Source organism: Desulfobacula sp. (assembly GCF_021107415.1).
In genome coordinates, this window is record NZ_JAIOSW010000442.1 from 1 (window position 1) to 41,662 (window position 41,662).

Sequence of the window (41,662 nt, forward strand, 5' to 3'; positions counted from 1 at the left end):
ATGCCAAAGATGATTTTTTTCATTTCCATGTCCGTGTATTGATTCACACCGCCATTGTACCATATGGAGCCCTCAAGGCCCAGAATATTCAAAGATTTAAACCGGCGAAGTTTTGCATGAATATTCTCACATCCCACAGGGTTGGATGGTGTGTAACGGATATCGTGGTTTCCTTTTACATACAAGAGAGGTTTATCAAGCCTGTCCCTTAAAAACGAGAGGTATTCCGGGGCCAGGTCGCCACAGGAGATGATGAGATCCACAGGTTCAAGGGTTTTGTTTTCAACCATTTGAGTTAATGATTTGTCAACAAAATCCGAAACCGTCAGGATTCTTATATTGTGAGGTGTTGTCGAATTTGTCTTCATTCCCTTCTTAGATGGGCAAACCATCTGATTTCCAGCTTTTTTATCAGCCAGATAATTATAAAGGTAATGGCCATATAAAAGACCGCTGCCGTAAGAAAGGCCTCATAGGGACTATAGTATCTTGAATTGACGATTCGGGCAGCACCTGTAATATCAATGATGGTGATGACACTGGCAAGGGAACTGCCATGGAGCATGAAAATAATTTCATTGCTGTATGTGGGCAAAGCTCTTCTGAATGCACTGGGCAGGATAATTCTGCGGAATCTTAAAAAATTTGACATCCCGGCTGCCTTGGCTGCTTCTACCTCCCCATGGGGGGTGTTCTCAATGGCACCCCGGATAATTTCTATTGTATAAGCACAGGTATTCAGGGTAAAGGCAAAAAGGGCACAAAAATAAGCCTCTTTAAAAAAAAACCATAAAAAAGAAGCTTTTATGGGTTCAAACTGGCCCATGCCATAGTAGATGATAAACATCTGAACCAGAAGGGGTGTGCCCCTGAAGCAATAGACATATGCCTGGATAGGGCCTGAAACAGCTAAGTTTTTTGATGTCCTGAGCACTGCCAGGGGAACGGCAAAGATCAATCCGATGACCAGAGAAATTGATACCAGGATCAGGGTGTTTTTAAGACCTTCAAAATAAATATCTAAATTTCCAAATATAATTGAAAAATCCATGGTCAATCCTTTATGATCCCGGCACTGTATTTGTTATTGAGCCAGTTTAAAATCAGGATGGAAATTGAAGTTAAAATCAGATAATTGATGGCTACAACTGAATAGAAGGTAAAGGGCATGCGGGTTGCCCCTGCTGCAAGGGCTGCCATCCTGACCATATCGTTCAGCCCGATAATGGATACAAGGGCTGTGGTTTTCATCAGGACCAGCCAGTTGTTACCAAAACCGGGAATGGCATGGCGGACCATCTGGGGCAGTAAAATTCTTGAAAATACCTGGAAACGGGACATACCGTAAGAGTATCCGGCCTCAAGCTGCCCGTCTGGAACCGCTAATATAGCCCCCCTGAAGGTTTCAGCCATATAGGCTCCAAAGATAAATCCAATGGTGGACACACCCGCAACAAACGGGTTGATGTCAATATACTCTTCATATCCTACCATGGGACCGAGCTGGTTGATCAATACCTGACCGCCAAAGAAGATCAGCAGCATGAGAACCAGGTCCGGGATGCCCCTTATAACGGTTGTATAAGCCGTGGCTGCCATATTCAATGGCCGGGAGCCAGATAGCTTTGCAAGGGCAGTGATAATGCCTAAAAACATCGCAATCACAAGGGAAGCAAGGCACAATTCTATGGTGAGAATTGTGCCTTGCAGTATACTGGGTCCGTATCCTTGAAGATTAAGCATTACTCTCCATATACGTTAAAGTCAAAATATTTATCCTGAATTTTTTTATAGGTTCCGTCTGCACGGATCTTGTCAATGGCGGCATTCAGTATGTTCACAAGCGCCGTATCCTGTTTTCTGCAGGCAATTCCCGCGCCAACACCAAACCATTTGGGATCGACTAAGTCGGGACCGGTAAACTCAAAGTTTTTGCCTTCGGGTTTTTGCAGGAAACCGTCTGAAGCTGCAATGCTGTCCGCAAGGAATAATTCGATTCTTCCGGCTATAATATCAAGGTATATCTCATCCTGGGTACCGTATCTTTTAACAGTGACGTCGCTGCCGTAATTATCTGTCAGGTATTTATCATGGATGGTGGCTCTTTGAACCCCAATGGATTTGCCTTTGATGGCAGCTTTGGAAAATTCATTCATCAGGCCTTTTTTTACAACAAATTTTGCAGGAGTCTGATAGTATTTATTGGTAAAGGCAACTTTTCTCTTTCTTTCTTCAGTAATGGACATGGAAGCAATGATACAATCATATTTTCTTGCAAGAAGTGCCGGGATAATACCGTCCCAGTCCTGGGCAACCAGCACTATTTCAGCACCAGCCGCTTCTACAAGGGCTTTGGCAATATCAATATCAAAGCCGTCCAGTTTTCCGTCAGGTGTAACAAAACTGAAAGGAGGATAGGCTCCCTCAACACCAATCCGGATTTTTTTCCAGTCTTTGGCAAAGAGAGTTCCTGCTGCAAAAACAATACTTAAAACAACCAACATTGATAATAATTTTTTCATACCGACTCCTTTTTTAAAATCAGGTTAAAATAAAATTCTATATTTATTCGCTTACGGCTATAAATTCCCGAAATCGCTGGGATTTCGGTGTTTTAAATACTATTGCAGGCTCACCATCTTCCTCAATTATTCCATCGTGCAAAAAGATCACACGGGAAGAGACATTCCTTGCAAATCCCATTTCATGGGTCACCACGATCATGGTTCTTCCCTCCCGGGCCAGTGTCTGGATAACCTGAAGCACCTCACCCACAAGTTCGGGATCAAGGGCGGAGGTGGGTTCATCAAAGAGCATGACTTCGGGTTCCATGGCAAGGGCTCTGGCAATGGCGGCTCTCTGCTGCTGCCCGCCGGAAAGCTGTACCGGGTAAGCGTCTAACTTTTCTTTTATGCCAACCTTATCCAGATAATACTCAGCTTTTTCAATAGCCTGGGCGCGGGGGATTTTTAAAACATGGATGGGTGCTTCAATAACATTTTCAAGAATGGTCATGTGGCTCCAGAGATTGAACTGCTGAAAAACCATGGCAAGTTTTGAGCGGATTTTTTCCACCTGTTTGATATCTTTGGGTCTGTTTACACCTTTTCGGTTTTTTTCAAGCCCAATTTCTTCTCCGCATACAGTGATTTTCCCGGTGTTGGGCATTTCAAGGAAATTGATGCAGCGCAGCAGCGTACTTTTCCCGGACCCGGAAGATCCAAGGATGGAGATGACATCTCCCTTGTTTGCCGTAAGAGAAATTCCTTTTAATACTTCGATATCACCAAAGTTTTTATAAAGATTTTCAACTGATAATGCTATTTGATTTTTTTCCATGAATTCTTGTCACCATCATTAATATTTATTCATGTATATCCCAACTCTGCTAGTATTAAGCTTAAAATTATAAGTCAAGGTTTTTATTCTTTTTTGGTTTTGGCAAACGGGAAGGCGTCCTGCACTTTTTTCTCAAAATTTTTTTGGGTTAAATATATATATCCGATTTCTGATAAAATTTTAACGGTTTTTCCCATCTGCTCCAAAGCAAAGGAAGAGATGGCACATTGTGTAAACTCTTTAGAATGGATAACTACATCCTTTTTTTCTCCGGTAATATTGAAAAAGGCGTGTATTGCAGGAACCTCATAGGTTACATCGCCAAAATCCGAAGAAGCTCTTGATGGTTCCATCCATTCCGGTTCCATGCCATAGTTTTTTGCAAGTGTCATAAATGCTTTGTTTAACTCATTGTTGGGTTTTCCGGGTTTGTAAGGATGTTTTATTTCTTCTATTGTGACGGTTGTGCCTGTCATGAGAGCCGCACCTTTTGCAATATTTTCAAATCGCTCTTTCATGGACAATAAAAAATCCATGTCAAAGGACCGCAGATAAAAGTCTGCCAGGGCATAGTCCGGGATAATATTGGGCGCCTTTCCACCGTCTTTAATCACACCGTTAATCCTGCATGTTTCAGGAAGCTGGTGCCGCCAGGCATCCACACCATTGAACATCAGGCGCACTGCATCCAGCGCATTCAAACCCTTTTCAGGCGCTGCTGCTGAATGAGCAGACTGCCCCTTAAACTCTATTAAAAATTGCATGATGCCTGCCGATTCCATAGACTGGGATGTGGGGTGATCAGATGGGTGGGCCATAAGAACTATGTCGACATCCGTGAGGGCTCCTGCCTGAATCAGGTCAATTTTACAGCCCCGCTTCTCTTCGGCTGGTGTACCCATTACAGTAACACTTCCTTTAAGATGGTTTTTTGAAATCAATTCCTTAAGGACAATTCCGGTGCCAAGGGCAACACCGGCGATCAGGTTATGACCGCATCCATGTCCGATGCCGGGCAAGGCATCATATTCAGACATGACGCAGATATTGGGACGACCTTCACCAAACGTCGCATTAAAGGCTGTGTCTAATCCTTTATACTTTTTTTCAACAGCAAACTGCCATTTTTCAAGAAGTTCCACCTGAATCTTACAGGCCAAGGTCTCTTCTTCGGACAGTTCCGGTGTGTCATGGATCTTTTGAACGATACGTTTAACCTCTTTTAGATAACTATTATAATAACTGCTTATTATGTCTTTCAACTTTTCCATGTCAGCCCTCCATCCTTTTATAATAACTTGCGAAAACCATTGAGTTAAGGTATTATAATGCCAGCTTGTTGCTACCCAGGTAACAACTGAGCAAAAAATAATATAAAAGTCAAGCAAATAAATAATTGATTTCCCCAAAAAAAGAAGTCTTTTTTATGAATAATTCTTGCCATTTCAAATTATTATGCTAAGTATTAATCTCACTTATATGGTATTAATTTTATGTATGAGGGTTTATCGTTATTTAACATGGCTTTTTACGGGATACCGGCCTTAATTAAGGGACTATAAAAAGTCAAACATTAATTTTTAAGGAGAAAAAAGATGAAAAAAGTATTAATCTCATTGTTTGCAATGGCTTTTCTTTTAGTGTCAGCACCTGTATTTGCAGATGATATTGAATTGGCCAAAAAATCAACCATTGAAACAATTCTTCAAAGCAAACAACTTCGTGTTGGTTTTGAATCCGGGTACCTGCCGTTTGAAATGACCAATAAAGATGGTAAATTCATGGGTTTTGACATTGATATGGCAAAAGCGCTTGCCAAATCAATGGGTGTAAAATTTGTTCCGGTAAACACAGCATGGGATGGGATTATTCCAGCTCTTGTGACGGATAAGTTTGATATTATTATCGGGGGTATGACCATTACCCAGTCAAGAAACCTTCAGATCAATTTTTCTGATCCTTACATTGTTGTGGGACAGGCTATTTTGTTGAATAAAAGACTTGAAGGCATCGTTAAATCATACAAAGATCTGAATAATCCAAAATATACCATTGCTTCAAGACTTGGAACAACCGGAGAACAGGCTGCCCAGAAACTGATCCCAAGGGCAAAGTACAAATCCTATGAAGCGGAAGCAGAAGCAGCCATGGAAGTTATCCAGGGAAATATAGATGCGTTGATCTATGACCTTCCTTTTATTGAAAAAATGCAGGGTCAGCATGGTGCGGGTAAATCTATTGCACTTAGCACGCCTTTTACCTATGAACCCCTTGCAATGGCCATCAGAAAGGGTGATCCTGACTTCATGAACTACCTGAACAATTTCTTGCGTCAGTATAAAGGTGACGGACTGTGGCAAAGATCCTATGACAAATGGTTAAAAAGTTCCGACTGGTTTGATAAGGTTGCAGAATAATCATTTGATATAAATGTTTTTTTTGGGCCGACAGGAAAATTTCTTGTCGGCCTTTTTTTTGATTACGCTAAGATTTAAGGTTTAATAAAATAGATGGACTCAAAAATATCCAATATTCAAAGATTGAGTAATCCGACTGCCTATTCGTTTTCAGTGGCAGGTTTTGTTGCATTGATGCTGCTGATGGTCGGCTCAGTATACTATGCAACATCAACGGTTGACTATATCTGGAGATGGTACAAGGTTCCCAAATACTTTATGTATATTGAGACAGTGACCATCTGGGCAGACTCCAATGGTGAAGTAAAAGAAATCAAGGCAAATGGTGATAAGTTTGATGTGATTATCACAGATGACTTAGGCGATCACACCTATACAGTACCTAAGGGCTCATTTGATCTTGATGAAGGGGATTTTACATCACCGGGAGATAAGATTGCCGAATATGAAGGCGGTTGGAAGCCTGGGCTGCTGGCAATTGGTTTATGGATCACAATGAAAATCAGTTTTATCTCAACTATTCTGGGAATTTCTCTGGGAATTATAGGCGGCGTGGCAAGGGTGTCAGACACCCCGATTTTAAAATGGACTGCCATTACCTATGTGGAAATTATTCGGGGGTCTCCGTTGCTGGTCCAGATCATGATTGCCTATTTTGTCCTGGGTACCACGATTAATAAAATTCTTATGATGAACGGTCTTCCCAAGTTAGATCCTGAGTGGTACGGCATTGCAGCGCTTTCTGTTTTTACCGGGGCCTATGTGGTGGAGATTGTCCGAGCCGGAATCGGGGCCATTCATACAGGGCAGGTGGAAGCTGCCCGGTCAGCCGGTATGACCTATTTTCAATGCATGTATCATATTATTCTTCCCCAGGCATTGAAAACCATCCTGCCGCCCCTGGCAGGCCAGTTTATCAATTTGATAAAAGATTCCTCCCTTTTGGGTATGATTTCCATCAGGGAATTGACCAAGGCAACCCGTGAAGGTATTACCACCAGTCTTCAGACATTTGAATTATGGATTCTGTGCGCCATTCTTTATCTGATGATAACCTTTACACTTTCCATGTGTGTACAATATCTGGAACGGAGGACTTCGACAGGATGATAGAAGTAAAAAATATATATAAAACATTTTACGTTCCCCACGAGGTCAAAGCCCTTGTAGATGTTTCAAATGAAATTAAAGCCGGGGAAGTGGTGGTTGTGATAGGGCCTTCAGGCTCAGGCAAGAGTACTTTTTTGCGATGCCTGAATCGTCTGGAAACAGCGGAGCAGGGACAGATCCTCGTGGAAGGTGTGGATATTTTTGATCCAAAAACCAATATCAATAAAGTACGGGCTGAAATGGGGATGGTGTTCCAGTCTTTTAACCTGTTTCCCCATCTGTCCATCCTGGGAAATGTGACAATTTCCCAAAAACTGGTTAGGAAAAGAAGTAAAAAAGAGCGTGAAGAAAAAGCCATGGCCATTCTTGAAAAAGTTGGCATAGCCGATAAAGTCAAAGCCTATCCTGCCAATCTTTCAGGCGGACAGCAACAGCGCGTGGCCATTGCAAGGGCTCTTGCAATGGATCCTAAGATCATGTTGTTTGATGAACCCACATCTGCCCTTGATCCTGAAATGATCGGAGAGGTTCTGGATGTGATGAAAACCCTTGCAAATGAAGGTATGACAATGGTTTGTGTCACCCATGAAATGGGATTTGCAAGGGAAGTGGGGGACCGCGTGATTTTCATGGATGAGGGCCGGATCGTTGAACAAGGAACCCCGGAACATTTTTTTGTCAATCCTGAACACGACCGGACAAAGCTTTTCTTAAAGCAGATTTTGTAGATAAGAATCCATATAAGTTGAGCCAAAAAGCCTGGAATTTTTTTCCAGGCTTTTTTATGGTCTACTTAATTTAATGTCAATTCCGCTTATGATACTTTTTTCAGTTGACCATCATTCCTGAAAATTAATTTGCTATATACTACAATATATTGTAAATTGGTTTTTCACCTTTTCACGGGTGCAAAGGTGAACTCGTATTGTTAAAAATACAAAACCCATAGTTTGATATAATTCAAAAAAAGGATGTTTGTTCGGCCTAAAGTCTCATTTGGAGGGAACCAACCATGAGTACAATTTCCATACCACCCGTTGTAATGGCAACTTTGATGTTCTACGTAGGATTCTATCATTTTTTGATTTACCTCCGGAAAAAAGATAATCGTCAAAACCTAACATTTGCCTTCTCCTGTTTCAGTGTAGGTTTATATTCTATCTGCTGTGCAGGCCTGTACAGTGTTTCCTCACCGGAACTTGGCGTCGAATGGCAACGGTTTCAGGTCATTACCCTGGCGGTGCTGGGTATCACATTCCTTTGGTTCATTGCTGATTATACAGGCCAGACAAACAAGAAGATCGTAATGGGATTCACTGTTTACTATGTCTTTGCTGCCTTGGCAGGGTTGTTTATCAGAAGTGACCTGACATGGACAAGTGTGGCTTCCATAAAGGAGATTCGGCTTCCATTCGGATATGATATCAGATACGACGAAATGACCCCGGGCGTTTTAACCGATCTCCAGGGCATAGTGGGGTTACTCTTTTTCATATATATTTTTATGGTAAGTCTGAAGTTCTATAGGAGTGAAAACAAAGAAAATGGAATGCCGCTGCTGATAGCCATAATCCTACTTTTTGCAGGTCTCATGAACGATACCTTTGTGAGCAGTGGAGGCTATAATTTTATTTATATTCTGGAGTATTCCTATATCGGAATGATATTGGTGTTTACATTTTTTCTCACAAACAATGTTATAAAAGCGGGCGAAATAAAAGTTGCGCTGCGCGAAAGCGAGGAGCGCTTTCGCATGCTTTTTGATGAAGCGCCTGACGCCATTTTTACCTTTACTCTGGACGACCGCATAATTGACGCCAATGCTGCGGCATCCAAGATGCTCGGCTATGAACGCAAAGAATTCAAAACCATGACCGTAGCTGACCTTCAAGCCCCGGAAATTCGAGGTAAAGTGGGAAGTGTGCTCAGGAACGAACTAATCCATGGTAAATTCTTTGAGGGTTTAGATATACATAAAGACGGCACTATTATACCAATTGAGGTACACAATCACAAAATGCACATCAAGGGTCAGGATATAGTTCTATCGGTGGTCCGGGACATCTCCGAACGTAAGCAGGTTGAAGAGGAATTAAGAAAAAATGAAGAAAAATTAAAAGCAATTTTTGAGGCAAACCCTGATCCTGTTGCAGTATACGATATCAATGGATATCCATTATATTTAAATCCTGCCTTTACTGAGAGCTTTGGATGGACCTTAAATGAACTGCAAGGCAAACGTATTCCATTTGTACCTGAGGATCAGCAAGAAATTACCCATTTAAAAATAAAAGAAATTTATGAATCCGGGAATTCTGTTCGATTTGAAACAAAGAGATTATCCAAACATGGGAAAATCATTGATACCTTCCTTAGTGCTGCGATAATAAAGGATCTTCAAGGAATAAATAACGGCCTTGTTGTTAATTTGACGGATATTACCGAACAAAAAAAAATAGAAGCTCAACTCAGGCAATCCCAGAAAATGGAGGCTATTGGTACCCTTGCCGGAGGAATTGCCCATGATTTTAATAATATTTTATCTGGTATTTTTGGTTATACCCAGCTGGCGGGAATGAACCTCGATGATCCTGTAAAAACAAAGAAAAATTTAGATCAGTTGGGTAAGGGTGCTCAAAGGGCAGCTGAATTGGTGCAGCAGATCCTGACGTTCAGCAGACAGGCGGAATACAAAAAAAAATCACTTGAATTATTTTTTATCATCAAAGAAGCTGTCAAATTTTTACGTTCTTCAATACCCACAACCATTGAAATACAAGAAAAGATATTATCCCGTGCAATGGTATTGGCAGATCCTACCCAGGTACATCAGGTTGTTATGAATCTTTGTACAAACGCCTACCATGCGATGCTTGACTCAGGCGGAACCTTATTTGTGGAGTTAAATGATGTAGAAATCACACCGCAAAACCATTCCACATTGAATTCATATATCCCGGGTCATTATGTTAAACTTGAAGTGAGGGATACAGGTCATGGTATGAACAAAAAAGCCTTGGAAAGGATATTTGACCCCTATTTTACCACAAAAGATACTGACAAGGGTACGGGTCTGGGGTTGGCTGTAGTTGATGGTATTGTCAAAGAGCACAATGGCTATATCAAAGCATATAGTAAGGTCGGCCATGGTTCCACATTTCAGGTATTCTGGCCCGTCATTGAAAAAAAAAGTTCCCATGATTTTTCAAAAAAAAAAAAAATAAGTTTGCCCAAAGGGACTGAACAAATCATGTTCGTAGATGATGAAATAGATATCCTTGTCACATCACAAAAAATCCTGGAAAGCCAAGGCTATAAAGTAGCAACATTTCAAGACGGGATATCAGCATTACAGGCCTTTACTAAAAACCCGGATTTTTTTGATCTTGTCATCACGGATATGACCATGCCTCAAATGGCAGGTGACGAACTGGCTGTTAATATTTTAAGAATCCAGAAAGAAATTCCAATTATTCTTTGCACAGGGTTCAGCGAAACCATGTCTGAAGAAAAGGCGGCATCTTTAGGCATTAAGGGTTTTCTATTAAAGCCGGTTTTAAAGAAGGATTTTGTTCAAAAAATATGTGAGGTACTGAATAAAAATAAAAATTGAAATTGTAGAATAATAGTTATATGGATCACTAACTTAAGAAAGAAGATGTTTATGGATACAATCACATTTTGAGGAATAGCTCTATGAAGGAATACACCATTCATCCCATTGTCATGGGAACAAAAGTTTTTGATAAAAGTATGATGACCTATCAATATGGTCAGGGTGAGCAGTATACCATTCCCATCTATACATGGGTGGTAAAAGGCGGTGATAAAAATATTCTCGTGGATACAGGGGAGATGAGCCCAATCCAGTCAAAGGAGAGGGAAGATGCCATTGGCGGTAAAATCTTTACCTTTGAACAGGGGCTTGAGAAACACGGCCTATCACCATCGGATATTGATATTGTCATTCATACCCATCTTCATATGGATCATTGTGAAAATGATTATAAATGCGTAAATGCCAGATTTTATATCCATGAAAAAGAACTTGAATCCGTTCATGATCCCCATCCCCTCGACTACCGCTATCTGGAAGATTATATTGACGATATTGAAGAAAACGGCCAGATTAAAATCATCAGGGAAGACTGCGAAATTCTGGATGGTATTCGTGTTAAACATACCCCTGTTCACACAAAAGGCGGATTAACGATTTATATCCAGACAAAAAAGGGCACAGCCGCTATTACTGGATTTTGTGTGATTGATGAAAATTTTAATCCGCCGCCTGAAATAAAAGGCATGGAAATGGATGTAATTCCGCCGGGAACCCATGTGGATGTTTATAGAGCCTATGACATTATGAAACAGGTTCAAAAAGAAGCCGACATTCTCATTCCCCTGCATGAACCAAGGTTTGCATCAATCGAATCAATTGGCTGATCATCACCTGAAGGTGAGACGGAGCATTCATGAAAATTCTGGTGATAAATACAGGCAGTTCTTCCCTGAAATATAAATTGTTTGATATGAATGGCAATAGGGCAATGACCGGTGGTATTGTTGAGCGGATTGGTGAGAAGGAATCCGGGATCAGTCACATGGTTTTTTCAAAAGACGGAAAAGAAACGGTTTATATAAAAAAAAAGATTGTAGACCAGAACCAGGGAATGCACGAAGTTGTATCCTTTATTACAGATGTAAAAACAGGTGTGATTGATGCGATCAAAGAGATTGATGCCATTGGCCATCGTGTGGTTCAGGGAGGGGAAAAATTAAAAACCGCAATACTGATCAATGATGAAGTCAAAAAAACCATAAGAGATAATAATAAACTTGCCCCATTGCATAACCCTTCAAACCTGACGGGGATTGAGGTTGCAGAACGCATCTTTCCCGGTAAACCCAATATTGCGGTGTTTGATACCAATTTTCATCAGACTATGCCAGATAAAGCATTTTTATATGGCCTTCCCTATGAATTGTATGAAAAATATAAAATTCGTAAATACGGGTTTCATGGGACATCGCACAAATATGTGGTTAAGGAAGCATCAAGGCTTATGGGAAAGGCCACAGACCGGATAAATTTAATCACACTTCATCTTGGCAATGGTTGTTCTGCCTGTGCAGTTAAAAAAGGAGAATGTGTGGATACCTCCATGGGAATGACTCCCCTTGCCGGTATGATGATGGGGACTCGTTCCGGGGATATTGATCCGGCTATTGTTGGGTATCTTCTGGAAAATACAGATATGGACATAAGACAGCTTAATCGGATGATGAATAAAGAGAGCGGTTTAAAGGGTATCTGCGGCTTGAATGATATGAGGGATATTCATGCACAAGCCCAAAAAGGAAATGAAAAAGCAACTCTCGCACTTGAAATGTTTTCTTACCATATCAAGAAACAGATCGGTGCTTATTTTGCAGTCCTTGGAACGGTTGATGCCATTGTTTTTACAGCAGGGATTGGCGAAAATGACCATATCATTCGCTCAAAGGTTTGCGATAATCTTTCATCTTTTGGTGTTGAAGTTGATTTGAAAAAAAATAAGGTTTCATCTTCAAATCCTTACTTGATTCACTCTGAATCAAGCCGCGTTCAGGTATGGGTGATTCAAACCGACGAGGAACTTCAAATTGCCAGGGAAGCCGTTCAGGTGTTAGGTAAGGACTAATTTTTTTATATTTATTGCACAAGGCAGGGTGGTTTAAAAGATCCGCTCTGCCTTGTGAACTATTTACCAAATTCCAAAGCAAAATCTTCAAGATCAGAACCTGAAAAAATACCTGACTCAAACCCATCTATGAAAATTGCCATATCTTTCCCATCATTATCCTGATCCTCTGCATCAATACCAATGCTGAAATCAGGGTCTAAATTAGACACATTTGGATCTGTATTATATTGGTATTCCTTGATATTTAAAAATAAATCCAGGTCAGGATCATTCAGTGAGTCATCAATAAAGTAGTTTAGATTGTGTTCAAATTCCCAGCCGTCAGGCATACCATCTGTATCAGAATCTGCGCTGCCCGGAAAAACAATCTCATCGATCCAGGCCTTATCACCTCCTCCAGAGCCTGATTCATCTTTTTCATAAACCCATGAAAAATGGTGCATACCATCTGCCAGTGCATAGTTTGCATAAGAATATGGTATGGTTCCAGACCATTGATCCTTAAGTATTCCATCCACATAAAATTTTAGATAATCTGATCCAGACTCTGAATCAAGGGAGTATGCAAAGCTGATCTCCCCTTCTTTGCAATATAAATTAATTTCAAGAGAAGTGATCTGTTCCTGCCCAATATCCCTGGATTCAGCTGAATATACTCCATCTTTAGGATGTACATCCGTAACTGTCCAGTGGTTATTGCCGGATGTCAGCCATGGATATTGCAAAAGATCACCGGTTTCAAAACCTTCAAGCTCTATTTCTACATGAGGTGCTGAATTATCATCATTGGGGTCTGTACCTGCAATCAATTCTTCAATGTTTGAGAATCCATCTGAATCCAGATCTTCGTCAGGATCATTTATGCCGTCACCATCAGTGTCCTGTGAAAATGGTGCCACTCCATTAACATCTCTTTCCCATACATCTGGAAGACCATCATTATCATTATCTGCATCGCATAGATCTCCCTGCCCGTCATTATCACTGTCCAATTGAAGAGGATTGGGTGTTCCCGGACAATTATCCCTGTTATCACACACATAATCACCATCCAGATCACTGGTGCATATTTGTGTTCCCAATGCAAGATATGAAACCGGTAGAACTGCTGTTCCAGGAACACCGGTATCAGGAGCAAGCCGTATATCAAAGCCTTCACTGTCAAGATTTTGTATCACGCATTCAAATCCAGGATCTCCCTGGCCATTAATATTTACAAGAAGATCTGGAGTTGATGAAAAGGGATCATTAAACCAGACTCTGGTCCACTCATCACTTGAAACAAATATTTTCCCGGCCTCACCAAGTTTGCCAGCATCCTGTAAACTTGCTGCCATCCAGACCAGTGTCTCAGGCTCCGGATCAGGAGGATATATATAACTGGAATTGGCATCCTGTCTGAGCCGTACCTGGAAACCGTTTTCACTGATTGATCCCATTTCAATATGAACAACAGCATTATGGAGCCTGGTATTAACCGCTGCCCAGATCAAGGGGGGCTGGATAAAAGGGTGGTTAAAATTAATCTGGAGCCAGCCCATGATAGGTATGGGAAGCCTGCTCACACTCCCTGTTTGAAATCCCCCAGGTGCTTTATTTATGGCAAGATAGGAACACTTATCCTGATCTTCTTCACCTCCCGGGCTGTTGCTGGCCCTTACCTGGAAACCATCCTTTTCAATAGTTTTAAATGAAACTTTGCTGGCAGCTTCATATCCATATATGGATGTTACAAGATTGCCGAACAAAAGGGGGATATCTTCAAAATCTTGAGCAGATGAAAACTGAACGGCAGTGAAATAATTTACTGCCGTGTATCTGGTATCATGCCAGAACGGCGGTGGATCAGGCATCTGGGGATCAGTATTGGAATTCCACTCTTCCTGATCAGAAATATTATCTCCGTCACTATCAACAACATCCGGGTTACTGGAAAAGATATTCTCGACACCGTTACTCAGTCCATCATTATCAAAGTCACTATCACAGGCATCCCCTTTTCCATCCCAGTCTCCATCATTCTGATCACTGTTAAATGTTTTAGGGCAATTATCCTGCCCGTCAGGTACACCGTCCCCATCTGTATCGAGCAAAAAAGGATTTGAAACATATGACAGGGAATCAGACAGATATAACTCTCTTATGTTTGACAGATCATCCTGATCTGAATCTTCAAACGGATTTGTAGCTTCACAGAAATCATGGGGTAGGCGATCAATTACAGGTTTAGAAAAGAAAAGTAAAAGACGGCTCAAATAACTTGCTGCCGGTTCCTGAAAAATTGTGGATACGATTTGTTCAATATCCTGATCAGGTGTTTCATAAATATCCAGAACAGCCTGCCTAATATCTGGAATTCCCTGACACTCTTTTACCGCCGTTAGACTGTAGTGGATATCTTCCATGAGAAGATTCATATTTCTGGGTTCCTGAACATCATTCTCTTCACTGGTTAATTGAGAAATATCAATTTGTTGGGATATGATATGTTTTAATGCTGAAACCAGAGTTACTCCGGGAGTGTGATTTTCTCTTCCAAAGGCAAGAAATGTTCCCGATTCCTGGTTTGAAAGAAGTTCAAACATCCTTTCAACCACAGCAATATCTGAATAATGTTCCGGTCGAATATCAAACCCTTCAATATCCTGAACAAGATTTGCTCTTAAAAACTCCTTGAACTGGGACATCCAGGTTTCAGGGGAATCCCATGGCCAAATCTCGGGTTCCATATCTGCTGGTTCAAGGCTGCTCACATTCGGTATGTAACGCTTTACAACAAAGCCCGGAACCGGGCTGTCATCACCTATTGCATGACCACTTCGAAAAAAAGCTTCCGTTCCCAGAGGTATCCGTGCCTCATATTCTCCTGCTGTAGGAATTTCACCTTCATACAGACTTGATCCTGACAGGGTTTGAATGGAAAAATAACGATTTCCTATTGGGCCGGACAGATCATAAACAACCCCGGAAAGCTTTGCTTCCACTTCGTATAAATTATGTGTGCTTGGATGATCTGATTCTTCATTTTCATTTGTATCCCTGACATATTCATCATAATCACTCCAGCCGTCACCATCTGAGTCAGTTGTTTTTGTTGGATCAAAATCCATTATAGCCTGTTCAAAATCAGAGATACCATCTTCATCACTGTCTTTATTTACATCACCTGCATCTAAAGGGTTAAAGCCATATTCAATTTCCCAGGCATCAGGCAGGCCATCTTCATCAGTATCTATGCTTTCAGGTTTTTTATTATTGATAGTATAATAAAATGTTTTCTGTGTAATATTCCCTGAATCTGATGCCTCAATCTCTATCCTTGAATATTTATAGAGGAATAAAGAAATGATATGGGTTCCGGGTTTCTGCCACAGACCGTCATTTACTCTTACCCTGAGATCCGGCGTTCCGCCATGAACACTGGCCTTAACAGTAACAAGGATGGTTTCATTATAGATACCCGGTGCAGGGGAGATGGATATACCCGGATATCCATCGGGTATGGTAGTGTCATAAACAGGAAATCCAAAACTGTAAACAGAGACGGAGGGATAATCTTGAGGAGAAGGAGTGGTTCCGTGATTTACCATATTGGGGATGGCAATATCACCCGGTTCAAGGACGATTGGTGTTTTATCGCTGTCTGTCATCTCTGGGGGGTCATTATCCCAGGTCTGCCACACGACATTGCCGGTATCAAAACCCTGTGTCCAGTCCGGGACATTATAGCTTGCCTTGATTTCATCGTTGTTTGAAAAAACAAAAACGTTTTCAGCTGTCCAGGATGTTGAACAGATTAATAATACCCCAATAGCCAGAATTGAACTTAGTCTTATGTATGATTTCATAAGTTTAATCCTCTCCACTTCATCATTGAATCCAATTTGTTGTATAAATACGATCAATCTCCCCTGTACTGTGATTTACATCCAGGATTTTGTATCGCACTCTGACCAATTCAGTACGAGGATAACGATCCACAAAAACAAGGCGCAATCCCGTGATAAGATTTTCATCAATATTTCCTATACCTGTAATTGCGGCACTTTGAAAATTTCTTAAAAAGATATAGGGATCATGCATGAAATAATCATTATCTTCTGAATAGCAATGGAGTTTTTCCAGAAGCGGGCTTACCTGGACATAATCCTTACCCTCCTCCTGGCGGTACACGATAAATGAATCCATGGAAAGCAGTCCCTGAAGCAGAGGACAAAAATTGCACAATTCAAATTCAGTTTCCTTATCCATAATACATCTTTCCACTCCATTACATTCCAGATCAATAAGCAGTTTAGAGATTGTCTGAGCACACCGATAAATCTTGTTGCCAATACTCAGGTTTGAAAGATCATCTGACAACACAATAGCGGGGATATATGCCAGGGGTGAATCACTGGAATGATCTCTTATAATAAAGGCAGTTTTTAACCTGTCAACATTTTCCGGCAGATCAATATTGGGCCATGGCAGAATCTTTGTTTTTTGATTTTGATTCTGAAGGATCTGTATATCATCCCAGGTTCCACTTTTTTGTTTGGACCAGTCACTGGCTTTCATGGTCAGATCAACTGCCCTGACACTGAAATACCATTTTTTATTCAAATCATTGTCATCCCTGAGATAAATTTTGTGAAAAAATCGGCCTTTGCCATCCTGTTCAAGGTTGAAACTGGTTTCATAAAACTGATTTTCACTGTTTTTCATTCTTACAGGGAATGCGGCAATCCCATCGGTCTGGCAGGTCCAGAAAATTGTGAAATATTTTCCCTGATCATCTTCACCCGTTTCAATGTCATCAATTATCGGGGCAGGAAAAGGTTCAGGATTTATCCAGCCGCTGGTGTCATCGGATGTAATTTGCTTTCTGGGAAAACAGTCAAAAAATTTCATTTCCGAACCGACATGATTTTTACTGAATATTCTGGACCCAAGACAGGCATTATCCGGAACAATCCAGTTCAGCCCGGGAATTGCCTTACAATCAGTTGTATTTTCAATGGAAAAAAATGGACTCATTTTGCCATTAATCCTCAGATAGAGGCGTGCTGTTTCAAGTTTACCTAACTCTTCGGAAAAATTAGGACAAAAATAGAAAGTGTCATCGGAATCATCATCCTGCCCATCATATGGATACAGGGAGCAAGTTTCTATATCTTTTGTCAATGTGATACAACCGTTATAAATATTGCAGTCCTGGGACAGATCAAAAAGATCAGACTCAGTTATGAGTTTATCATTATGATCAAAGAACCTGACAACATAGTCACAATCACCAGGATTGCCTTCACATCCATTTGGATCACAGCTGTTAAAAAAGGTGGATGTAATCTCAATCTCACTGCCTGTTATTTTCTTTTTTCCATGAAACCTGTACCTGTATACTTGATCTTTAATATCATAGTAATAGGAATAGATACCAATATATTCAACTGTATTCTCAGCAGATATATCAACCTTGATCGTTAATATGGCATCATCTCCAGGTTGACCACAGCTCCCTGACCACTCTGCACTAAAATTGCACTTTTCTTTGAATAAATTTGAAGTATTCTCTGGCTGTGTCCTGTCATGCAGAACCACTCTTACAGGCGGGGAAAGATTGCCAATATTATCGTTTTGATCTATTGCTGCAACTCTGTACCAATACACCTTGTCATACACCAGCGTTTCCTGAATTTTAAATCTTGTAGCTTTTTTGTCAGGATCATGGGGAATGGTTCCTGCAATGGGAAGCTCTCCAGGAGGTTTACTTTCTTTATTGCACGGATTAAACCCTTTGTCTTGTTCAATACTGTCCGGCCAGCCATCCCCGTCAAAATCCGCCCCCCATTCTGTTGCTTTTTCCGGAGTGTCAAATTTAAAGACCCTGTATTTTTTGATATCCAGATCAACGCAGACATCTCGTTCATTGCCTTTGCAAGCCTGATTTCCCATTGAATAACACACCTTTGTGTCATCCCCATGGCAGATGTTTTTTCCTTCACCATAGTTTCGTAGCCAGCTTTTTTTTGTCATGGTTTCCCACTCCAGGAAAAAATCAGGGGGAGCAGGATTTTCTGGATCAAAATTATTTTTTTCTTCAACAGTTCGGATACGCCAGGGAATTGGGGGAGCCTGCATGTCCTGCACCATTGCATATGACTCTGAGTCAAGCCCTTCTATTTTGACCAGATTGCCTTTGGAATAGTGCCCGGCAATATCAATGGCAGCAAGATAATACATGAATTCATCCCCCCTTGCCCAACCGGCATGCTCTGACCCGTTATCTTTTACAAGATAGCTTTCCCTGCCTTCAGAAGAAGCAGGACCGGAAATAAAGATGGGATCTTCATTAAGCCTGTGAAGTCTGCCTGCATTAATATGAGTTTCAATTGCTGCTGTATCCCTTGCTTCTATATCGCCAATCACACCTGTATCATCTTTTGCAGCCCAGAAAATATCATATCCATAGGTCATGACCTGAAGGCTGAGTTCACTGGGAGATGAGGGGATATCCCAGGTCATGTGGATCAGTCTGTCATCAAGATTTTTATCATATTCCGAGCAGTCTATGCTGTTTTGAGAAACAAGAACCTGCCTGAAATTGGTGGGTTCAGGCAAAGCAGTCATCTGACTGGGATCAATTTCAGGGGTTTTACCGGCAGGAAGGATTTTTTGCGTATTTTTTTTTATGATGGATAAAAGATATTTATATCTGTTTTGGAGTTTAACATTTTTATCAACATATCCTAAGGATGATGCCACTGCAATACCTGGAAATCTTCTTAGCAGCAGCATCTTTTTTAACGCATTATAATCATCTTTATCTTCAGGATTTAGCACAGGGAAAAGAAACTTATAAAAATTTTGTATATTTGCATCATAACCCCAATTGATTAAAATCTGCAAAAGATTATTAAATCGTTTTTCAGTGGTGCTTTCAGCTATCCTCTCCTTGAGATTTTGTTCACATTGAGACTCATTACCGATAGGGCTTTGATCCGGCAGGAATGCCGGAAAGGGCAGGGGCAGTTCTGCATAATCGCCATATCCGCTTCCGCTGTTTTCAGAACGGTACAATTTGAACTGCTGAATGTCTTCAAAAATATTTCCTTCAAGTGATCCCCATTCAAGAATGATTCTGGATTGATCATAATCATCTTTTTCCACAAGGGATAAAAAATAGAGCTTTCCATTGGAATAGGCTGAACACGGGAACAAAAAAACAAAGATGATGCACAGCAGGAAAAAAGTTGGAAGTCCTGATTTTAGATTTGTTTTTGCATAGTATAACATATAAAAGCTCCTATATTACAGTGCAGTAAAATTTAATATATTTTTATCCTTTTCAGCGCTAATAACAGCATTTTACTGTTGGTTTTTTAATATCCCACTGATCATTTTTATAACTTGCTTTAAATTTGGAATCAGCAGTCTTGCACCAGTCATCATCCCTGGCATCACTGATGTTGTCCCATTTTCCAGGAGAACAGTGACCCACTCCGCAGGCGGCCCAGGCATTGCCCTGGAAAGAAAAGCCTGAATCATCATGTTTACCCTTCATTTTAACTTTTCCCTTTATGGATGCCATGCAGGCAAGAGTTCCATAGGCAGAGCCGCCCAGAATACCACCGATTTTCAGATCCGGGGTTTTTAATACCCATGAACCGATATCTGCTCCTGCTGCAATTTTTATCCAGCAGTCATTGTTGTAAATAGGTATTTCAGCCGCTCCCCGAAGATAAATACCTTCAAAAGGAGAAATTTCTCCAATAAAACCTGCTGCTTCAGCATCAAGTCTTCGAAGCACATCAAAATTGCAGGATCTGCCAAAAAAAACAGCCATTTTCTGGATATTGTAATCATCAAAAACAGCTGCTCCCCTTGCACCAAAATAATTTTCATCCCTGCCAAATCCTGCCTCCATGCCAAGGTCATACAGCTTAAAGCCCGGCTGTCCAATTTCTCCGCGAAGGTAAATATTGCCGAAAAGACCAACCGGCATCATTATTTCATCAACCCTGCCAAGGGTAAACCCAAGAGCAATCTGCTGCAGTGCAACATCCTGCCCCATGAATTCACAGGAGAGATCATATGCTGAAATAACAACATCCACACTGCCGGCACTGCCATCACCTTCGCCGGTACATCCGGTTTTATAATCTTCACTGTTCCATGATGTAACATCAAGGGCAGCACTGAAAGAGGAATCTTCCCATGATCCTGAAAAAATAAACTCTGCCCCAAGATGGAGCCTTTCAAGTTCGTCCTGGCTGACAATGCCATATCCGCTGATGCCCACCGACTCAATAAAACCCCAGTCTGCAAGCTCTTCGGTGTTTTCTGCCACGGCATTGCTCACTGCTGAATTAACTGCACTTAAAGCCGCCTTGAGAAGCCGGTTGATCTGATCAGTTATCCACACAAGAACCACCTCATCAACTTCATCACTTACATAGCCCACCAGAGAAAACACAAGATTATTAATATCCACAATTTGCTCTTCATTCATCACGCTGGTTTTAATCAGGCTTCTGATATCATTGGATGTGGAATTGGCAAGAAAAGAGATGCTGCCTTGTGAAATTTCATGCATGATATTGACAAGGCAGTTGTCAGTGATAATACAGCTAGTTGTCCAGGCAAACGGGGCAGCCAGCATATTTAAAAGTTTCGCCTGACCGAACACTGTTAAATATGCATCCCCTCCAACTTCAATATCAAAAGCATCTGCCAGTGACTCTGCCAGTCCATCAAGCTCGTCTTGACCAGCTTGAACCAGAGAAGCCCAATCCCAGGATCCGGCAGGAGGAAATTCGCTCTTTGATAACATAGCCTGGTGCAAGGCTCTAAACTGCATCAACGCTGTGTTAATTTCATCCAGGGAAACTGTGGCATGATTTCTCACAGCATCATTGAAAGCATTGATTTTGTCGTCTAAATCAAGCCTCAAAAATTCAAACGAAATATTTGGTTGTTCCAAAAATTCATCCAGATTGTTTTCTGCATTTACAATGTAACCTTCGACATGATCAATGGCCTGATCAATGTACATCTGGGCGGTTTCCATGGTTGAAAAAACATCAGACAGATCCTCGGTAACACCGGCAGCGGTTACTGCTACTCTAATGGCAGCAGCTATCATTTCAAGATCAATGAAAGCTATCTTGTCCATGACATCATGCATAGAATCCATTGTTGTTGAAACCACGCCTGTAATTGACAGGTCATCTTCGCCAGTAGCAAACTTCACCAGTTGGGGTGCTAAACCGTTGTTCAATGCATCAATGGCAGTATTGGCAGCATCAATATTGTTTATAATTACATCTGTTATGCTGGAAGGCTGGGTGAAAATATCAGACTCCAGCATGGATTTTGCGTTTTCAAGGATTGAGATGGTCTGCTCAACACTTGCCTTGACTGTATTAAAACGAAGGATCATATCGCTGAGAGTATTCTCATCTGGAATACCATTTACGCCTGGATGACCAGGAAGGAGAAGGTCATCTCCGTGGTAAACCATTAATGCTGCCAGCGGGTTACGGTCCTGAACGATGTCATATAACTGAACCATATTTTCCATGGTGCTCAAATTGAAAATATCTTCAAGCTGTGTATGCATATCTGTGAGAGGGTCAATATAAACTGATCTTAAAAGAGTATTACTCTGCTGAACATTTTGCATTGCTTGAGTAAATATTTCAATTTCCGAACTCAGTTCATTTTTAATCCTTTCATCAAGGGCATCTCCAAGCTTTTCCAGAATATCACCGCCTGTAAGATCATGCATTTTCTGTTCAGCCCGGGCAACAGCCCCGTAAATATCTTCCAGGCTGAAGTCAGGGCTCCACATTCCATCAAATGCATTACTTAAAAAATCATCCAGACCTGACGGCAGATTATCAATACTGAGAAAATCAAAGGAGATATTGTCCATGGATGCATTCATACCAAAAGAAAGTTTGGTTCTTTCAGGTGTAATAAAATCTGCATTGGAATTGAGTTGAATGATTTTTACTATCTCTGTATATTTTTTAAATCCCTTAAACCATGGATTTTCATTGCCAACAGCATGATTATATGCTGCTTGAAAATTCAGATCAATCACTCCTGGTCCCGGCCAGGAGTATTTAAATTCCGGGAAAAAATGCTCATCCTCGCCATACGCATCCTTGTGAAGAAGAGCCCAGTAGTCTTCCTGAACATTTTCTTCTTCCTGTATTCCCTCATAATCATCTGGTATGCCATCAAAATCCTGATCCGAAATGGTTTCATCATTAAAAACATAGATTCCGAAATCGTTAATAGAGATTGGATCATTGTTCTCCAGTTCAAAACATATTTTTGCATCATTAAACAGGGGAACATCCACATCTCCTGCCAATACGGCAAATCCTCCCGGCTCAGGAATGTTGCCGGGATCATAGGACACCTGGTTCAGGTAAGCTCTGTTAAGCCTGGTGGAGAATCCGGGTTTATCACCGGAAAAGGGCTTGTCAACTATGATCTCAACAGCAGATGTAATCCGCTGCTCTTTGATGGAACCATCCGGCATGTACCTGCCGGACATGGTTATGGGCTTGTTTACACCAGCCACATGATTTCTTGAAACAAGTTCAAGCTCTTTTTCGCTGTTACAGTCACCTGATGAAGTGTCTGATGAATTATTTTCAAAGGAGATACCCGTCAGCAGTATTGGCATTTCCCAATAGTAAAGAAGCTTACAGGCTTCGTCTTCAAGGCCATCTTCATCATTATCACGTGTATCCCCGCCACTGGCAGACAGGAGTTTTAAAGGATCGTCAGGATCTATATTGGGCCAGGTTCCTTCATCTTCGGAATCTATCGTACCACCGGCAAGGTTGCCATTGCATGTCAAACCAAGGCTTAAAAAATCAATCTTCATACCATGGCTGCCGCCCACCAGGCCATGGAGTCTTAAATTGCCATCAATCAATGTAACATCGTCCAGAACATTTCTGTCCTGGCGGAAAGCAAAATTGTTAAAATTCAGATTGTAATCATAAATCACCACCGGGCTTGGATTAAAGTTCTCAAAAGTGGTGTTAAACACACCTGTTAATCCTGCCTGGCGCAGCACATATTTAGATACAGGGGTAATCTCCATGGAAACCTGTTCTTCCCTGCCGCTGAATCGGACTTGAAGTAAAGGATCCCCACTCTCGTTGAGCAAATCCCCATTACCGGGAATGGGGTGTGCGGTTCCCTGCTCCTGCCATAAAAATTCCGGACCCAGGTTCAAGCCGGCAAAAAAACCATTCCCCAGCCTGGCAGAGTCGTCATTTCCATGGTGGAGGATATGAAGTTGGGGATATTTATCTTCATTTGTAAATGTGTATGACCCGTAAAGTGTCTGGGCTATACCATGTAGTTGAGGTATCACAAATCCCGGGGTGACAAACACGGTATTTATGCCGCCGTCATCCCTGTCAAAGGTCGGGACGCTGTCTTCAAATCCACCCCAGGAAATCCGGGTTATATTGGGACTTTCTTCCTCTGGAGCCGGCATGGCACCTGACATTGAATATAATGCCCCCTGGGGTGACATGTAGGTACTTATGGGTTCTAAAAGGTATGTAAAATATCCGCCTCCTGCACCGCAGCTCCCGCTTGGGCAGTCCCGGTTAAACTTCATGGTGACACCGGTGATATCAGGGGTGTTGGCAGCCTCACCTTTAATTTGATTATTAATGACCTCTACATCCCAGGCATTAAAATCAATTTGAGACCTTGGAAAAAATAAAGGCTCATTGCCGCCTCCTGAAAATCGCAATGCATTACTTGTATTGATCCCATCTGGTTCTATATATACTGGTGCTCCAGCAAATCCTCCTTTTGAAAATAGAATATCATTACTTGGAAAACCTTCATTGCTGCGATTATCATCTTCTCCTATAACACCAGACTTTGTCAGGAAATCATGGACGTACACCGGTTCAGGGCTTTCTAATCTTAAACCTTGATCAGAATTGCCCATGTCAAAAATAATACTGCCTGTTTTAATGTAAAAAGGCAGACCATAGCCATGGAAATAATGTTCACCACTATCATTTAAAACAATTTCATCTATGGAAGAGGCAAAACTGCCCGGCCCGAATTGAAGCAGACGGACGCCCAGTGGACATATCTGAGCTACATGATCTGGAGACGACCCTTTAAATCTGTGCACAGACACAGATTCCGGAAGAGAGAATTCAGCAGTATCATATTCAGCACCGCCATTATCCATTGTCATACTGAAAAAAGAAATTTCAAATTCTGATATTATTCCTGATACATCGCCGATATTAGCAGTACCGGATACCACTCCAAGATCAATATATCCATTACTTATGTTTTTAATTTGTGTACACAGAGAGACGGCTGACCATTGCCATGGTTCGTTGCCCATGATATCTGCACTGCCATTGATATTAGTAAAATAATAATCGCCGCCCTGACAGCTTAGATATAATGAAAAATCGGTAAACTCCACATCAATCCCGTTAAAACTGATATTCCCGAAAAAAACATGGTATTCAATATTGGTAGTATAAGTATCATATGTTATTGTTGGATTATCCTTATCATCTACCAGGGTCATGCCAATTTCATATGTACCTGTTTTCAAAGAGAAAGAAGAAAAAACAAGATCTTCTTCCAGAGTCTGAACACATCTTGTCCTGCTGGGCAATGTGAGCTTGGTGCAGCCATTTCCTATAGTGCCCCAGCTTTGAGGTAAAATTGGAACATAATCAGATTTTATTATGTTTGTTTTATATTTGATCCAGTAAACAAGATACAGATCCTGGGGAGGCGATTCAGTTGGAAGATATTCAAGGACAATATCAGTTAAAATATCAATTTTATCAGGGCTTTCACCTCTTAAATAATGACTGCTGCCATTATCCACACTTGTGGTTGAAAAACTTATGGTCATTGCACTGACCACGGAAGGTAAAAGAAAACACATCAGCAAAAAAATAATACCATATCTGAAAAACCGTTTTTCCTGAATCATATTATAACTCCTTTTGAGATAAACATTTGCCTGTTGTTCATCGTTACATCCTCCAAATTATTTTGAACACATTCGAAGTTTTCCAAAACATAAACAGCCGGATTACCATCAAACATGTGGTAACCCGGCTGTCATTTCGACCCGTGGCTTTCCGCCCCTGGAAAATCCAGTGTTGGCTTTTTCAACTTGTTTTGATTCTGGTTGGCAATACTATTTTGTAATTGTCACATGTTAAAGCCTTTTAAAAGATCCGCTCTGCCTTGTGAAGAAGGATGGAATCAAATTGGAGGTGCCCTGTTTAAAATATAAACGGCAATGATATCCATCCTAAGTAAAGCCTCTAAAAAATTTGTCTTTTAATTTAAAGAAACTAAAATTTTATTTGCTTTCCAACCTTTAGGGTGAGCTTCAAGCCCTGGAAGAGACAAATAAATTATTTTTCCGTCTGAAAATTTTTCATAAAGAACATAACTATCCCGGGTAATGGGGTACACACTTCTTCTTTTATTCAATAAAGGCTGATCAGAAGCCACTGTTTTTAAAAACTTTCCTTTTTTTGTGTATTCTGTATATGTATTATCGTCTTTTTTTATATACCTGTGGCCGGTTAAAGTATCAAAATAACCGTTTCCGGTAACACAAGGTTCTAATTTGGTATAGGGAAGATGTTTGGTGCTGATTTTATATAAATTTTCAATATGAAACCTTGTTGATGATTTGTTAACCACTCAAAGATTTCAGCATCTCCTTCATTTGATCGAATGAAGCAATTGGATGAGTTGAAAATCCACAAAAAGGACTGTATTGCTGTACCATTTTAGAAACATCGACTTCGCTTCCTTCTACAATACAAAACCCATTTCTTTCACCGACAAAACACCCCCAATCTTTTGTTATCCCTATTTCAATATCCTGTTCAATAAAATTCATCAAAGCTGTAAACCCTTTACCGCGTTCTTGAGGGTCAACAGGAATAAGAGATGGGTTCAATTGCCAAAGCATTAAATATTTTCCCATGATTCACCTTCTATTTTATGGTTTTAAAAAAATGTTGTTTGTCATTACAGCAGTTACCATCAAGGAGACATGGCATCACCTTGATGGTATGAAAAAGAAATTTAACACGACCGGTTTTTTGTATTATCAGACAATAATTTTTATTCATATTTTGATTGTACCTTCTCGTGTTTCAGGCATTCCAAATTTTACAACATGGTCATAAATATTATTGTGGATTTTTTAAAAAATCCATAGGTAGAAATACTGATATTGGGGGGTAAAAAATACTGAAAAGAGGGTTAAAAAATTTTAAGGGGTGTCATCAGGGTGACCTTTGTTCCCCTGCCGGGTTTGGATTCTATGGAAAAACTACCGTTGTGATGATTTATTCGTTCCTGTATGGAAAAAAGGCCAAAGCCATCTGTTGTTCTTTTTGAAAACTGCAGTTGTGCTGCATCAAACCCTATCCCATTGTCTTTAATTATAATCTGTATGCTGTCTTCAATACGATTTATAAAAACAAGGATTTTTTTGGCTTTTGCATGCTTGATGATATTAAAGAGGAGTTCTCTTGCTGCCTGGTATAAGAGAATACTGGAGGTTTCATCCAAAGGCTTTGGTCTTTCATCGTCAAGAAATTCTATAGGAATATTATGTAATTGAGATTTTCGTTCGCAAAGAGAATCAAGAGCAGCTTCAATACCGAGTTCATATAATTCCGGCGAACTTAGATCAAAGGTTAAACTTCTGGTTTGAACTATGGTCTGTTCCGTGATTGTGACGATATCTTTGATTTTTTCTTTTGTTTTTTCTGAAGTGGCAATACTATTCAACTCACTGAGTTTTATCCTTGCAAGGGTTAATGACTGACCAATCCGGTCATGAAGTCCTATGGCGACGCCGCGTCTTTGTTTTTCTTCGGCAAGAGCGATTTGAGACGAAAGTGCCCGCAGTTTTTCCTGATAAACCAGAAGATCCTTTTGGGCTTTTCTTCTTGACCAGGCATTGGTCAGGATATCAGTCACCATTTTTAAAATGATCACCCTTTTTTCAGTAAAAACATGACTTGCCCTGCTGTTTTCAAGGTAAAGCGCACCGGTTACCTGCCCATCATGGATCATGGGTACACAGAGAATTGATTTTGCCTTTTTTGTTTTTATATAATCATTTTCAGTATAAAGACCTTTATTTGCAGCGTCGGAAAGGATAATGGTTTGTTTTGTGCGTATCACATAATTTATAATTGCATCGGGTAATTCCGGGCAATTTTCAACCGGAACAGGCATGATCCCGGTTTGAACAGCATCATTGGAAGAAGCCCTGGCCTCTACCATGGGGAGCCCATCCCGTAAAAGGATTAAAAATCCTATTCTGGCACCGGCATTTTCTATCACAATATCCATGAGTTTATCCATGAGTCCCTGGATATCCGTTTCTTCGGCAATGGCTCTGGATGCTTTGATAATGGAGATAAGGTCAGGTTCTTTCATTGTAGATGAAACAAATTGATTTCCATCACTTTTTACCAGCAGGTCGGAATAGAGGGTTTCAAGATGTTTGACCTTGGGTTTGGTCCCCCATCTGGTAAAGCATTGATGTGCTTTTCTCATATAGGCTGCTGCGATGGTATTTTGTTTTTTTTTGAGAAAATATTTTGCTGCACATTCACTGGCAATGGCCTCTAAATGCGTAAATCCGTTTTTTCTTGCAGAGTCTATGGCCTGGTCATAAAGGCTGAATGCTTTTTGAGCCTGTCCCTTCAATCCTGCCAACTCTGCTTGAATAAGGGCATACATGTTAAAAAAATTTTTCGGGGAATGTTTTGCTATACGTTTGAATTTTTTCAGGTTTTTTTTAACCTGTGTCAAATAGGCTTTCTGCTTTTTTTTATCCAGCTCAGGATATAAGGCAAGCATTGAAAGGGATTGAAAATAACAACAATATGGGCTGACGAGCATACCGATGGAATTATTCAATAATTTTATTCCCGACTCGGCTGCCTCTACTGCTTTTTCAAAGTCATAAAAAAAGTACCCGATCATCAGTTTATAGACATGGAGTCCAATAAGATAGGAGTCTTTTTCTTTTTCCATCTTGGGCAATTCTATGGTTTCATCAAACAGTTTCCCTTTTATAACCAGAGGATCATCCACTTTTCCCATGAGAGTAAGCACATACTGAAAGAGTAGATTGTAACCGTTGATAGAGGAAATTTTTTTTGTCATTTTCAAGACATCCCCGTGTTTTTTAATTATCAAAAAGACTTTGGAAAGTGGTTTTCCGGAAAAAATAAGGTCCGACAGGTAGTGGTTCAGGGAAAATGAGGCAAACATAAGATCATTGCCGTTTTCCATACCGAATTTATAGGCTTCCATCAGATAGGGGAGATCTGATTTTAAATGATTTTTCCAATGATTGATCATTCCCCCGAAAATCATATAGGTCTTGCACTTTGTTCTGATAGTGTAGGGTTGTTTATGAATTTTTAAAGCCAGTTTTCCAAATTTGAAGCCCTCGTCATATTTTCCAAATTTTTCACACAGGACTGCTCCGTAAAGAGCATATGCATACCCGGAAAGTTCTGTTTCACCGTATTTTAATGTAAGATTTAAAATTTTTAATACCAGAAGAAAAACATACTCAGGTGCACCCAGAAAACTGGCATCGAAAAATTTGATAAAAATTCGGATAACCATTTTTTTTTCAGGATCAGATAACTTGGGCAGATGAACAAGGGTTTCAGGATTTTTTCCGATCAGATAAAACCGTGTTAAAACAAGCTCTTTTACAATCATCCAGGGTGCCACTTTTTCAGGCAGTCCCATTCCCAATATATCCAGTACTTCCAGCCCCTGAGCAATCGCCTCTTTAGCACGGCCTTGATGGGTAAAGTTTATCATCATGATTTCATATGCCCGGACCCTGTCCTCTAAATTTGAGACATTCTTTTTGATTTTCCTAAGACTCTGGTCGGCCGCCTCAATATTTTTAGTATAATACCCGGTTTCCCCGGCTAAAAAATGGAGCGCAAGAGTTAGCTCTGGTTCCGATGTCCATGTATCGGACCAAAGGAGATCCAGGCCTTTTTGAGCGAAATAAAAGGTAGCCTCAAAAGCAACCCTGGTTTTTGAAATCAGACCGGCCTTTAAATTCAGAGAGGCCAGACGGGTTTTCTTTTCTTTTGAAGACATCAGGTTCGTGCAATTGTTTAGGTGTTGAAGAATTTCAAAAACCGTATCATCGCTGGGATTGTCACATAGCAGGGCATTTCCCAGGTCATAATGAAGTTGCTCCCGCTCACTCCTGTTCATAGAAAGGTAGATGGTTTCCCTGATTTTATCGTGGGAAAATCTCCATGCCCCTTCAGTGTTTATCAGCAGGTTTTGGCCGGCCAGGAATGCCAGATCCATCACTATCTCTTTTTTTAATCCAGGGGAAACCTTTGACAAAAAATCTTCACTGAACTGCCCGGTCATGCAGGATGCGATATTTAGAATGCTCATTTGATGATGAGTCAGATTGACCATCCGTTCTTTTATTTGAGCTGCAACATTATCTGTGATATTCAGGTAATTTATTTTTTTTGCATTAAACTGCCAGACAGATTTTTTAAAATTGAATACAAGCAGTTTATTTCTGTAAAGTGATGTTAAAAAATCAATGATAAAAAAAGGATTTCCTTTGGTCTTTTGGGCAACAATCTCGGCAAGGAAAGAGGCATCTTCCATCCCCATCCGGGTTGAACCTGTAATCATCCCGGATATTTCTTGTAGATTAAGAGAATCAAGGGTGATGATGTCATTGTCTTTTTGCAGTTCCAAAATGAGGGAATATAATGGGTGCCTGGATGAAACTTCATTACTTCTGAAGGCGCCGACAATAAAAAGCCAGGGGATTTTTTCATTTTTTAAGGCTTTTAACAAATGTATGGTTGCTGCATCTGCCCATTGCAGATCATCAAGAAAGATAGTCACAGGGTATTCAGGTCGGCACACGGTTTTTATAAAATGAAAAAAACTTATTTCAAACAATGTCTGTGCTTCCTGGGGGTTGAATTCAGGCAGTTTGGGCAAAGGTCCTGTAATGGCGGTAAGTTCCGGAGCCATATCCGCGATGACCTGTCCATGGATTTTAAGACCCTGTTTCAGTTGGGTCTTCCAGAAACCAAGGGATTTATTGTCCTGAGAAAGGATCTGCTGTGCCATCTGTTGCAATGCCAGAACAAGGGCATGATAGGGTCTGTTCTGATCCAGGCTGTCGAATTTACCGGAAATAAACCTTGGGGTAACACCCGGGTCTTGTTGAAGGAAATTTAAGGTTTCAAACTCTTTGACAAGACTGGTTTTACCAATACCGGAATAACCTGTAACAAAGGCCATCTTGCCATGTCCCTGTTTTACAAGCTCAAACCATTGCCTAAGGGTGGAAAGTTCCCTGGTCCTGCCGTATATTTTTTCCTTTACCCGGAACTTGTGGGAAAAATCATACTCGCCCGGCAGAAAGGGTCTAATTTTCCCCGATGTGTTCAGCATTTCCCTGCATTTCTCAAAATCCTTTATTAACCCCATGGCACTTTGATATCGGTCTGTCGGGGATTTATTCATCAATTTTATAATAATTTTTGAAATCTGGGTTGGCAAATGCCGGTTAATCTTTTCCGGTAGAATTGGCTCCACTGCAATATGGCAATGAAAAAACCCAATGGGATCGTCTGCATAAAACGGATGATGTCCTGTCGCCCATTGGTACAGAACGATTCCAAGGGAATAAATATCGCTGCGAAAGCCCAAGGGCCAGTCTAATCTTCCTGTCTGCTCTGGTGAGATAAACGGGAGAATGATTTTCTTTAATTCTGAATCATCCATATCCATGGAAACAGGATTGGCCGGATCAGAACTATCAATCAATTTACCGTTTTCTATAAACTGTTTGCATTTTTCCAGTTTGATACTGCCGGTGGTTTTATCAATATGTATTAAGGATGGACAGATACTTTTATGAATTTGGCCCTTGCTGTGAATTTCATGTAAGACAGCCGAGATGTTTATGCTTAATGTTAAAAAAAAATTAATATTAAAATTATTTAGATTGTTTTTAATATTAATCATCTATTGAAATAAGTCCTTCTCTAATCGCAAACAGGGTCAACTCGGCGACATTGTTTAAATTAAGCTTTGTCATGATTTGCTGCCTGTGGGTGGAGATTGTTTTAATACTCACAAAAAGGCGGGCGGCAATATCTTTCGATTTGGTCCCTTCAGCGACAAGCTGAAGCACTTCGCGCTCCCTTGGTGTGAGTATTGATGAAAAAATATCCTGGTTTTCCAGTGAATTACTAATACAATCCTTGATCATAACACCATGAATTTGCGGGCTTAGATAGAATTTGTTATCTGCAACCAGACGGATGGCCCTGGCAAGTTCTTCATAGGCACAGTGTTTGACCAGATACCCGGCAGCACCTGCTTTGAGCATTCCTGTCACAAAACGCCTTCCGGAATGGACGGAAAGAGCAATTATCCTGATGTCGGGATTGTTTTTGCGGATCAGTTTTGCAGCATCAATTCCATTTAAGTCCGGCATATTGATATCAAGGACAACAATATCAGGATTGAGTTTATCGGCAAGCCTGGCAGCCTCGCGGCCATTATCAGTCTGGGCCATTACAACCATATCCGTTTCTTTTTCAAGCATTGAGCAAAGGCCTTCTCTAACCAGTTTATGATCGTCTGCAAGCAAAATGGTAATGCTCATGATATTTCCTCAAATAGATAATAAGGATAGAACTCTTCATTTACAAATTTAATGTGTAAAACAAAATAAGATCATCTAACGATGCATGAAACTGAAATAAGATATAATGTTGCTCTTTGTCAAGTATTGTTTGAGGCAGGTAGTTTGTTTTTAGCAGAAGAAAATTTTATTTTCAGTGTAACTTAAAAATTCGCTGCCATTTTCTGTAACATGAATAACACTTTCAATGCCTGCGGCAAATTCATTTTTAAATATGAATTTTGGCTCAATAGCAAAGACCATCCCGGGTTCTAAAAGTGTTTTCCTGCCCTTGGCAAGGATGGGGTTTTCCACAAGTTCCAGCCCGATTCCATGGCCGATAAATTTGGATTTCAAGTTTGGCAGCCCTAAAAACTGATCTTCAAGGCAAAGTTTTTTTGCGACATTGACGGCTGTTTCAAATATTTCATCCATGGGTATGCCCGGTCTCATCTTATCTAAAAGCGTATACAGGATCTCTATGGAAGCCTTGGAGGCATCCTCAGCCTTGTTCGGCAGTTTTCCAATGACAAACATCCTGGATTCATCACTATGATAGCCGTTTAAAACAGTGCCAAAATCAATCAGGATGGGTTCATTTTCTTGGATCCGCCTGGGGCCTGCGCCATAGGGATAGGCATTTGAAGTTCCAGTGCCGCACAGGGGGGAGTCCAGGGCACCTGGAAGCCCGCCGTTTTCACCGCTCATCAGGTGAAAAGGAAATACTTCCGAACGGTAATGCCGGTTTAAAAGTTTTCCGGAATGGCCCAGTGTCCTTGAATAAGCTTCAAACATACCGCAAAATTCCATTTCTGAAATTTCAGGTTTAATGTTGTCTTCCATAAAGCCAAAGGTCTGTTTTGAGACGAGGGCAGCTTTTTTCATCTGCTGGATCTCCCATGAAGATTTTATCTGCCTGCAGGCCTCAATTACGGAAGATCCGTCAACAAAATGGGTGTTTTTAAAAAGCCTCTTATAGAAATGAAAGTCTTTTACCGGTACCACGTCAAAAGCAAGGCCGCAGGTACCTGGATGTTTTTTAAAGCAATGTTCAACTAATTTGGGAATATCCTTTATGGATTCAATGGGTTCAATGTTTTTAAGGGCTGTTTCCTGTTGAGCCCGGGGAAGATATCGTTTTACAAACAAAACAGGATCCTGATCTTTTTCAATATAAAGATAGCAATCCTGGGCCGTGCCTGAAAAATAATAAATATCGGGTTTGTGGGTTAAAAACAGGGCATCCAGATGAAGGGCTGCCATTTGCTCTTGCACTGTATTAATCCTGGCAATGATTTCTGTCACAGGTGTCGGGTCAAACGCGTACCCCTGCCATTTGAGTTCCATGGGTTATTTTTCTGTAATTCGGACTTTAAATGTACTCATGCAATCAATAATATCTTCTGTTTTTCCTTCATCTGCCGACCAGAATACTTTTTGGGTATCTTCTATTTTCATCAGGCATTCAGGAAAGAAATCATAGTGATCATTATTAATTTTTAATACAGTCAATTTGTCATTGGGGAAAATTGGATCCGGGACATGCTCTATCACTTCCCAGTTATCGGGGATAATAAATTCGGCTGTAATGTTTACTTCAATGGTTTTCATTTTTAAATCCTTAAATATTAAAAATACGCATTTCTTATTCATACCAATGAGATTATTATCTTTCAAGAAGAATCCGTACTATTTAAAATCATTTGATTTTTTTAACTACTTATTATAGTTTTGGGTAATGGCAGAGAAAAATATTTTTGAAAAAATAAAACAATCGAATAATCTTCCTCCGTTTCCCCAGGTCATGCTGAGACTCATTAAGGCCTGTAACAGTGAAAAAACAAGTATTGAGGAGCTGACAGGGATTATTTCCACAGATCCTTCTTTGACCTCCCGCCTTATACAGATTATCGGATCACCATACGTTAATTTGCCCAAAGAAGTGAACAGTATAAAAACGGCTGTCGTCTACCTTGGAATGGATACGATCCGAAATATTGCCATCAGCACTTCAGCCATGCATTTTTTTAAGTTTTCAAAAGTGGTTCCCGAGTTTGATATCGGAAGGTTCTGGTATCATTCTTATAAATGCGGGGTGATCGCCAGAAAAGTGGCCGAGGAAAATGATATTTCCAACCCGGATGAATTTTTTCTTGCAGGGTTACTTCATGATATTGGCAGGCTGGTATTAATGCAGAATTTTCCTGATGACTACAAAGCCATCCTTAAGGCCTCTTCCAGTGAACAGCAGATTATAACCGCTGAATTAGAGATATTTGATGCAGATACCCCGCAGGTCAGCGCCTGGCTTTTTGGCCAATGGAATTTGAATCCCTTGATTTCAGATGCTGTGCTGTTTATCAATGAAAGTATTGAGCAAATTGAAGGTGCGCTTTCCCATGTAAAAATGCTGTTTATTTCAAATTTTCTGGCTGGACAGACGACTTTTGAAAAAATTTCAGACATTATTTGTTTAACAAATATCCCCCAGACAAGATTAGAACAGATTGCCATTGCTGCAGAAGAAGAAGTTTTAGAGATGTCCAAAAGCCTTGGTATTAAGATAGATGAAGCCCAGGATACTGTTTATGAAGAGTCGTTAACATCAGAAATAAAAGATCTGTCTTTGTTTTACGGCACCCTGCAAAATTTGTTACATGCCAAGGATATTGAGGCTGTTCTGGATATAGCACACAATGGGTTTAAAATTATTTTTAATATTCCCAGGGTGTTTTATTTTCTTTTAGATGATAAAAAAAATATTTTAACAGGATTTTGTAACAGCAATGATAAGTCCCACAAGATTATCAAAAGCATCGCTCTTCCATTATCAAATAAGCTGAGCCTCCTGGTAAAATGCATAAAAGACCAGAAGGTTCAAAACAGTTTAAAAAACAAAGCCAAAGAAAAACTTGCCATCTCAGATACACAGATTATTCGACTGCTCGGGGCAAAGGGCTTGTATTGTGTTCCTATATACTCGTCTAAAAAAGCATCCGGCGTTATGGCATTGGGAGTTGATGAAACAACAGCCAAAAGCCTTGAAGACAACAAAGGCCTGGTGAAACTTTTTTCAAAACAGACGGGTATCTGTATTCAAAGTATACGGTTTTATAATGAATATGCCGACAATATTCACGAAAAGAAAATGGAAGCCTATTCCACACTGACAGATAAGGTGATCCATGAGATCAATAATCCCATTTCAATTATTAAAAACTATATTGAAACCTTAGGGTTAAAGCTGCCTGACAAGCATCCGGCCCAGGATGAGCTTTTGGTCATCAGTGAAGAAATGAACCGGGTTGCCGGTTTGCTGGATAAGCTTCGAAGCTTTTCAAGACCAAAGATTGACGGGTTTGAACCGGTGGATATTAATCAGCTTTGTCAGACTATGCTTGAGATTTTAAAAAAATCAATCCTGCTGCCAAAACGAATTAAAGCCTCCATCAGCATTGATCCTGAAATTCCCAAAGTCAAGACAGACCCGAATGGATTGAAACAGGTCTTTATCAATCTTGTGAAAAATGCAGCGGAAGCCATGGATGAAGGTGGTAAAATCACCGTTACGACTCGATTTTTATCAGAGTCGGCAAAAATTATGATTGACGAGAAAAAGCGGATTCCGGGAAGTATTGAACTTATGATTTCAGACAATGGACCGGGGATTGATGAAAAAATAAAAGAAACGCTGTTTGAACCTTATATCACGACTAAGATAGGATCTGCCAACTCAGGCTTAGGGCTTTCCATTGTCCATTCCATTGTCAAAGAGTTGAACGGAAAAATCAGATGTGAGACACAGCAGGGCGAGGGAACCAGTTTTATCATTACTCTGCCGGTCAGCTCATCAAAAAGAAAATAAGGATAAAGGCTTAAGAGCATTGCAACATAAGAAAAATATAATGTCGAAAATGGTAGAACCGCTGAAAACCGGTGAACTTCTTGTCAAAGAAGGGTTAATACGTCTTGATGACATTAATTTGGCTCTTTCGATCCAGGAAAAGAGACAGGAGTCGTTGAGTCTGAAAAAAAGTCGCCTTTTGGGAATGATTTTATGTAACCTGAATTTGATCACACCAATAGATAATTATTATGTTCTTCATAAATATAATAAGCTTATGTCAATGCAATCGGCGATGGTTTCAAAAAAGATGCTTTCCCGCGAGGTGGTGTTAAGAGCCCAAAATGAATCACAACAACAAGATATCCCCTTCATCAGCCGTCTTCTTAAAAACGGGCTGGTTTCAACCATAGGGATGCAAAGATTGTTGTTTGATTTGTTTCATATCCCCTTCAGAACCATCAGTGATTTTGTCTTTAATAAAAAAGGTTCAAAAAAACTGGTTCAACTGCTGGATAAATTTAAGTCCCGGGAAAATAGGATTATCCCGCTGGTTTTAAAGGATAATACAATATTGTTTGGTATTACAGATCCTGAAAATATGCTGTTCATACGAAAGTTGAACGAGCTATTTCCTCAATACCGGTTTAAAGCCTTGTTTATTTCTTTTTCAGAGTTTTTAAAGTTTTATGAAATTATATATGCAAGCGACAGGGGGACCGCACCATCCAAAGAAAAACCTTTGGATCTTTCTTTGCTTTTAAGCTTTAAAACATCCATCAAAGATCCTGAACAGGAAAATGAATGCATCCAAACACTGTATGATCGATACGAATTGTTGCGGCACTTAATCGGGAACCCAAAGCGCGGCAATCTTCAAAATGAATTTAATAAATTTATTGTACAAACCCATAAGAGAATCACTCAGGAATATAAAAACCACAGTATTGAGTTTTCTTTGAAAAAGGAAGGCAGGGATGTGAAAATAATTGCATTTCCCAAAAACAGGTAAACTATTATGGCAAGAATCATTACAATTACCAGTGGAAAAGGCGGGGTTGGAAAAACCAGTATCAGTCTTAATTTGTCTTTGTCCCTGGCATCACAAGGATATAAAGTCTGCCTGTTTGATGCAGACCTTGGCCTTGCCAATGTGAGTATTCTCACAGGCCTCTATCCTAAAAAAAATCTTGAATCAGTGATTTCAGGACAATTTGGTTTAAATGAAATCATTATTAAAGATTATCAGGGCATAGATATTATTCCGGGAAGTTCAGGGGTAGAAAAAATAGCAGACCTGACCCGGACACAAACCGGCACCCTCATCAGTGCTTTTTTGGACCTTGAAGACTATGATTATTTTATTTTTGATACATCCGCGGGTATTTCATCCCAGGTTCTTTCCTTTTGTATGGCATCCCATGAAATCATCCTTGTGGCCACCTGCGAACCCACATCCCTGACCGATGCATATTCCATGCTCAAAGTATTGTCAAAATATCAATATGATTGTCCTGTCAAAGTTGTGATCAACCAGGTCAAAGCAGGCAAAGCCGCTCAAAAGGCCTATGCCCGGCTGAAAGAAACCGTAAACAAATTCCTTTCTGTCAAAATCGAGCCTTTGGGGATTGTAGTACTGGATAAGAATGTCCGGGCTGCGGTTATTTCCCAGACACCATTTTTTATGCTTTTCCCTGATACAATTGCCTCAAAATGTATCCATTCCATTACCAAAAAGCTGATAAGCAAAGCCAGCCGGACCGGGGACCTGCCCCTGGAACTTTTCTGGGACAAGTGCCTGTCTTTTCTTGAGAAACATCACAAACCCAAAAAAGAGGCTGCTAAAGAAAAAAAAGAAAAAGATCCAAAGATTAAAGAAGCACTTTTTCAAATTGAATCAAAGCTTTCCTCGTTGATTAAAGAAGTGGGTGACATCAAACAATTTCTTGAAACCCATGAATTTATCCCAAAGAAAAGCAATGAGAAAATACTCGTATTGCCCGAGCCTAAAGAAATCTCTCTTGATTTTGAATCCTGGCTTACGAAAAAGAGCCTTTCTCAGTAGCGATGACCATTTTTATCCATCCGGGAGATGAAAAATACTTACGCAGTTTTTCAACTCTTTTGGATCTCCTGTGCGTTTGCCTTTGTCATCGGACAGCTTGACAGTATTTTGCCAGGGTTTGTCCAAGAAAGTCCGGCATTTCGTCAGTTTTATCACCATATTTAACGGGGTAACCCCCACATCATTGGTCAGGTTGGTTCCAATACCATAAGCATCCCGAATTCTGCCATTACAATAGTGATGAATTTTCACTGCCTTTTCAACATCAAGACCGTCTGAAAACACAACGGTTTTGGAAGAGGGATCAATATGAAGCCTTTCATAATGCTTGATAATTTTGTCGGTAAAAAGAAAGGGATCCCCGGAATCCTGTCTGACACCATCAAATAGTTTGGCGTCAAAGGTATCAAAGGTGGATAAAAATATATCTGTTGTATAAGTATCTGTCAATGCAATGCCAAGATCCCCGTGAAAGACCTTTACCCATGCATCCTGGGCAGAAGGATTTGCCATCTGGTATCCATGGAGAATGGCATGGAACATAAACCACTCATGGGCAAGAGTACCAATGGGCGTAATATTGAATTGATGGGCAAAATGAACATTGCTGGTACCGGCCATGGTATGATTCTCATAGCTTAGCAAATCTTGAATTAACTGCTCGTGGTTCCTGGCAGAAAACCGCCGCCGGGTACCAAAATCAGCAAACTTAACGGCGTTGCTCCCCAGCACCCTGGCTTTATTCAGGTTAATCGCCTGCCTTGCCTGATCTGAGGCTGGTTTTTGATGGGTCATCTTGAAAAATGTTTCACTGATAATGGCCATTAAAGGGACTTCCCACAGAATAGTCCTGTACCAGGGACCTGTGATTTTTAATATCAAAACATCCTTATTCTGCTTGATTGTCACTTCACCAGGGTCATATCTATAGGATTCGAGATAATCGAGGTATACAGGGGTTAAAAAATAGCATTTTGTTTCAAGAAAGGCTTTCTGATCCAAGGACAGCTTAAGCTCAGCCATCATTTCAATTTGGGCTTTAACTTTTGAGGCAAACCCGTCCGGGAAAGGGGTCAATCCCCGGTTGATAAATTCATACTGGGCCTGGGCTCTTGGATAAAGCATGTGAACCGCCTGCTGCATGGAAAATTTGTAAAGATCGTTATCAAGAATACTTTGGAGCATGAAAATATAATTCCCTTTATATTTTAAAATTTAGACTCAAATTATAGGGTTTAAATCGCACATAATTTTAATGCTGCCTCCTCAAGGGTCTTGTCTTTTTTAGCAAAGCAGAATCTCAATACTTTGTAGTCATCTCTTTTTTTGTAGAATACAGATGGGGGAATTGAAGCGACCTTGTGCTCAATTGTGAGTTTTTGTGAAAACTGTGTATCTGCCATATCAGAAATTTCAGAATAATCCAGCATTTGAAAATAAGAGCCATGACAGGGAATGGCCCTGAACCGGGAATTTTTTAGTTTTGATAGAAATAAATCTCTTTTTTTCTGATAAAATGAGGCAAGGTTCATATACACGTTTTCATAATCCAAAAATTCTGCATACGCCAATTGTACCGACGGATTTGAAGAGAATGTAAGATACTGATGAATTTTTCTGAATTCTTCAGTCATGTTTTCCGGTGCAACGCAGTAACCAATTTTCCAGCCTGTTGCATGATAGGTTTTACCAAAAGAGCTGACAACAAAACTTTTTGCAGCAAGTTCCGGGTATCTTGACATGCTTTCATGTTTTTTCCCGTCAAAGATAATGTGTTCATAGACTTCATCACTCAAAACAAAAATATTATAATTTTCAATTATTTTCTTAAGTTCGGTAATATCATCCCGGCTTAAAACTGATCCTGCAGGATTATGAGGAGAATTGATTATGAGAAGTTTTGTTTTAGAAGATAACTGTTTATTTACCTGATCCCAGTCTATTGAATAATCAGGATGGATCAGTTTTATATGAACAGGTTTCCCACCGCATAATTCAATAGCCGGACCATATGAATCATATGCGGGGTCAAATATAATGACCTCGTCGTCTTTATGGACAACGGCCGTGATTGCCGCAAAAAGTGCTTCAGTTGCACCGGTTGTTATGGTAATTTCTTTATCAATATCATAAGTCGTACCATATAATTTTTCTATTTTTTGAGCTATTTTTTCACGAAGTGGTAAAACACCCTGCATGGGAGCATACTGATTAAATCCCTTGCGCATATATTTTTCCACAAGAGTTATAAGCTCCGGGGGTACATCAAAATCAGGGAACCCCTGGGAAAGATTAATTGCGTTATGCGCGTTGGAAAGATTGGTCATTATAGTAAATATTGTTGTTCCCACATTGGGAAGTTTTGATTGCAATTTCATTGTCATGCTTTTATTTTAAAAAGTTATTTGCAAATATGCGGACTACACCGATTAAAATTTGATTATACTAATTTTACTGGGATCGTCTGTCAAGACCCAATGAGGTTCAGACCCAAACCCTATCTATAGTTTGCTCTCAATTTGATAAGTTCAAACCTTACTCCGTACCAGAATGCTGCTGTTCGTCCGTTATGACCGGGTTTTTTATAATTTGAACTTTGGAATACTCTGCCTTCGGATAATTAGTGTTGACGTTTCTTATCAGGAAAAGTATGAAAAATCAGCAAATGTTGATGAAGTGTATTTTTGGTATCCATAAGAATCCCGGCTGAAGAGGTCTTGGAAAATGCAACATGTACAGGCTGAAATGCATGAAAATCTGATGATAGCAATGGATGGGTTCCAAAAATTATCCCAAAAAGAGATGGAGGTTGCCGAATTACAGATCAAGGAGATCATCGCCTTAAAATATCAGATGGAAACCATTGCAGATCAAAAAGGATATTCTCAGGCGTGCAAAGCATCTATTCCCATATGCAGGGGAGACTGCTGTAAATGGCATTTTCCGAGAAACCTGACCCATGTAGATTTTTTGATTGCAATATTTCATATGCCGGAAGAACAGCAGGCAGCGTTGGCAAAATTGATCTATAACAACAAAAAAAATCAGTGCCCTGTTTTACTTAAAACCGGATGTTTCTTATCATTTGAACAGCGGCCTGTTCTCTGTACTAATGCGTATCCCTGTTTTAATGACCGATCATATTGGATTGAAAAAGAGAAAAAAAATATTCTATTTAAAAAAGCCATTGATACACTTGATGCTATTGTCCAGTTTAAAAAATCTAATGACGTATACTTTTGATATCCTGAACAATTCCAGCCTTTGAATACTCCATACAGGGATAATTAGTCGTAACTCAAGTATAGTATTTTATGCTATTGACTCACACTCGTGAATAGGTTCACCGCAAAATGGACATAAGGTCATTTGATTTTCTTTTGTGGTGCCCTCGAAAAAAAACCATTCACCACCACATTCGGATTCGTA

Annotated in this window: 26 protein-coding genes, 1 pseudogene and 1 riboswitch; of the genes and pseudogenes, 10 read left to right on the plus strand and 17 right to left on the minus strand. The window is 40.2% G+C overall.

Annotated features, from left to right (window positions below):
* The 6 genes and pseudogenes from K8S13_RS22155 to K8S13_RS22180 form a co-directional block, all read right to left on the minus strand.
* A pseudogene (locus tag K8S13_RS22155) lies at positions 1-368 on the minus strand (Icc-like protein); the annotation flags it as partial.
* On the minus strand, positions 365-1,051 hold the full coding sequence (locus K8S13_RS22160) for an ABC transporter permease (protein WP_291465901.1): 687 nt from the start codon (positions 1,049-1,051) through the stop codon (positions 365-367). The pseudogene K8S13_RS22155 and the gene K8S13_RS22160, both read right to left, overlap by 4 nt.
* Positions 1,052-1,053: 2 nt before the next feature.
* On the minus strand, positions 1,054-1,743 hold the full coding sequence (locus K8S13_RS22165) for an ABC transporter permease (protein WP_291465902.1): 690 nt from the start codon (positions 1,741-1,743) through the stop codon (positions 1,054-1,056).
* Positions 1,743-2,522: an ABC transporter substrate-binding protein gene (locus K8S13_RS22170; protein WP_291465903.1), complete on the minus strand. Its 780-nt coding sequence runs from the start codon at positions 2,520-2,522 to the stop codon at positions 1,743-1,745. The genes K8S13_RS22165 and K8S13_RS22170 overlap by 1 nt, the downstream gene beginning before the upstream one ends.
* A gap of 43 nt (positions 2,523-2,565) precedes the next feature.
* Positions 2,566-3,339 (minus strand): ABC transporter ATP-binding protein, encoded by a 774-nt coding sequence (locus tag K8S13_RS22175; protein WP_291465904.1) that lies wholly within the window; start codon positions 3,337-3,339, stop codon positions 2,566-2,568.
* Positions 3,340-3,422: 83 nt separating this feature from the next.
* Positions 3,423-4,610, minus strand: coding sequence for an amidohydrolase (locus tag K8S13_RS22180; RefSeq protein ID WP_291465905.1), 1,188 nt, complete (start codon positions 4,608-4,610; stop codon positions 3,423-3,425).
* Positions 4,611-4,934: 324 nt separating this feature from the next.
* Between K8S13_RS22180 and K8S13_RS22185 the strand changes: the two genes are divergently transcribed.
* From K8S13_RS22185 to K8S13_RS22210, 6 genes are all read left to right on the plus strand, one after another.
* The gene (locus K8S13_RS22185; protein ID WP_291465906.1) at positions 4,935-5,756 is read left to right on the plus strand and encodes a transporter substrate-binding domain-containing protein; all 822 of its coding nucleotides are present in this window, start codon (positions 4,935-4,937) and stop codon (positions 5,754-5,756) included.
* A gap of 93 nt (positions 5,757-5,849) precedes the next feature.
* Positions 5,850-6,866: an ABC transporter permease subunit gene (locus K8S13_RS22190; protein ID WP_291465907.1), complete on the plus strand. Its 1,017-nt coding sequence runs from the start codon at positions 5,850-5,852 to the stop codon at positions 6,864-6,866.
* Complete coding sequence (locus K8S13_RS22195; protein WP_291465908.1) at positions 6,863-7,594, plus strand: amino acid ABC transporter ATP-binding protein; 732 nt, start codon at positions 6,863-6,865, stop codon at positions 7,592-7,594. Before K8S13_RS22190 ends, K8S13_RS22195 begins: the two co-directional genes overlap by 4 nt.
* A 284-nt stretch (positions 7,595-7,878) precedes the next feature.
* Complete coding sequence (locus tag K8S13_RS22200) at positions 7,879-10,479, plus strand: PAS domain S-box protein (RefSeq protein ID WP_291465909.1); 2,601 nt, start codon at positions 7,879-7,881, stop codon at positions 10,477-10,479.
* A gap of 83 nt (positions 10,480-10,562) precedes the next feature.
* Positions 10,563-11,309, plus strand: a complete 747-nt coding sequence (locus K8S13_RS22205; protein WP_291465910.1) for an N-acyl homoserine lactonase family protein — start codon at positions 10,563-10,565, stop codon at positions 11,307-11,309.
* A 29-nt stretch (positions 11,310-11,338) separates the two neighbouring features.
* Complete coding sequence (locus K8S13_RS22210) at positions 11,339-12,547, plus strand: acetate/propionate family kinase (protein ID WP_291465911.1); 1,209 nt, start codon at positions 11,339-11,341, stop codon at positions 12,545-12,547.
* Between the two features lie 59 nt (positions 12,548-12,606).
* Here the strand turns inward: K8S13_RS22210 and K8S13_RS22215 are convergent, their stop codons facing one another.
* From K8S13_RS22215 to K8S13_RS22255, 9 genes are all read right to left on the minus strand, one after another.
* Positions 12,607-16,398 (minus strand): thrombospondin type 3 repeat-containing protein, encoded by a 3,792-nt coding sequence (locus K8S13_RS22215; RefSeq protein ID WP_291465912.1) that lies wholly within the window; start codon positions 16,396-16,398, stop codon positions 12,607-12,609.
* 22 nt (positions 16,399-16,420) lie between these two features.
* Entirely contained in the window at positions 16,421-19,828 is a 3,408-nt protein-coding gene (locus tag K8S13_RS22220; protein WP_291465913.1) for a hypothetical protein, read from the minus strand.
* A 58-nt stretch (positions 19,829-19,886) separates the two neighbouring features.
* Complete coding sequence (locus tag K8S13_RS22225; protein WP_291465914.1) at positions 19,887-25,553, minus strand: hypothetical protein; 5,667 nt, start codon at positions 25,551-25,553, stop codon at positions 19,887-19,889.
* A gap of 115 nt (positions 25,554-25,668) precedes the next feature.
* Positions 25,669-25,740: riboswitch (cyclic di-GMP riboswitch) on the minus strand.
* 169 nt (positions 25,741-25,909) lie between these two features.
* A complete protein-coding gene (locus tag K8S13_RS22230) occupies positions 25,910-26,281 on the minus strand; it encodes a hypothetical protein (protein WP_291465915.1) in 372 nt (123 codons plus the stop codon).
* Positions 26,274-26,570, minus strand: a complete 297-nt coding sequence (locus tag K8S13_RS22235; protein WP_291465916.1) for a DUF3303 family protein — start codon at positions 26,568-26,570, stop codon at positions 26,274-26,276. Before K8S13_RS22235 ends, K8S13_RS22230 begins: the two co-directional genes overlap by 8 nt.
* A 281-nt stretch (positions 26,571-26,851) precedes the next feature.
* A complete protein-coding gene (locus tag K8S13_RS22240; RefSeq protein ID WP_291465917.1) occupies positions 26,852-31,660 on the minus strand; it encodes an AAA family ATPase in 4,809 nt (1,602 codons plus the stop codon).
* Positions 31,653-32,306, minus strand: coding sequence for a response regulator transcription factor (locus K8S13_RS22245; protein WP_291465918.1), 654 nt, complete (start codon positions 32,304-32,306; stop codon positions 31,653-31,655). The genes K8S13_RS22240 and K8S13_RS22245 overlap by 8 nt, the downstream gene beginning before the upstream one ends.
* A gap of 150 nt (positions 32,307-32,456) precedes the next feature.
* Positions 32,457-33,671: a Xaa-Pro peptidase family protein gene (locus K8S13_RS22250; RefSeq protein ID WP_291465919.1), complete on the minus strand. Its 1,215-nt coding sequence runs from the start codon at positions 33,669-33,671 to the stop codon at positions 32,457-32,459.
* A gap of 3 nt (positions 33,672-33,674) precedes the next feature.
* A complete protein-coding gene (locus tag K8S13_RS22255; RefSeq protein WP_291465920.1) occupies positions 33,675-33,935 on the minus strand; it encodes a hypothetical protein in 261 nt (86 codons plus the stop codon).
* A gap of 127 nt (positions 33,936-34,062) precedes the next feature.
* On the opposite strand from K8S13_RS22255, the gene K8S13_RS22260 reads away from it, so the two are divergent.
* Genes K8S13_RS22260 through K8S13_RS22270 form a run of 3 tightly spaced genes read left to right on the plus strand, consistent with a single transcriptional unit; the run spans position 34,063 to position 38,233 of the window.
* The gene (locus tag K8S13_RS22260) at positions 34,063-36,189 is read left to right on the plus strand and encodes an HDOD domain-containing protein (protein ID WP_291465921.1); all 2,127 of its coding nucleotides are present in this window, start codon (positions 34,063-34,065) and stop codon (positions 36,187-36,189) included.
* Between the two features lie 40 nt (positions 36,190-36,229).
* Positions 36,230-37,180, plus strand: coding sequence for a hypothetical protein (locus K8S13_RS22265; RefSeq protein WP_291465922.1), 951 nt, complete (start codon positions 36,230-36,232; stop codon positions 37,178-37,180).
* A 6-nt stretch (positions 37,181-37,186) separates the two neighbouring features.
* Positions 37,187-38,233: a MinD/ParA family protein gene (locus K8S13_RS22270; protein ID WP_291465923.1), complete on the plus strand. Its 1,047-nt coding sequence runs from the start codon at positions 37,187-37,189 to the stop codon at positions 38,231-38,233.
* Between the two features lie 12 nt (positions 38,234-38,245).
* Here the strand turns inward: K8S13_RS22270 and pncB are convergent, their stop codons facing one another.
* Positions 38,246-39,418: a nicotinate phosphoribosyltransferase gene (gene pncB / locus K8S13_RS22275; protein WP_291465924.1), complete on the minus strand. Its 1,173-nt coding sequence runs from the start codon at positions 39,416-39,418 to the stop codon at positions 38,246-38,248.
* A gap of 50 nt (positions 39,419-39,468) precedes the next feature.
* Positions 39,469-40,611: a methionine aminotransferase gene (locus K8S13_RS22280; RefSeq protein ID WP_291465925.1), complete on the minus strand. Its 1,143-nt coding sequence runs from the start codon at positions 40,609-40,611 to the stop codon at positions 39,469-39,471.
* Between the two features lie 346 nt (positions 40,612-40,957).
* Between K8S13_RS22280 and K8S13_RS22285 the strand changes: the two genes are divergently transcribed.
* The gene (locus K8S13_RS22285; RefSeq protein ID WP_291465926.1) at positions 40,958-41,476 is read left to right on the plus strand and encodes a hypothetical protein; all 519 of its coding nucleotides are present in this window, start codon (positions 40,958-40,960) and stop codon (positions 41,474-41,476) included.
* The last annotated feature ends 186 nt before the right edge of the window (positions 41,477-41,662 follow it).

What these genes read in the sequence shown, in the direction of transcription:
- K8S13_RS22215 (WP_291465912.1), bottom strand. Translation starts at nt 16,398, where the DNA reads ATGAAATCATACATAAGACTAAGTTCAATTCTGGCTATTGGGGTATTA.
- K8S13_RS22255 (WP_291465920.1), bottom strand. Translation starts at nt 33,935, where the DNA reads ATGAAAACCATTGAAGTAAACATTACAGCCGAATTTATTATCCCCGAT.
- K8S13_RS22260 (WP_291465921.1), top strand. Translation starts at nt 34,063, where the DNA reads ATGGCAGAGAAAAATATTTTTGAAAAAATAAAACAATCGAATAATCTT.
- K8S13_RS22270 (WP_291465923.1), top strand. Translation starts at nt 37,187, where the DNA reads ATGGCAAGAATCATTACAATTACCAGTGGAAAAGGCGGGGTTGGAAAA.
- K8S13_RS22180 (WP_291465905.1), bottom strand. Translation starts at nt 4,610, where the DNA reads ATGGAAAAGTTGAAAGACATAATAAGCAGTTATTATAATAGTTATCTA.
- K8S13_RS22285 (WP_291465926.1), top strand. Translation starts at nt 40,958, where the DNA reads ATGCAACATGTACAGGCTGAAATGCATGAAAATCTGATGATAGCAATG.
- K8S13_RS22190 (WP_291465907.1), top strand. Translation starts at nt 5,850, where the DNA reads ATGGACTCAAAAATATCCAATATTCAAAGATTGAGTAATCCGACTGCC.
- K8S13_RS22160 (WP_291465901.1), bottom strand. Translation starts at nt 1,051, where the DNA reads ATGGATTTTTCAATTATATTTGGAAATTTAGATATTTATTTTGAAGGT.
- K8S13_RS22280 (WP_291465925.1), bottom strand. Translation starts at nt 40,611, where the DNA reads ATGAAATTGCAATCAAAACTTCCCAATGTGGGAACAACAATATTTACT.
- K8S13_RS22220 (WP_291465913.1), bottom strand. Translation starts at nt 19,828, where the DNA reads ATGTTATACTATGCAAAAACAAATCTAAAATCAGGACTTCCAACTTTT.
- pncB (WP_291465924.1), bottom strand. Translation starts at nt 39,418, where the DNA reads ATGCTCCAAAGTATTCTTGATAACGATCTTTACAAATTTTCCATGCAG.
- K8S13_RS22195 (WP_291465908.1), top strand. Translation starts at nt 6,863, where the DNA reads ATGATAGAAGTAAAAAATATATATAAAACATTTTACGTTCCCCACGAG.
- K8S13_RS22210 (WP_291465911.1), top strand. Translation starts at nt 11,339, where the DNA reads ATGAAAATTCTGGTGATAAATACAGGCAGTTCTTCCCTGAAATATAAA.
- K8S13_RS22170 (WP_291465903.1), bottom strand. Translation starts at nt 2,522, where the DNA reads ATGAAAAAATTATTATCAATGTTGGTTGTTTTAAGTATTGTTTTTGCA.
- K8S13_RS22185 (WP_291465906.1), top strand. Translation starts at nt 4,935, where the DNA reads ATGAAAAAAGTATTAATCTCATTGTTTGCAATGGCTTTTCTTTTAGTG.
- K8S13_RS22265 (WP_291465922.1), top strand. Translation starts at nt 36,230, where the DNA reads ATGTCGAAAATGGTAGAACCGCTGAAAACCGGTGAACTTCTTGTCAAA.
- K8S13_RS22245 (WP_291465918.1), bottom strand. Translation starts at nt 32,306, where the DNA reads ATGAGCATTACCATTTTGCTTGCAGACGATCATAAACTGGTTAGAGAA.
- K8S13_RS22250 (WP_291465919.1), bottom strand. Translation starts at nt 33,671, where the DNA reads ATGGAACTCAAATGGCAGGGGTACGCGTTTGACCCGACACCTGTGACA.
- K8S13_RS22165 (WP_291465902.1), bottom strand. Translation starts at nt 1,743, where the DNA reads ATGCTTAATCTTCAAGGATACGGACCCAGTATACTGCAAGGCACAATT.
- K8S13_RS22205 (WP_291465910.1), top strand. Translation starts at nt 10,563, where the DNA reads ATGAAGGAATACACCATTCATCCCATTGTCATGGGAACAAAAGTTTTT.
- K8S13_RS22235 (WP_291465916.1), bottom strand. Translation starts at nt 26,570, where the DNA reads ATGGGAAAATATTTAATGCTTTGGCAATTGAACCCATCTCTTATTCCT.
- K8S13_RS22200 (WP_291465909.1), top strand. Translation starts at nt 7,879, where the DNA reads ATGAGTACAATTTCCATACCACCCGTTGTAATGGCAACTTTGATGTTC.
- K8S13_RS22225 (WP_291465914.1), bottom strand. Translation starts at nt 25,553, where the DNA reads ATGATTCAGGAAAAACGGTTTTTCAGATATGGTATTATTTTTTTGCTG.
- K8S13_RS22175 (WP_291465904.1), bottom strand. Translation starts at nt 3,339, where the DNA reads ATGGAAAAAAATCAAATAGCATTATCAGTTGAAAATCTTTATAAAAAC.
- K8S13_RS22240 (WP_291465917.1), bottom strand. Translation starts at nt 31,660, where the DNA reads ATGATTAATATTAAAAACAATCTAAATAATTTTAATATTAATTTTTTT.